The organism is Microlunatus aurantiacus, assembly GCF_039536605.1.
GTDB classification, from domain to species: Bacteria; Actinomycetota; Actinomycetes; order Propionibacteriales; family Propionibacteriaceae; genus Microlunatus; species Microlunatus aurantiacus.
Genome location: NZ_BAAAYX010000013.1, coordinates 454,720 through 512,390, shown reverse-complemented (window position 1 = coordinate 512,390; position 57,671 = coordinate 454,720). Strand labels below are relative to the sequence as shown.

General features: G+C 70.6%; 48 protein-coding genes and 1 tRNA gene (2 of these 49 only partly in view). 25 read left to right on the top strand and 24 right to left on the bottom strand.

Annotated features, from left to right (window positions below; genetic code table 11):
- The 3 genes from ileS to ABD714_RS16220 form a co-directional block, all read left to right on the top strand.
- On the top strand, positions 1-2,829 hold the 3' portion of the coding sequence (gene ileS, locus ABD714_RS16230; protein WP_344813436.1) for an isoleucine--tRNA ligase. 411 nt of this gene lie to the left of the window's left edge; only the last 2,829 of its 3,240 coding nucleotides appear in the window; the start codon falls outside the window, past its left edge; it ends in the stop codon at positions 2,827-2,829.
- A gap of 169 nt (positions 2,830-2,998) precedes the next feature.
- Positions 2,999-3,160 (top strand): hypothetical protein, encoded by a 162-nt coding sequence (locus ABD714_RS16225; protein WP_344813435.1) that lies wholly within the window; start codon positions 2,999-3,001, stop codon positions 3,158-3,160.
- On the top strand, positions 3,157-3,306 hold the full coding sequence (locus ABD714_RS16220; RefSeq protein WP_344813434.1) for a hypothetical protein: 150 nt from the start codon (positions 3,157-3,159) through the stop codon (positions 3,304-3,306). The genes ABD714_RS16225 and ABD714_RS16220 overlap by 4 nt, the downstream gene beginning before the upstream one ends.
- A 14-nt stretch (positions 3,307-3,320) precedes the next feature.
- Here ABD714_RS16220 and ABD714_RS16215 read toward each other — a convergent pair whose 3' ends face one another.
- From ABD714_RS16215 to ABD714_RS16205, 3 genes are read right to left on the bottom strand one after another with little or no spacing between them, the layout of a single operon-like run.
- Entirely contained in the window at positions 3,321-5,063 is a 1,743-nt protein-coding gene (locus tag ABD714_RS16215; RefSeq protein ID WP_344813433.1) for a SulP family inorganic anion transporter, read from the bottom strand.
- A 28-nt stretch (positions 5,064-5,091) separates the two neighbouring features.
- Positions 5,092-8,424, bottom strand: coding sequence for a hypothetical protein (locus ABD714_RS16210; RefSeq protein ID WP_344813432.1), 3,333 nt, complete (start codon positions 8,422-8,424; stop codon positions 5,092-5,094).
- A gap of 2 nt (positions 8,425-8,426) precedes the next feature.
- Entirely contained in the window at positions 8,427-9,029 is a 603-nt protein-coding gene (locus tag ABD714_RS16205; protein ID WP_344813430.1) for a dihydrofolate reductase family protein, read from the bottom strand.
- A 209-nt stretch (positions 9,030-9,238) separates the two neighbouring features.
- Here ABD714_RS16205 and ABD714_RS16200 point away from each other — a divergent pair, with 209 nt between their 5' ends.
- From ABD714_RS16200 to ABD714_RS16190, 3 genes are all read left to right on the top strand, one after another.
- Positions 9,239-9,790: a hypothetical protein gene (locus ABD714_RS16200; RefSeq protein WP_344813429.1), complete on the top strand. Its 552-nt coding sequence runs from the start codon at positions 9,239-9,241 to the stop codon at positions 9,788-9,790.
- A 41-nt stretch (positions 9,791-9,831) separates the two neighbouring features.
- Positions 9,832-11,193 (top strand): MFS transporter, encoded by a 1,362-nt coding sequence (locus ABD714_RS16195; RefSeq protein WP_344813428.1) that lies wholly within the window; start codon positions 9,832-9,834, stop codon positions 11,191-11,193.
- 804 nt (positions 11,194-11,997) lie between these two features.
- Complete coding sequence (locus ABD714_RS16190; RefSeq protein WP_344813427.1) at positions 11,998-13,080, top strand: IS110 family RNA-guided transposase; 1,083 nt, start codon at positions 11,998-12,000, stop codon at positions 13,078-13,080.
- 238 nt (positions 13,081-13,318) lie between these two features.
- On the opposite strand, the gene rraA is transcribed toward ABD714_RS16190, so the two are convergent.
- Genes rraA through ABD714_RS16165 form a run of 5 tightly spaced genes read right to left on the bottom strand, consistent with a single transcriptional unit; the run spans position 13,319 to position 17,500 of the window.
- Positions 13,319-13,804 (bottom strand): ribonuclease E activity regulator RraA, encoded by a 486-nt coding sequence (gene rraA / locus ABD714_RS16185; protein WP_344813426.1) that lies wholly within the window; start codon positions 13,802-13,804, stop codon positions 13,319-13,321.
- A 2-nt stretch (positions 13,805-13,806) separates the two neighbouring features.
- Positions 13,807-14,214 carry a universal stress protein gene (locus tag ABD714_RS16180; RefSeq protein ID WP_344813425.1) on the bottom strand — a complete coding sequence of 136 codons (408 nt, stop codon included), beginning with the start codon at positions 14,212-14,214 and terminating at the stop codon, positions 13,807-13,809.
- Positions 14,211-15,935: a tripartite tricarboxylate transporter permease gene (locus ABD714_RS16175; RefSeq protein ID WP_344813423.1), complete on the bottom strand. Its 1,725-nt coding sequence runs from the start codon at positions 15,933-15,935 to the stop codon at positions 14,211-14,213. The genes ABD714_RS16180 and ABD714_RS16175 overlap by 4 nt, the downstream gene beginning before the upstream one ends.
- Before the next feature lie 12 nt (positions 15,936-15,947).
- On the bottom strand, positions 15,948-16,484 hold the full coding sequence (locus tag ABD714_RS16170; RefSeq protein WP_344813422.1) for a tripartite tricarboxylate transporter TctB family protein: 537 nt from the start codon (positions 16,482-16,484) through the stop codon (positions 15,948-15,950).
- Complete coding sequence (locus tag ABD714_RS16165; protein WP_344813421.1) at positions 16,481-17,500, bottom strand: Bug family tripartite tricarboxylate transporter substrate binding protein; 1,020 nt, start codon at positions 17,498-17,500, stop codon at positions 16,481-16,483. Before ABD714_RS16165 ends, ABD714_RS16170 begins: the two co-directional genes overlap by 4 nt.
- Positions 17,501-17,740: 240 nt before the next feature.
- On the opposite strand from ABD714_RS16165, the gene ABD714_RS16160 reads away from it, so the two are divergent.
- Both ABD714_RS16160 and ABD714_RS16155 read left to right on the top strand, forming a co-directional pair.
- Positions 17,741-19,384, top strand: a complete 1,644-nt coding sequence (locus ABD714_RS16160) for a sensor histidine kinase (protein WP_344813420.1) — start codon at positions 17,741-17,743, stop codon at positions 19,382-19,384.
- Positions 19,381-20,082: a response regulator gene (locus tag ABD714_RS16155; RefSeq protein WP_344813419.1), complete on the top strand. Its 702-nt coding sequence runs from the start codon at positions 19,381-19,383 to the stop codon at positions 20,080-20,082. The genes ABD714_RS16160 and ABD714_RS16155 overlap by 4 nt, the downstream gene beginning before the upstream one ends.
- Before the next feature lie 125 nt (positions 20,083-20,207).
- Here the strand turns inward: ABD714_RS16155 and ABD714_RS16150 are convergent, their stop codons facing one another.
- A complete protein-coding gene (locus ABD714_RS16150) occupies positions 20,208-20,834 on the bottom strand; it encodes a 5-formyltetrahydrofolate cyclo-ligase (RefSeq protein ID WP_344813418.1) in 627 nt (208 codons plus the stop codon).
- 53 nt (positions 20,835-20,887) lie between these two features.
- Complete coding sequence (locus ABD714_RS16145) at positions 20,888-21,943, bottom strand: LacI family DNA-binding transcriptional regulator (RefSeq protein WP_344813417.1); 1,056 nt, start codon at positions 21,941-21,943, stop codon at positions 20,888-20,890.
- Between the two features lie 182 nt (positions 21,944-22,125).
- Between ABD714_RS16145 and ABD714_RS16140 the strand changes: the two genes are divergently transcribed.
- From ABD714_RS16140 to ABD714_RS16105, 8 genes are all read left to right on the top strand, one after another.
- Complete coding sequence (locus ABD714_RS16140) at positions 22,126-23,793, top strand: glycoside hydrolase family 13 protein (RefSeq protein WP_344813416.1); 1,668 nt, start codon at positions 22,126-22,128, stop codon at positions 23,791-23,793.
- 111 nt (positions 23,794-23,904) lie between these two features.
- Positions 23,905-24,876 (top strand): aldo/keto reductase, encoded by a 972-nt coding sequence (locus ABD714_RS16135; protein ID WP_344813415.1) that lies wholly within the window; start codon positions 23,905-23,907, stop codon positions 24,874-24,876.
- 105 nt (positions 24,877-24,981) lie between these two features.
- Positions 24,982-26,271, top strand: coding sequence for an MFS transporter (locus ABD714_RS16130; protein ID WP_344813414.1), 1,290 nt, complete (start codon positions 24,982-24,984; stop codon positions 26,269-26,271).
- The gene (locus tag ABD714_RS16125; RefSeq protein ID WP_344813413.1) at positions 26,258-27,022 is read left to right on the top strand and encodes a MerR family transcriptional regulator; all 765 of its coding nucleotides are present in this window, start codon (positions 26,258-26,260) and stop codon (positions 27,020-27,022) included. Before ABD714_RS16130 ends, ABD714_RS16125 begins: the two co-directional genes overlap by 14 nt.
- 149 nt (positions 27,023-27,171) lie before the next feature.
- Positions 27,172-28,491, top strand: a complete 1,320-nt coding sequence (glp, locus tag ABD714_RS16120; RefSeq protein WP_344813412.1) for a molybdotransferase-like divisome protein Glp — start codon at positions 27,172-27,174, stop codon at positions 28,489-28,491.
- Positions 28,488-29,000 carry a cyclic pyranopterin monophosphate synthase MoaC gene (moaC, locus tag ABD714_RS16115; protein WP_344813411.1) on the top strand — a complete coding sequence of 171 codons (513 nt, stop codon included), beginning with the start codon at positions 28,488-28,490 and terminating at the stop codon, positions 28,998-29,000. Before glp ends, moaC begins: the two co-directional genes overlap by 4 nt.
- On the top strand, positions 28,997-29,497 hold the full coding sequence (locus ABD714_RS16110) for a MogA/MoaB family molybdenum cofactor biosynthesis protein (protein ID WP_344813410.1): 501 nt from the start codon (positions 28,997-28,999) through the stop codon (positions 29,495-29,497). The genes moaC and ABD714_RS16110 overlap by 4 nt, the downstream gene beginning before the upstream one ends.
- A gap of 2 nt (positions 29,498-29,499) precedes the next feature.
- Entirely contained in the window at positions 29,500-30,186 is a 687-nt protein-coding gene (locus ABD714_RS16105; protein WP_344813409.1) for a GNAT family N-acetyltransferase, read from the top strand.
- On the opposite strand, the gene ABD714_RS16100 is transcribed toward ABD714_RS16105, so the two are convergent.
- Genes ABD714_RS16100 through ABD714_RS16090 form a run of 3 tightly spaced genes read right to left on the bottom strand, consistent with a single transcriptional unit; the run spans position 30,183 to position 32,996 of the window.
- Entirely contained in the window at positions 30,183-30,605 is a 423-nt protein-coding gene (locus tag ABD714_RS16100) for a PaaI family thioesterase (protein WP_344813408.1), read from the bottom strand. The two genes, ABD714_RS16105 and ABD714_RS16100, sit on opposite strands and share 4 nt — an antisense overlap.
- A gap of 55 nt (positions 30,606-30,660) precedes the next feature.
- The gene (locus ABD714_RS16095) at positions 30,661-31,953 is read right to left on the bottom strand and encodes an ABC transporter substrate-binding protein (protein ID WP_344813407.1); all 1,293 of its coding nucleotides are present in this window, start codon (positions 31,951-31,953) and stop codon (positions 30,661-30,663) included.
- The gene (locus ABD714_RS16090; protein WP_344813406.1) at positions 31,950-32,996 is read right to left on the bottom strand and encodes an alpha/beta hydrolase family protein; all 1,047 of its coding nucleotides are present in this window, start codon (positions 32,994-32,996) and stop codon (positions 31,950-31,952) included. The genes ABD714_RS16095 and ABD714_RS16090 overlap by 4 nt, the downstream gene beginning before the upstream one ends.
- 173 nt (positions 32,997-33,169) lie before the next feature.
- On the opposite strand from ABD714_RS16090, the gene ABD714_RS16085 reads away from it, so the two are divergent.
- Positions 33,170-33,967 carry a hypothetical protein gene (locus tag ABD714_RS16085; RefSeq protein ID WP_344813405.1) on the top strand — a complete coding sequence of 266 codons (798 nt, stop codon included), beginning with the start codon at positions 33,170-33,172 and terminating at the stop codon, positions 33,965-33,967.
- 68 nt (positions 33,968-34,035) lie between these two features.
- Positions 34,036-34,108, top strand: a tRNA-Ala gene (locus tag ABD714_RS16080).
- Between the two features lie 373 nt (positions 34,109-34,481).
- On the opposite strand, the gene ABD714_RS16075 is transcribed toward ABD714_RS16080, so the two are convergent.
- Positions 34,482-36,290 carry an IS481 family transposase gene (locus ABD714_RS16075; protein ID WP_344813404.1) on the bottom strand — a complete coding sequence of 603 codons (1,809 nt, stop codon included), beginning with the start codon at positions 36,288-36,290 and terminating at the stop codon, positions 34,482-34,484.
- Positions 36,291-36,648: 358 nt separating this feature from the next.
- On the opposite strand from ABD714_RS16075, the gene ABD714_RS16070 reads away from it, so the two are divergent.
- Positions 36,649-37,413 carry a DinB family protein gene (locus ABD714_RS16070; protein ID WP_344813403.1) on the top strand — a complete coding sequence of 255 codons (765 nt, stop codon included), beginning with the start codon at positions 36,649-36,651 and terminating at the stop codon, positions 37,411-37,413.
- 256 nt (positions 37,414-37,669) lie between these two features.
- On the opposite strand, the gene ABD714_RS16065 is transcribed toward ABD714_RS16070, so the two are convergent.
- The 9 genes from ABD714_RS16065 to ABD714_RS16025 all read right to left on the bottom strand — a co-directional run bounded on the left by ABD714_RS16065 (position 37,670) and on the right by ABD714_RS16025 (position 50,849).
- On the bottom strand, positions 37,670-39,157 hold the full coding sequence (locus ABD714_RS16065; protein ID WP_344813402.1) for a VCBS repeat-containing protein: 1,488 nt from the start codon (positions 39,155-39,157) through the stop codon (positions 37,670-37,672).
- A gap of 383 nt (positions 39,158-39,540) precedes the next feature.
- Positions 39,541-42,399: an eCIS core domain-containing protein gene (locus ABD714_RS16060; protein ID WP_344813401.1), complete on the bottom strand. Its 2,859-nt coding sequence runs from the start codon at positions 42,397-42,399 to the stop codon at positions 39,541-39,543.
- 99 nt (positions 42,400-42,498) lie between these two features.
- On the bottom strand, positions 42,499-43,725 hold the full coding sequence (locus ABD714_RS16055; RefSeq protein WP_344813399.1) for a hypothetical protein: 1,227 nt from the start codon (positions 43,723-43,725) through the stop codon (positions 42,499-42,501).
- Entirely contained in the window at positions 43,722-45,020 is a 1,299-nt protein-coding gene (locus tag ABD714_RS16050; protein WP_344813398.1) for a hypothetical protein, read from the bottom strand. Before ABD714_RS16050 ends, ABD714_RS16055 begins: the two co-directional genes overlap by 4 nt.
- 151 nt (positions 45,021-45,171) lie before the next feature.
- Entirely contained in the window at positions 45,172-46,437 is a 1,266-nt protein-coding gene (locus tag ABD714_RS16045; protein WP_344813397.1) for a hypothetical protein, read from the bottom strand.
- Positions 46,438-46,638: 201 nt separating this feature from the next.
- Positions 46,639-48,003 carry a DinB family protein gene (locus ABD714_RS16040; protein ID WP_344813396.1) on the bottom strand — a complete coding sequence of 455 codons (1,365 nt, stop codon included), beginning with the start codon at positions 48,001-48,003 and terminating at the stop codon, positions 46,639-46,641.
- Complete coding sequence (locus ABD714_RS16035) at positions 48,000-48,416, bottom strand: hypothetical protein (RefSeq protein ID WP_344813395.1); 417 nt, start codon at positions 48,414-48,416, stop codon at positions 48,000-48,002. Before ABD714_RS16035 ends, ABD714_RS16040 begins: the two co-directional genes overlap by 4 nt.
- A gap of 27 nt (positions 48,417-48,443) precedes the next feature.
- Complete coding sequence (locus tag ABD714_RS16030; RefSeq protein WP_344813394.1) at positions 48,444-50,177, bottom strand: glycoside hydrolase family 36 protein; 1,734 nt, start codon at positions 50,175-50,177, stop codon at positions 48,444-48,446.
- Between the two features lie 69 nt (positions 50,178-50,246).
- Entirely contained in the window at positions 50,247-50,849 is a 603-nt protein-coding gene (locus tag ABD714_RS16025; protein WP_344813393.1) for a hypothetical protein, read from the bottom strand.
- A 137-nt stretch (positions 50,850-50,986) separates the two neighbouring features.
- Here ABD714_RS16025 and ABD714_RS16020 point away from each other — a divergent pair, with 137 nt between their 5' ends.
- The 6 genes from ABD714_RS16020 (at position 50,987) to ABD714_RS15995 (ending at position 57,564) form a co-directional block, all read left to right on the top strand.
- Positions 50,987-51,346, top strand: a complete 360-nt coding sequence (locus ABD714_RS16020; protein WP_344813392.1) for a UBP-type zinc finger domain-containing protein — start codon at positions 50,987-50,989, stop codon at positions 51,344-51,346.
- A 439-nt stretch (positions 51,347-51,785) separates the two neighbouring features.
- Positions 51,786-52,778 (top strand): ABC transporter substrate-binding protein, encoded by a 993-nt coding sequence (locus ABD714_RS16015; RefSeq protein WP_344813391.1) that lies wholly within the window; start codon positions 51,786-51,788, stop codon positions 52,776-52,778.
- A 90-nt stretch (positions 52,779-52,868) separates the two neighbouring features.
- Positions 52,869-54,404: a sugar ABC transporter ATP-binding protein gene (locus tag ABD714_RS16010; protein WP_344813390.1), complete on the top strand. Its 1,536-nt coding sequence runs from the start codon at positions 52,869-52,871 to the stop codon at positions 54,402-54,404.
- Entirely contained in the window at positions 54,401-55,432 is a 1,032-nt protein-coding gene (locus tag ABD714_RS16005; protein WP_344813389.1) for an ABC transporter permease, read from the top strand. Before ABD714_RS16010 ends, ABD714_RS16005 begins: the two co-directional genes overlap by 4 nt.
- Positions 55,432-56,454 (top strand): galactofuranose ABC transporter, permease protein YjfF, encoded by a 1,023-nt coding sequence (gene yjfF / locus ABD714_RS16000; RefSeq protein WP_344813387.1) that lies wholly within the window; start codon positions 55,432-55,434, stop codon positions 56,452-56,454. The genes ABD714_RS16005 and yjfF overlap by 1 nt, the downstream gene beginning before the upstream one ends.
- A gap of 33 nt (positions 56,455-56,487) precedes the next feature.
- Positions 56,488-57,564: a LacI family DNA-binding transcriptional regulator gene (locus ABD714_RS15995; RefSeq protein WP_344813386.1), complete on the top strand. Its 1,077-nt coding sequence runs from the start codon at positions 56,488-56,490 to the stop codon at positions 57,562-57,564.
- 67 nt (positions 57,565-57,631) lie between these two features.
- Here ABD714_RS15995 and ABD714_RS15990 read toward each other — a convergent pair whose 3' ends face one another.
- A protein-coding gene (locus ABD714_RS15990; RefSeq protein ID WP_344813385.1) for a helix-turn-helix domain-containing protein crosses the window boundary here: on the bottom strand, positions 57,632-57,671 show its 3' end. The gene runs 482 nt beyond the window's last position; 40 of the gene's 522 nt are visible here — the last part of the coding sequence; its start codon lies beyond the right edge, outside the window — the gene reads right to left on this strand; it ends in the stop codon at positions 57,632-57,634.

The window sequence follows — 57,671 nt, the reverse complement described above, 5'->3', positions numbered from 1 at the left end:
ACCTCGGTGCTGCAGTACACCGACGCCTGGCAGGCCTACGTCACCCGGCAGGCCCGCTGGGTCGACTTCGAGCACGACTACAAGACCCTCGACATCACCTTCATGGAGAGCGTGCTGTGGGCCTTCAAGTCCCTGTACGACAAGGGACTCGTCTACGAGGGGCTGCGGGTGCTGCCCTACTGCTGGAACGACGAGACCCCGCTGTCCAACCACGAGCTGCGGATGGACGACGAGGTCTACCAGAACCGGCAGGACCCCGCCGTCACCGTCGGCTGCCGGCTGGAGACCGGTGAGCTGGCGCTGATCTGGACCACCACGCCGTGGACCCTGCCGAGCAACCAGGCGATCGCGGTCGGGACCGACATCGACTACGTGGTGGTGCAGGGCACGCCCGAGCACGGCGACGGCGAGCGCTACCTGATCGCCGAGGCGCTGTTGCCGCGCTACACCCGCGAGCTCGGCGAGGACGCTGCGACCCGGATCGTCCAACGGGTGAAGGGATCCGAGCTGCTCGGCCGCCGCTACACGCCGCCGTTCTCCTACTTCCTGAACAGCGAGAACGCGCACGTGATCCTGGCCGGCGACCACGTCACCACCGAGGACGGCACCGGGCTGGTGCACATGGCGCCGGCGTTCGGCGAGGAGGACAAGATCGTCACCGACGCCGCCGGGATCACCCCGGTGGTGCCCGTCGACGCGGCCGGCCGCTTCACCTCCGAGGTGCCCGACTACGCCAACCTGCAGGTGTTCGACGCCAACGGCCTCATCATCGACGACCTCAAGGCGACCACTCGGGGCACGCCGTCCGGTTCGGTCATGCCGGGCACGCTGCTGCTCCGCCAGGAGACCTACGACCACCCGTACCCGCACTGCTGGCGGTGCAAGAACCCCTTGATCTACAAGGCCGTCTCCAGCTGGTTCGTCTCGGTGACCAGCTTCCGGGACCGGATGGTCGAGCTCAACGAGCAGATCACCTGGGTGCCCGAGCACGTCAAGGACGGGCAGTTCGGCAAGTGGCTGTCCAACGCCCGCGACTGGTCGATCAGCCGCAACCGCTACTTCGGCAGCCCGATCCCCATCTGGAAGTCCGACGACCCGAGCTACCCGCGGGTCGACGTCTACGGCTCGATCGCCGAGCTGGAGGCCGACTTCGGGGTCGAGGTGACCGATCTGCACCGGCCTTTCATCGACGAGCTGACCCGGCCCAACCCGGACGACCCGACGGGCCGCTCGACCATGCGCCGGGTGAGCGAGATCCTCGACGTCTGGTTCGACTCCGGTTCGATGCCGTACGCGCAGGTGCACTACCCGTTCGAGGACGCCGACTGGTTCGAGCACCACTTCCCCGGTGACTTCATCGTCGAGTACATCGGCCAGACCCGCGGCTGGTTCTACACGATGCACATCCTGGCCACCGCGCTGTTCGACCGGCCGGCGTTCAGCAGCGCCATCAGCCACGGCATCGTGCTGGGCAGCGACGGGCAGAAGATGTCCAAGTCGCTGCGCAACTACCCCGACGTCAACGAGGTCTTCGACCGCGACGGCGCCGACGCGATGCGCTGGTTCCTGATGTCCTCCCCGATCCTGCGGGGCGGCAACCTGATCGTCACCGAGCAGGGCATCCGCGAGGGTGTCCGGCAGGTGCTGATCCCGCTGTGGAACGCGTACTACTTCTTCACCCTGTACGCCAACGCCGCGCAGGGCGGTCGGGGCTACGAGGCCCAGGTCAGCCGCGCGTCGACCGACGTGCTGGACCGCTACGTCCTGGCCAAGCTGGACGAGTTCACCACCCAGGTGGGTGACGAGCTGGAAACGCTGAACGTGGCCGCGGCCTGCGACGCGACCCGGTCGTTCCTGGAGGTGCTGGCCAACTGGTACATCCGCCGGTCCCGGGACCGCTTCTGGGACGGCGAGTCCGAGGCGTCCCTGGCGGCGTTCGACACCCTCTACACGGTGCTGGAGCAGACCACCCGGGTGGTGGCCCCGCTGCTGCCGTTGACGGCCGAGGAGGTGTGGCGCGGGCTGACCGGTGGGCGTTCGGTGCACCTGACCGACTGGCCTTCTGTCCAGGGCGAGAGCGACGCCGGGCTGGCGGTGGCGATGGACCGCGTACGCGAGGTGTGCTCGACCGCCTCCGGCCTGCGCAAGGCCGAGGGTCTGCGGGTCCGGCTGCCGCTGGCCACCCTCACCGTGGTCACCGACGACGCCGCGTCGCTGCACCAGCTGGCCGGGTTGATCACCGACGAGCTGAACGTGAAGTCGCTGGTGCTGACCGATCTCGCCGACGCCGACCAGGGCGCCTTCGGGGTGCAGCAGACCCTCCAGGTCAACGCCCGGTCCGCCGGGCCGCGGCTCGGTCGTGAGGTGCAGCGGGCGATCAAGGGCAGCAAGTCCGGCGACTGGTCGGTCGACGGCGACGGCGCGGTGGTGGCCGGCGGGATCGCCCTGCTGGAAGGGGAGTACGCGCTGAGCACTGTCGTGGCCGACGCCGACCCGAGCGACCAGCGGGCGGTGGCCATGCTGCCCGGGGGCGGCTTCGTGATCTTGGACTGCGCCGTCACCCCCGAGCTCGCGGCCGAGGGTCTGGCGCGCGACGTGGTCCGGGCGGTGCAGCAGGCCAGGCGGGACGCCGGGCTCCAGGTTAGTGACCGGATCACCCTGACGCTGGACGGGGACGCCTCCGTACGGGCCGCCGTCCAGACCCACGCCGAGCTGATCAGGAGCGAGACCCTGGCCGCCGAGCTGGTGGTCGGTGCGGCCCCGGGAGCGTCCGTGGCCGTCGGGGACGGACAGCGGGTCGAGATCGGCGTCGCCCGGCTGGCGGTCTGAGGGGTCTGGCACGAGGTCCTGGTCGCGTGGCGTGCGACCAGGATCACGCCGGCTGCAACCTGACATCGTTGTCAGTTTCCTGTTACCGTGAGGTGTCAGGCATGACGTCGGGGTTGTGCAGCCACCGCTGTGTCGACCGCGCGTCGACGTGACCAGAAAGTCGTGCTCCGTGACCACCCTCGCCTTGACGCTGTTCTCCCTGGCCCTCCCGCTCCTGGTGCTGCTCGGCTTCGCCTGGCTGATCAACGCGCTGTTCGACCAGACGTCGATCATCGGCCGCGCGGTCAGCCGGCTCGAGGAAGCGTCGATCGCCCGCCGGAGCCTGGCATGATCACCTTCGCCCTGTCGCTGGTCCTGCTGACCGTGGTGTTCCCGGTTGCCGTCTTCTACGCGGGCGCCTGGCTGATCAGCTCGGCGTACGACGAGACCTCGGCCCTGCGCCGGATGACGGTCCGCCTGGGCGTGACCGCGGAGTAGAGCCCTCCCGCCTCCTACCCGGTCGCCGCTGCCCAGGCCCGGTACGCCTCGACAGCGGTCGGCAGGGTGGCGAAGACGTGGTCCGCGCCGATGGCGTCGATCAGACCGGCCTTCTGCAGGTCCTCGCGGACCTCGAACTTCACCCGCGCCAGCGCGAGGGTGATGCCCCGGTCGACCAGCTCGGCCCGCAGCTCCTCCAGCACGTCGGCGGCGGTGAAGTCGATCTCGGTGTTCGCCTCGGCGTTCAGCACGAACCAGCGCACCGGCTGCTCGGCCTCGTCGATCGCCACCAGGGCCCGGGTCCGGAAGTTGTCGGCGTCGGCGAAGAACAGCGGCGCGTCGTAGCGGTAGACGAGCAGCCCCGGGACCTGGGTGGAGCCGGGGTAGTCCTCCACGTCGTGCATGCCGGCCAACCCGGGCGTGAACCCGAGCACCGCGTCGTGCGGCCGCACGATCCGGCGCAGGAGGTTGAGCACCGACAGCCCGATGGCGATGGCGATCCCGTAGAGGACGTCGACCGCGAGGACGCCGACGGTGGTGGCGAAGGCCAGCACCAGCTCGCTGGTCCGGAAGTGGGCCAGTCGGCGGAAGCCGGCGATGTCGACCAGGCGGGTCGCGGCGTACACGACGACCCCGCCGAGGGCGGCCAGCGGGAACGTCTCCAGGGCCGGCCCCAGGAAGAGCAGCGTGGCGACCACCACCACCAGCGCGGTCAGGGCGGCGACCTGGCTGCGGCCACCGCTGGAGACGATCACCGCCGTCCGGCTGCCGCTGCTGCTGACCGGGAACCCTTGTAGCAGACCGGCCGACACGTTGGCCGCCCCGAGCGCCAGCAGCTCCTGGTTGGCCCGGACCGGCGGGTCGTCCCGGGTGGCGAAGGCCCGCCCGGTGAGCACGTTGTCGGTGAAGCCGACGGCGGCGATGCCCGTGGCCGCCAGGGCCACCTGGACCAGGTCCAGCGCCGCGAAGTCGGGCACCCGCGGCACCGGGAGACCCCGAGGGACCTCGCCCACCACGGCCAATCCGAACCGCTCGGCGCCGACGGCCGCCACCACGATGGCGGCCGCGACCATCACGATCAGCACCCACGGCCAGCGTGGCCGCAGGGCCCGGCCCGTGAGCAGCGCCGCCACCACGACGGCGCTCAGGATCAGCGTCGGGATCTCGACCAGCCGCAGGTGGGTCGCCACGTACGCGATCTCGGCGAACGTGCTGCCCGTCGGCACCTTCATCCCGGTGATCTTGCCCAGCTGGCTGACGATCATGAGCACGGCGATGCCGGCCATGTAACCGGTCAGCACCGGTTTGGAGAGCAGGTCGGCGACGTACCCGAGGCGGGCGAGCCACCCGACCAGGCAGATCACCCCGACGCCGACGGCCAGGGCGGCGGCCGCCGTGGCGGCCAGCGCCGTGTTGCCCGCCGTCACGGTGGCGATGCCCACAGCGGCCATCAAGGCGGTGGTCGACTCCGGGCCGACCGAGAGACTCCGCGACGAGCCGAGGAGCGCGTAGAGCAGCAGCGGCCCGACCGCCGCCCACAGTCCCTGGACCGCTGACAGCCCGGCCAGCTCCGCGTACGCCATCACCTGGGGCACCAGGTAGGCGGCGACGGCCAGTCCCGCGATCAGGTCCCCCCGCAGCCAGGGCCGTTCGTAGTGGCGGATCTGCCAGGCGCCGGGCAGCAGAGCGGCCCAGCGCGGCGGGACGGTCGCGGCGACGTGGCCCTCACCCGCGGGGGTCGGCGCGGCGGTGGCCATGGCGGGACACTAGTCCACCCACCAGGCCTCAGCGCAGGTAGCCGAGCAGGTCTCCCAGGGTGCCGTAGCCGCGCAGGCAGGCGGGGGTGGTCGGGGCCGTGGCGCAGGTCGTGTCCACCTGTGCCTGCATGGCCCGGTCCAGTCCCGTCATGCTGGCCTGGGACAGCACCCAGCCCAGGGGCGCGGTGACCTCGGGTTGGGCCGTGCGGTCGACCACGATCACCCGCCGCGGGAAGGCGTCGGCGGCCGCGTCGCAGTCGACCGGACCGGCGCCGGACGGGGGGCAGATGGACCGGGTGCGGACCGTGGTCGACACGCGTTGCAGCAGCGCGTCGGTCCGGGTCAGCGTCGCCGAGCCGCGCAGGTAGCCGACGGCCGGGAGCAGCAGCTCGCTCTGCAGCGCCGGGGGCGGGGTCAGCCGGCCCGCCGTCGCCTGCTCGTTGGTCAGGAACACCACGAGCGGGATGACCAGAGCCTCGCGCGACCGTCCGGCCACGACCTCGTCGTTGTGGGTCCGGACCTGGGACAGCCACTGCGCGGAGAGGTCGGTGACGGTGGCCAGACCGGTGTTCTCGATGTAGCCGCCGTCGATCAGCTGAGTGCGGGGCCAGAAGCTGCGCTCACCGTCGGGGCTGCCCCCCGACACGTCGCAGCCGCCGGCCACACCGCCGGGCGTGACGAACGGGAACCGGGCGGTGAGCAGGGCCGCCGTCGACGCGGTCACCGAGCGCAGGCAGTCCTCTCCACGGCCGGCGACCGGGCCGTACGCGGCGAACAGGTCGATCGTCCGGGCGCCCGGTCCGACCCGTCGGTCGCAGCGTTGCTCACCGGTGGTCCCGGGCTCCGGCGGCACCGGCTGCTCCAGATCGAGCTGGCTCACCCAGGCCCGGCACTGGCTGGCCACGCTGCTGGAGTTGAGGACCAGGGGACCGGTCGCCGGAGAGAGCCCGCCCGGGTCGGCGAGGAAGTCCGCCGTGCCCCAGGGCCGTCCGGCGTACGCGCCGTCCCAGCCGAGCTCGATCAGCCGCGCCCGGTCCGCCCAGGCGCCCGCCGGAGCGGCACCGTTCGTGCCCAGCGGGACGCCGGTCGCGGCGTACGCGGGGTCGCGGACGAAGGTGCCGATCACCGCCTGGCCCAGGGTCTCCGGCTCGGCCATGGCCCGGACCGCCTTCACCGCGCGGTCGGTGCCCGGATCCTGCGGGGTGCCCGAGAAGCGGGCGACGGTGAGCCCGACCGAGCCGCCGCTGGCGCCCCCGGAGAACAGCGTCGAGTGCGCGCCGCAGCCCCCGGTCCCGCCGTCGAGCGCGTCGAGTCCCTTCACCGTCCAGTACGCGGCGCGGATGCCGCCGCCCTCAGCCGCGATCATGATCATCGGGCGGACCCGCTGCCCGTCCACGACCACCTCGCAGGCGCCCGGCCGGCTCAGCCAGCTCTGCAGCATCCCGCTCACCGGCGCCCGGGTCGGGACCGGGGCCGCGACGTCGGCGACCCGGTGGATGGTGCTACCGCCTGAGGTCAGACCGGCGAGCACGACGGCGATCACGAGCACGCTGACCAGTGGTGTCCGGCGGAACCCGAGGATCCGGAACACCTCAGCTGTCGGCCGTTCCTGGATCAGCAGGCCCGCGGTGGCGGGGATCCCGATCAGCAGCGTGAGGGAGAGGACGGCGACGGCGGACACACCCAGCCGGGCGACCAGGACCGGGAACACGGCGATCAGCAGGAACCCGGCCAGGACGATCCCGAGCAGCACCCAGCGGGCCGACAGCCTCGCAGGTGCGAGGGTGCCGAGCGCCGCGAGCGGGTCACGCACCCGGTCGGCCGGACCGCCGGCCAGGCCCCAGCTGATCAGCCAGGGGAGCACGACCCCGGCGATGCCGAGGAGCAGAAAGAAGACCGCGGGACCGCTGGCGACGCCGGTCACCGCCGGTCCGAGCGCCACCACCGACAGATAGGAGCGGATCAGGCCCACCCCGCCCACGGTGAGGGCGGTCAGCGCCAGGGCGTGACCGGTGAACCTGATGGTGTCGACCTCGGTGCCGGTGAAGGCGGGGGGTCGATCCGGGATCAGCCAGTCGCTGCGGATCTGCCAGGCCCGCCGCAGGATCCACGACACCGCCACGACGACGATCGGCACGGCGCAGAACACCAGCAGGCGTCCGGTCAGCACCGGGGCGTCCATCAGCCAGGCGGCGAGCAGGGCGGCCCCGACCGGTATCGCTGCCCCGAGCAGCCAGAGGGCGAGCAGGGCGTCGTGACGGCCGCGGAGATGCGCCCACCTCGCCCGGAAGCGCTGTCGGTCGGCGACCAGGTCGACGACCATCGCGCCGCCGAGCCGGAGGTCCCGCACGAGTCGGCGGCGGAGCAGCGTCCGCCAGCCGGTCGTCCCGGACCCGGGGGTCTCGCGTGGGCTCGCGTCGTGTGCGGCGGTCGCCGGGGTGCCCGGACCGGTTCCGTCGGGGGCGTCGCTGCGGTGCCGCTCGGCCCATCCCGTACGGAACCGGGCGAGGACCTCCAGCAGCACCGCCACCACGACCAGGGCGACGACCGCCCAGCCGGCGTGCAGCCAGCCCCGGGAACCGTCGGAGGCCCAGCGGCGCTGGACGTCGGGGAGCTGCTCGAGGATGGCGCTGCCCGACAACATGGTCAACACGACCAACGGGACGATCATGGCCACCGAGAAGCGGTGGTGCACCAGGGCGCGAAGGATGCGGCCGGCCACTCGTCGCGGGGTCTCGACGACTGTCGAGGACGGCTGCGGCACCACGAAGCGCAGCAGCAGGGCGGCTCCGACCGCCACCAGCGTCCACCACCGGACGGAGGTCGCCGCCGACAGCACGGTCGACCAGCCCGAGGGGCCGCGGATCGCACCGAGGGCCAGCAGAGCACCATCCGCCAGCACCGCGGCGCCGACGGTGACGATGACCAGCACCTGCGCCAGCCGGCGACCGGTGCGGCTCCGGTAGAGCACGGTGACCAGCCCGGCCAGCAGGCAGCCGTACGCCACCACGAAGACGAGATCCACCACGACGTGCCAGCCCAGCAGCGCCCGGAACAGCGGGTTGTCGATCAGCCCGTCGGCCGCCAGCACCTCCCCCCACCCGGCCCGACGCTCGACCGGGTTGGGGCCGACGAGCACCGAGAACGGCCAGGCGCGGCCCTGGCCGTCGACCATCCGGGCGGACTGGGCGTCGACCTCCGCGAGCGCGACGGTGCAGGCCGTCGCCACGGCCACGACCAGACCCCAGACGTAGCGGCGAGCCGGGGGCGCCGACGGTCCCGGGTCCGTCGGCGCGTCAGGTGTCGGCTGCTGCTCCGGCGGCGTCGGCGCGGCGGCGCGCCGTGCGATCGAGCTGCTCATGGCTACAGGAGCGCTCGGGGAGCGGGCCGGATACCCGTGGGGACCTCGTAGACCAGCCACAGCGCGCCGTCGTCCAGCACCTCCGACTCAACCAGCCGCAGGGCGGCCCCGGCGGTCAGCCGCCCCGGCAGCCGGAACAGGGTCTGTGCCTCCGGGTCGGCGCCGATCGCGGGCGCGACGACCACGGCGACCCGGTCGACCAGTCCAGCGGTCAGCAGCACACCGTTGAGCGCCCCGCCGGCATCCGTGCGGATCGAGCCGACGCCGTGCTCGCTGGCCAGCAGCGACAGGGCGTGGGCCAGGTCGACCCGGTCCTCGCCGGCGGTCAGGTGGGCCACGCCGCGTCGATCGAGGTAGGAGAGGTAGTCGCCCGGCGTCGACCGGCTGACGAGCACCACGATCCGGTCGTACCAGGGCTGCGCCTGCGCATGCCGCCAGCTGCGGATCCGCCCGCGGCTGTCGGGCACCACCAGCACCGGTCGCGGCTCGTGGACGAGCTCGGCGAACCCGGTGGCGGCAGCTCGCGCTCCTGCTCGGCGGCCGACTCGTTCGGACCGAACGCCTCGGCGGTGACGCTGCCCATCAAGATCGCGTCGCTGGGCCACCGCAGACCCCGCGCGTAGTAGCGCACGCCGTCCCCGTCGAACCCGGTGATCTTCCCGTCCAGGCTGATCTCGTTGTAGACCGTCACGTGCGGACGTCCGGCTGCCATCGACGCATACTCGCAGGCGGCACCGACAGCGCGCGCCCCGCCGTCAACGGGAGCACCAGGGCGTGCGCAGAGCCCGAGCCGGGTCGGGTGGACACTGGCCGGGTGCGTACCGGACTGGCGATCGTGGTGCTGGTCGGCAGCTGGCTGTCGGCGGCCACGATCGGGTGGGCCGGCAGCTACCCCGGCGGCGGTGAGCTGGCCCTCGTCTTCGTGGCGTTGGTGCTGGTCGGGCTGACCGGGATCGCCTGGCTGGTGGTGTCGGTCGCCGAGGTCGCGGCCCGGCGGTTCGCCCTGGTGGTGGCCCTGGCCGTCCTGGCCACGGTGGTGATCGGCGGTGCCGGGGTCGCGGCCCGGATCGAGCTCCCGCTGCTGGCTCGCTTCGCGCTGTCCCGTCCCGCCTTCGACCAGGTGATCGCCGACCGCGGCGAAGCGGGTCCCGGTGCCGTGTGCCCGCGCCGCATCGGCACGTACCGGATCCTCAGCTGCCGCACCCTCGGCTCCGACACCTACTTCCGGGCCCGGGACGGTGGCTTCCTGGACTCGGTCGGTTTCGTGTACCTGCCCGAGGGGGTGCCGACCGATCCGCCCAGCGGCACCTCCCTCACGTACGGACAGCTGCGTGGGCCCTGGTACTCCTTCGTCGAGGCCTGGTGACCTTCCCCGCTCCCTGACCTGGGGTCTAGGGTCTTGTGCCCATGAGCGGAACGACGGCGCAGTCGACAGGTCCGATGCGGGTGCCGGCGAGCACCGGGCGGGCGGTCCTCAACACGGTCAAGGGCTCGGCGGGCAACCTCGTCGAGTGGTACGACGTCTACGTCTACACGGTGTTCGCCGTCTACTTCGAAGCCCAGTTCTTCGACCCGGCGGACAAGAACTCGACCCTCTACATCTACGCGATCTTCGCCGTGACCTTCCTGATGCGGCCGGTGGGCTCGTGGTTCTTCGGGCGGTACGCCGACCGCCGCGGCCGGCGGGCGGCGCTCACGTTCAGCATCACCCTGATGTCGGCCTGCTCCTTCGTGGTGGCCGTGATGCCGACCCGGGAGTCGATCGGCATGTGGGCGGCGGTGATCTTGATCGTCGCCCGGCTCGTCCAGGGTTTCGCCACCGGCGGTGAGTACGGCACGTCGGCCACCTACATGTCCGAGGCCGCCACCGCCGAGCGGCGCGGCTTCTTCTCCTCCTTCCAGTACGTCACCCTCGTGGGTGGGCACGTGCTCGCCCAGATCACCCTGCTGATCGTGATCAGCGCGATGGACGTCGACGCCGTCCGCGACTGGGGCTGGCGGATCGGCTTCTTCATCGGTGGCATCGCCGCCCTGGTGGTGCTGTGGATCCGTCGCACCATGGACGAGTCGCTGAGCGAGGAGCACCTGGCCGCCGTCCGCTCGGGGGAGCGCGAGGCCGGCTCGCTCCGGGTGCTGTTCACCCGTCACTGGCGGCAGCTGCTGCTGGTCTTCCTGATCACCGCCGGCGGCACCGTTGCCTTCTACACCTACAGCGTCAACGCCCCGGCCATCGTCAAGACCGCCTTCGGCGAGGACGGCGCCAAGGCGGCGACCTGGGTCAACCTCTTCGGGCTGATCTTCTTGATGCTGTTGCAGCCGCTGGGCGGGCTGCTCAGCGACCGGATCGGCCGCAAGCCGATGCTGGTCTTCTTCGGCGTGGGTGGGGTGCTCTACACCTGGGTGCTGATCACCTACCTGCCTCAGGCGACCTCTTCGGTCTCGGCCTTCCTGCTGACCGCGGCCGGCTACGTCATCCTCACCGGCTACACGTCGGTGAACGCGATCGTCAAGGCCGAGTACTTCCCGGCCGAGGTGCGGGCGCTCGGGGTCGGCCTGGGCTACGCGCTGGCCAACTCGATGTTCGGTGGGACGGCGCCGCTGATCTACCAGGCGGCCAAGGCGGGCGACAACGTCACCGGCTTCATCATCTACGTCACCGCCATCATCGCGGTCAGCCTGGTGGTCTACGTCGTCTTCCTGAAGAACCGGGCCGTCACCGCCCTGGATCTGGAGCAGGGCCATGCGTACGCGTCGGCGACGAACCGCTGACCGGTCGCCCAGGCCCGAACGGACTGCCCGCCTCCTGACGGGGGTTTCCTCAAGACGCGCTCAACGCGTCTCCTGATCCGATCCTGAGGGTGCCGCAACCCTGAGCACGTCCTGAGCCGAGCCGGGTGGCGGCCGAGGAAGCCACTGCGGTTGACGGTTCAATCTTGTTCTCAGCACCGAGCGCCACGCCAGGACCTGGGGGAGGTCGCGTCGGACCGGTGCGAAGGGCCCGGCCAGACGCGCACCATCGGGGGATGAGGCGTCGGCCGGGTGCAGGAAGACCGACCGGAGACGCGACATCGGGGGATGGTGTCCGGTCGGGCAGGTTGTCCGGTTCGACTGCGCACCATCGGAAGATGAGGCGCCGGGCCGGTGCCAGACCCGGCCCATGGCGCTCGTGTGGGGACCCGAGCGCCGTGGGCCGGATCCATGTCCGGACACGTCCGTTCCTTCGATCCGCCCTGTCAGTGGCACTGCCGCTGCCGTCCGGGGTCACCGTTCGTGGCTCGCGGGTGGCATCCAGTGACTGGGTGCAGCGTCCGGGGCTCCCGTTCGTGGCATTGAGAATGGTGTTGGCTCACGAACCCGGGGTCTGACCCTGTTTGTGGCTGACGACCTGGTGGTTTGTCCTTACGTGAGAACTGTCGTCTCCGGGGTCGTGGGCTGCTTGTTCTGGCACGCGGCCGGGCGGGCGGTGTGACCTCATAGGAGCTTGCCGAGCGCCCGTCAATGTCTTGTCCGCCAGCCCGACCGGTGCGTGCCGCCCTCGTTGTCTTCGACTCGGAAGGACGGCTGGCATCCACCATGCCTCATCACGATTCTCTCGACCACTCCACCACCCTCATCGGGTTCGCGCAGGCCCGTTACGCCGGGGTCGATACCCACACCGACACCCACCATGCCGCGATCATCGATGGCATGGGCCGCCGCCTGGCCGATGCTGAGTTCGTCACCACCCTCGCCGGTTACCAGGCGTTGCTGGACTGGCTGCTCGCCCACGGCACCCCAGCCAGCGTCGGCATCGAGGGCACCGGCTCCTACGGTGCCGGCCTGACCAGGGTGTTGACCGCGGCCGGGTTGGCGGTGTTCGAAGTCGACTGCCCCGACCGGGCCGCCCGCCGCCACCGCGGCAAGTCCGACCCCGAAGACGCCTACAACGCCGCAACCGCGGTCGCCTCCGGCCGGGCGACCGCCCTGCCACGGGCCCGAACCGGCTGTGTCGAAGCGATCCGGGCCATCCGGGTCGCCCACCGCTCCGCGGTCAAAGCCCGCACCCAGACCGCCAACCAAATCCATGCCCTGCTGGTCACCGCACCCGACGAGCTCCGCGACGAGGTCCGCGGCTGGTCCCTGCCCCGCCTCGTCGCCCGGTTCGACCAACAGCCCATCGACGCCGATCCAGCTGATCCGGTCACCGGTCTGACCTACGCCCTAACTGCTCTGACCCGCCGCTGGCAGCACCTCAGCGACGAGGTCGCCGACCATGACCGCCACCTCGGTCACCTCGCCCGCATCGCCGCACCACACCTACTGAAGCTGTTCGGGGTGGGCTTCGACGTGGCCACCCAACTGCTGGTCACTGCCGGGAACAACCCAGCCCGGATGCGCGGCGAAGCGGCCCTAGCGCACCTGTGCGGGGTCGCGCCGCTGCCCGCCTCGTCCGGCCGCACCGACCGGCATCGCCTCAACCGCGGCGGTGACCGACAAGCCAACAAAGCCATCTACATCGTCGTCATGAGCCGGCTCCGCCACGACCCCGAAACCCGGGCCTACGCCCAGCGCCGCAAAGCCCAGGGCCTGAGCACCAAAGAGATCATGCGCTGCCTCAAACGCCACGTCGTCCGCCAGCTTTACAAAGCCCTCATCGCCGACCTGCAGACCGCTTGACATCCATAGGAGCTTCTCGCCGGTGGGATCCGCTCAACGGGTGCGGCGTTCCGCCTGCCGTTCGTGACTCGCCGGTGGCGTCCGGTGCTAGAGGCGCTGTCCGGGTTGCCGTTGGTGGCTCGCCGGTGGCATCCGGTGCGGTGGGATCCCGTACGGCCGGAAGCCCGCCGCCGAGGACCTTGAACAACCGAAGAACCCGTACGGCCACCAGGCGCGTACGGGTCCTTGCGACACGGGGTCAGGGGAGGACGACGATCCCGTCCTCGTCGGAGTGCAGGACCTGCCCCGGCGTGATGACGACGCCGCCGATCTCCACCGGGGCGTCGACGGTGCCGGCACCGGTCTTGGTGCTCTTGCGCGGGTTCGTCCCCAGCGCCTTGATCCCGATCTCCAGGCCGTCGATGGCCACGCTGTCCCGGATGCAGCCGTGCACCACGATGCCCGCCCACCCGCGGTCGACGGCGATGGCGGCGATCAGGTCGCCGACCAGGGCCGATCGCAGCGAGCCGCCGCCGTCGACCACCAGCACACGCCCCTGCGGATCCGGGTGCTCGGACAGGGTCTTCTTCAGGAGGGCGTTGTCCTCGAAGCACTTCACGGTCACGGCCGGACCCGCGAACCGCCGGAACCGTCCGAAGCTGCGCAGCTGCACCGGGATGCTGGCCAGCGCCTCGCCGTGTTCGTCGACCAGGTCCGCGGTGGCCTGTGGCTCGGTCTTCTCCATGATCAGCTCTCCTCGTGGTCGTCGGGTCGCACGGACAGCACCGGGCAGGGTGACTCCATCAGGATCCGGTGCGCGTTGCTGCCCAGCAGCATCTTGCCCACCTGGCTGCGGCGTCGCAGACCGATCACGCACAAGGCGGCCCCGACCTCCCGGATGACGTCGAGGATCTCCTCGGACGGGTCCTTGCCGCGCAGCTCCTGCCGGACGGTGAAGTCGACGTCGGCCTCGTCGAGGGTGGTCTGCACCCAGTCCCAGTCGGCCTGCTGGGCGAACGTGGGATCGGCGTACGCGTCGCCGCGCGAGGAGTTGATCACCAGCAGCGGGAGCCGGCGCAGCTTCGCCTCGCTGACCGCGGTGGTCAGCGCGGCCCGCCCGGGGGCGTTGGCGCTGAAGCCGACGACGATGGTCATGGGTTCTCCTTGGGGGATGGCTCCGGGTGGGACGGCCCGGGTGGGGACGGCTCGGGGGACTGGTCCGCGGACGCGGGGTCGCGGTGCGCGGGCAACCGGATGTCGGCCACCGCAGCGGTGGCCAGCGGGTGGCCGTCGCGGTCGGTGTCCAGGTCGTGGTGCAGCTCGTCGGACAGCTGCTCCACCGCCGCCTCGACCCTGGTCGGCAGCAGCTTCTTGATCAACCAGAACAGCAGCGGGAAGAACAGGATGACGACGATGATCACGTAGACGACGACCGCGATGGCCGAGACCACGAACTGCCCGGTGGCCACGTCGACGCTGCCGACCAGACCCTTCGGATCACCCGAGGACAGCTGCATGGCACGTCGACCCTGCAGCTCGACCCGCGGGCCGAGGATGACGCCGACGATCAGCGGGAGCACCGGGATGGCGAACCGGCGCATCCCGAAGCCCAGCAGGCCGAGCGCGAGCAGCAGGATCAGGTCGAAGTTGGAGCCGTTGACCGCGTACGCGCCCATCGAGGCGAAGAACAGGATGCCCGCGTACAGGTAGGGACGGGGGATCCGGAGCAGCTTCGCCCAGAGCGGGGCCATCGGCAGGTTCAGCACCAGCAGCAGGAAGTTGCCGATGAACAGGCTCGCGATGAGGGCCCAGACCAGATCGCCCTCGCGCTGCAGCAGCAGTGGTCCCGGTTGGATGCCGAAGGAGACCAGGGCGGCCAGCATGATCGCCGAGGTGGCGTTGGTGGGCAGGCCCAGCGAGAGCATCGGCACCATGGTGCCGGCCGCGCTGGCGTTGTTGGCCGCCTCCGGTCCGGCCACCCCCTCGATCGCCCCGCGGCCGAACTCCTCCGGGTGCTTGGTCAGCTTCTTCTCGGTGATGTAGGAGAGGAAGGTCGGGATCTCCGCGCCGCCGGCCGGGATGACCCCGAACGGGAAGCCGAACGCGGTGCCGCGCAGCCACGGCTTCCAGGACCTCTTCCAGTCCTCCTTGCGCAGGAACGGCTGGCCGACCGGGATCACCTCGGTGGCCTTGCGCCGCATGTGGGCCGCCACCCAGAGCGCCTCGCCGAGGGCGAAGATGCCGACCGCGACCACGACGACGTCGATGCCGTCGCCGAGCTGGGCGACCCCGAAGGTCATCCGCGCCTGACCGCTGACGGAGTCGATCCCGATCATGCCGATGGTCAGACCCACGACCAGGGCGATGAAGCCGCGCAGCCGGGACGCGCCGAGCACGGCGGTGACCGCGACGAACGCAAGCAGCATGATCGCCAGGTACTCCGGGGCCCCGAGGGACACGGCGAACCTCGCCATCAGGGGCGCGAAGAACACGATCAGCGTGGTGCCGATGGTGCCGGCCACGAAGGAGCCGATGGCCGCGGTGGCCAGCGCCGGGGCGGCCTTGCCGGCCTTGGCCATCAGGTTGCCCTCGATGGCCGTCACCACCGAGGACGACTCACCGGGGGTGTTGAGCAGGATCGAGGTGGTCGACCCGCCGTACATGCCGCCGTAGAAGATGCCGGCCAGCATGATCAGCGCGCCGGTCGGTTCGAGGCTGTACGTGATGGGCAGCAGCAGCGCGATGGTCATGGCCGGGCCGATCCCGGGCAGCACGCCCACGGCGGTACCGACCAGGACGCCGATCAGCGCCAGCAGCAGGTTCATGGGCGTCGCCGCGGTGGCGAAGCCCTCGAGCAGGAAACCGAGGTTCTCCATCGTCGTACCCCCTTACAGGATTCCCTGGAGGATGCCGGCCGGGAGGCCGACCCCCAGACCGATGGCAAAGCCGTAGAAGGTGATCAGGGACAGTGCCACCGCGATCACCAGGGCTCGGAGGTAGTGCCGGCTGCCCAGGGCGATGGCCGAGCCGTAGAAGAGGATCGCGCCGGAGATGACCCAGCCGAGCACGTCGATCAACACGATGTTGGCCACGAAGACGCCGATCAGCATCAGCACGGTCTTGAGGTCCATCCGAGCCTCGAGGTCGACGTCCTCGCCGCCCTCCAGCTCGGGCTTGCTGCCGCGCAGCACCGCCACGGTGAGACCGACGGCCAACAGGATCAAGGCGCTGCCCAGGAAGACCGGGACGGCTTTAGGGCCGAGCGGGTCGGTCCCGGTGGTGTTGTCCCCGAGGCCCGTCGCGTCGACCAGCATGATCACGCCGAGCACGACCAGGAAAGCGCACACCCCCAGCTGGGCGAGGTCCCGGACCGGGCCGGAGCGGGCCGGAGCCCACTCCGTCCCGGCCGTCGAGGTCTGGCTCATGCCAGGCCCAGCTTCTTCAGCGTGTCCTCCACCGCGGTGGTCTGCTCGGTCAGGAAGGGGGCGAACTCGTCCGCCGGCAGGAAGGCGTCGGTCCAGCCGTTCTTGGTCAGCACGTCCTTCCACTCCTGGCTGGCGTGCATGGTGGTCAGGGCGCCGACCAGGGCGGCCTTGTCGGCGTCGGAGATCTCCGGGGGAGCCACCACGCCGCGCCAGTTGGTGAAGACCAGGTCGATGCCGGACTCCTTCAGGGTCGGGGCGTCGATGGCGTCGACCCGCTCGGCGCCGCTGATGGCCAGCACGCGCACCTCGCCGGCCTCCACCTGGTCGAGGAACTCACCGAAGCCGGAGGCGCCGAAGGCGATCTTGCCGCCGAGCAGCGCGGGCAGCAGGTCCCCGCCACCGTCGTAGGAGATGAAGTTGACGTCCTTGGGGTCGATGCCGACCGCCTGGGCCAGCTGCATCGGCAGCAGGTGGTCCGGTCCGCCCGGCGAGGAGCCGCCACCGACGGCGAGCGCCTTGGGGTTGGCCTTCCAGGCCGTGACCAGGTCGTTGATCGTCTGGTACGGGGAGTTCTTCGGCACCACGATGGCGCCGGACTCCTCGATCAGCTTGGCGATCGGGGTGGTCTGGTCGAGCTTGGCCTCGGACTTGTTGGTGTACTGGGCGCCGACCACGCCGAGACCCATCATCATCATCAGCTTGCCGTTGCCCTTCTCCGACACGGTGCGGGACAGGCCCACGGTGCCGCCGGCGCCGGCGAGGTTGAACACCTCGACGTTCTTGGTGGCCTCGATGTCGTCCATCGTCTTGGCCGCGGCACGAGCGGTGGTGTCGTAGCCACCACCGGCGGTGTTGGGGACCATGAACCGGACGCCGGACAGGGCCTGGCCGGCGGCGCCGCCGGCACCGGGCTCGGCCTGGTTCGCGGTCGCGCCGCACCCGGCGGTGACCAGCATGGCCCCGGCCGCGGCGAGCGCGGCCCCCAGCTTGAGGTTGAGCTTCAGCTTGTCGAACATCATCGTTCCTCTCGGGTTGTCGGGGCGAGCCGACCAGACGTGACGGGGTGGGCCGCAACGAGGCGGCCCGAGCTGGACTCTGTCAGGGTGACGAAGGCCCTGTCTGCTTTCGACCATGGTGAAAGTTGTGGTCTTTGTGGTCGGTGTCACAGTGGCCGTTCCGGTCACCGATAGGACCAGAATGTGCATCGGTCCGGCTGCCGCCGGGCCCGACAGCGAGGTCGGTCAGGGGGTGCGCGGGTGCGTCGACGGTTGCGGCTTCCGCTCGCCTACCAGCTGGTGGCCGTGCAGCTCGTCCTGATCATGGCCGTGCTGGTCGCCGTCTCGGCCGTCTCGGTGGAGATCACCCGGCTCGGGTTCGCACGCGACGAGGGCCGGCGGGTGCTGACCCTGGCGGAGAACCTGGCGTCGAACCCGATCGTCCGCAGCGAGAGCGTCGACCGGGCCGGTGCGGTGCTGCCCGCGGCGGTGACGACCCTGCAGGCGCTGACCGGGATCGATCTGGTGATGATCACCGACCTGTCCGGGAAGGTGATCGCCGGCACCGACACGCTGCTGGTGGACGAGGCGCTGCCGTGGCCCGAGCTGGCCGCCCGGCCCGACCGCTCGCACTCCGGGGCGATCGAGCTCCGGGGCACGAGCTACCTGGTGGCCGCCGTGCCGGTCCTGTCCGATCCCGACCAGGGTGATCCCGTACGTCAGCTGGGCATCGCCGTCGTGGGCCAGCAGAGCCCGACCCGCCTGGAGTCGCTGGCCAGCGCCGCCCCGGCGCTGCTCACCTACCTCGGGGCCGCGCTGCTGCTCGGGGTCGCCGGCTCGTTGCTGCTGGCCCGCTGGATCAAACGCGGGACCCTCGGGTTGGAGCCGGCCGAGATCGCGGCGCTGGCGGAGCAGCGGGAGGCCATCTTCGCCGGCATCGCGGAGGGCGTCGTCGCCCTGGACACCCACCACCGGATCACCGTGGCCAACGCCCCGGCCATCGCCCTGCTGTCGCTGCCGGCCGACCCGGTCGGGGCCAGCCTCGACGAGCTGGCCATCGCGGGGAGACTGCGTGACGTGCTGACCGGGGTGGACGGGGTGGAGCCCGACGCGGTGGTCATCCGGTCGGGACGGGTCCTGGTGCTGAACCGGATGCCGGTGAGCCGGGCGGGCCAGACCCTCGGTTCGGTCACCACGCTGCGGGACCGGACCCCGCTGGCCGAGCTGGAACGCGAGCTCGGGGCGTTCCAGGGCACCACGGATCTCCTCCGGGCTCAGGCGCACGAGTTCGCCAACCAGCTGCACACCATCTCCGGTCTCGTCCAGATCGGCGACTACGAGGAGGTCGTGACGTACGTGCACACCCTGGTGGCCAGCCGGGCCGCGGTGGATCTCACGGTCGCGCAGCGCGTACGGGACTCGTCAGTGGCCGCGCTGCTGGTGGCCAAGTCGGCGCAGGCGGCCGAGCGACGGGTCGAGCTCAAGGTCGGTCCCGGCACGGCCCTGGAGGCGCTCGAGCCACGCTCGTCCTTCGACGTGGCCACCGTGGTCGGCAACCTGGTGCAGAACGGCATGGACGCGGTCACCTCGGCCCCGACCACGAGCGCTCCGCCGGACGGGCCCATCGGCTGGGTCGAGGTCGACGTGCGCCAGACCGACGACGTGGTCGAGGTCGTGGTCCGCGACTCCGGTCCGGGCGTGGCCACCACCATCGCCACGGAGGTGTTCGAGCACGGTTTCACCACCAAGGCCGCCCGCGACGGCGAACGGGGGATCGGCCTCGCGCTGATCCGCCGCATCTGCCGCACCCGGGGCGGTGACGTCGAGGTCCGCGAGTCCGCGACCGGGGCCGAGTTCGCCGCGTGGATGACGGTGCAGCAGGCACCGGAGAGAGGAAGATCATGATCACCGTCCTGGTCGTCGACGACGACTTCCGGGTCGCTCGGATCCACAGCGCCTTCGTGGACCGGGTCGAGGGATTCCGCACCGTCGGGGTGGCCCACACCGGCCAGGAGGCGATCCGCCTGGCCGTCGCCCTGGTGCCCGACCTCATCCTGCTGGACCTCTACCTGCCCGACGTCTTCGGTCTCGACGTGCTGAACCGGATGCGGGTGGCCGGGGTGGAGGGGGACGCCATCGTGATCAGCGCCGCCAACGAGTCGGAGACGGTGGAGCGAGCGGTGAAGCTCGGCGTCGTCAACTACCTGCTGAAGCCGTTCACCGCCGACGACCTGGTCCAGCGCCTCACCCACTACCGGGCCAACCGCACGGCACGACACCCCAAGACTCTCACCGACCAGGCGGCCGTGGACCAGCTGTGGGGTCGGCCGGAGGGCGGGCGGGCGGAGGCACTGCCGAAGGGCCTCAGCCCGGAGACGGCCGAGCTCATCCTGCGGGCGCTCCAGGCGACCGAGACCGAGCTGTCAGCACAGGAGTGCGCCGACGCGGTCGGCATCTCCCGGGTCAGCGCGCGCCGCTACCTCGAGTACTTCGCCGGCCGGGGGACCGTGGTGGTCAGCCTGCGCTACGGGGTCGTCGGCCGGCCCGAACGTCGGTACGGCATCGCCCGACCGGACACCCCGCCGCCGCGTCCGACCCGTTGACGTCGACACCCCCGAGCGCGCCACCGCCGCTTTCGCTCACTGACGCCCCCTTTCGCTCGCTGACGCCCGCTTTCGCTCGCTGACGCCCCCACTGCAGACGGGGCGGCACGGAGTGAAAGGGGGCGTCAGGGGGATGACATGGTGAGGACGCGGGTCGGGGTGACCAGCCGGTGCACCGGCACGTCCCAGCGGTCGGTCGGCACCACCTCGAGCAGCTCGTCGTCGTTGAGCAGCAGCCAGGTCTCCAGGTCCGGGTGGGCGGCCCGGGCACGGTCGTACCAGCCGCCGCCGCGGCCCAGCCGGCGGCCGTGGGCGTCGGCGGCCAGTCCTGGCACCACCAGCAGGTCCACGGTGCTCAGCGGGTCACCGCCCAGCAGCGGCCCGGTCGGTTCCAGGATCCCGGAGCGGCCTTCGCGGAGCGCGTCCGGACCCGCGTACGCCGCCCACGCCGGCTCCGGCAGCCAGGCACCGGCCCCGTCGGTGAGCACCGGCAGCAGCACCTCGAGGTCGTGTGCCACCGCCCAGGCGACCAGACGCAGGGAGTCCGGCTCGGTGCCCGCGGACAGGTAGGCCGCCAGCCGGCGTACGGGGCGAGCGGTCAGCTGCTCGGTCAACCGGGCGAACCGCTGCTCGTCGTCGTGCCCGAGGCGGTCCGTGGCCCGGGCGGCCCGACGCACCCGTACGGCGTCGCGGAGCAGCCGCTTGGCCGCAGCGATCGCCCGGGCATCGGCGGCCTCGGTCGGAGCGGTCACGGGCGTCATCGTAGGCCGGGCCCGGCCGTCAGCCCCGGGACGCCGGCGAGGGATCAGGCCGCGGGCCGGGGCACCACGGTCGAGCCGCGAAGGACCAGCCGGGTAGGCAGCTGCTGGTGGGGCTGCTCGAGAGCCTCCGCGCCGTGCAGGCTCAAGGTGAGAGCGGCGCGGGCGGCGGCGCGACCGAGCTCGGCGACCGGCTGGGCGATCGTGGTCAGGTCGAACAGCGGTGCGAGCACGTTGTCGTCGAAGCCGAGCACCGACACGTCGGTCGGGACACGCAGCCCCGCCCGCTGCAGCGCGGGGATGAGACTCATGGCGACCTCGTCGCTCTCGGTCACCACGGCGGTCGGCACGGTGTCGCCACCGAGCAGCTGGCCGACGGCGAGCTGTCCGACCTCGATCCCGCCGCCGGTGGCGTCCACGGTCACCGTCCACGTCGTCGCCGGGTCCTCGGGACGGCTGCGGTTGTGCTGGTCGACCGCCTGCTCCACGCCGTCTCGACGTCGGGCCGCGCTGAAGGTGAAGCCCTCGGGGTCGCGGGTGGTGACGTAGGCGATCCGGCGGTGCCCGAGGTTGACCAGGTGCCGCGTCCCGAGGGCCGCCGCGGCGACGTCGTCGATGAACACGCTCGCGCTCTTCTCGACCTGCTGGTTGAGGTAGACCACCGGCACCGACAGCTCGGCCAGCCGGGCGTACTCCTCCGGACGCAGCTGGAAGGAGGCGACGATCAGGGCGTCGACGTTGCGTTGGGCGGGCAGCCGGGCGAAGAAGTCGGAGCGGTCGGCATCGTCCTTCGTGCTGTAGATGACCAGCTCCTGACCGGCTTCGCGGAGCGTCGCGTACGCCGCGTCCAGCACCGAGGCGTTGAACCAGGTGCTGAGCGCCCCGCTGACCAGCAGGCCGATGCGGCCGAGCCGGCCGGTGGCCAGGGCCGAGGCAGCCCTGGACAGGGCGAAGTCGAGCTGGGCGGCTGCCTGCTGAACACGCTCCCGGGTGCTGGGGGAGATGAGCGGGGAGTCCCGCAGGGCCCGGGAGACCGTCGACGTCGAGACCCCGGCGAGGGCGGCGACGTCGTCCATGGTCGCGGGCGCGGCGGTGGTGGTCACGACCTCATGGTGCATGGTCGGACGCAGGGGTGCAAGCGATTGCACGAACTCACCCACTGTGAGCGGTCCCACATCGCCGGGCGAGCGAATTGACTATCAGTGCGGGCGTTGCTCCCCGTAGGCTGATGTGCAAGCGCTGGCACGACTGGGCCGGACGCACCTTGACCCTCGAAGGCCCTCCCATGACCGACCTCACCGTCCTGTCCGCCGACTCCCGGACCGACGCCACCTGGTGGCGTCAGGCCGTCGTCTACCAGGTCTACCCGCGCAGCTTCGCCGACAGCGACGGCGACGGCCTGGGCGACATCCCCGGTCTGACCTCGCGCATTCCTTATCTCGCGGGCCTCGGCGTGGATGCGATCTGGCTCAGCCCGTTCTATCCGTCCGCCCTGGCCGACGGCGGCTACGACGTCGCTGACTACCGGGACGTGCACCCGCAGCTGGGCGACCTGGACGACTTCGACGAGCTGATGGCGGTCGCGCACGGAGCCGGGATCAAGGTGATCGTCGACATCGTCCCCAACCACACCTCCGACCTGCACCAGTGGTTCGTCGAGGCCCTCGCCTCCCCGCCGGGGTCACCGGCCCGGCAGCGCTACATCTTCCGTGACGGCAAGGGTCCGGACGGCTCCCGGCCGCCCTCGGACTGGATCTCGCACTTCGGCGGCTCGGCCTGGACCCGGGTGCCCGACGGCCAGTGGTACTGCCACCTGTTCGCCCCGGAGCAGCCCGACCTCAACTGGGACAACCGGGAGGTCCGCGACGACTTCCTCGTCACCCTGCGGTTCTGGGCCGATCGTGGCGTCGACGGCTTCCGGGTCGACGTCGCCCACGCCCTGGCCAAGGACCTGTCCGAGCCGCTGCGCAGCAAGCCGACGCTGGAGGACCACCCGTCGATGCCGACCGACGGCACCGACCCGCTCTACGACCGCGACGAGGTGCACGAGATCTACCGCGAGTGGCGTGAGGTCTTCGACTCCTACGACCCGCCCCGCACCGCTGTGGCCGAGGCGTGTGCGCCGTCGTCCCGGCGCGCTCTCTACGCCCGGCCGACCGAGCTGGGTCAGGCCTTCAACTTCGACCTGCTCGCCGCCGACTACGACGCCACCGCCTTCCGCGACGCGATCGCCTTCTGCCTCAGCCAGGCCGCCGCGTCAGGGTCCTCGTCGACCTGGGTGCTGTCCAACCACGACGTCGTCCGGCACGCGACCCGCTACGCGCTGCCGCCCGGCACGGACCTGGACGAGTGGCTGATATCGGACGGCAGCCTGCCCCGAGCCGACGAGGAGACGGGGCTGCGTCGCGCCCGCGCCGCGACCGCGCTGATGCTCGCCCTGCCCGGGTCCTCGTACTTCTACCAGGGCGAGGAGCTGGGTCTGCACGAGGTCGCCGACCTGCCCTCGGGTGCGTTGCAGGACCCGATCTGGCTGCGGACCCAGAACGTGAAGAAGGGCCGCGACGGCTGCCGCGTCCCGCTGCCGTGGCACCACGAGGGCAACGCCTTCGGCTTCAGCACCGGCCACGCCTGGCTGCCCCAGCCGGCCGGCTTCTCGCGTACGGCGGTCGCGGCGCAGGAAGGGCGGACCGGCACCACGCTGGAGTTCTACCGCGAGGCCCTGCGGGTCCGTCGGCAGCTGCAGACCACCGAGGAGCTGACCTGGGTCGAGAGCACCGACCCCGACGTGCTGCACTTCACCCGCCCCGGCGGCTGGCACTGCCTGTCCAACTTCGGCTCCACGGCGGTCCCGCTGCCCGACGGCGTGGTCCGGCTGACCAGCGGTCAGCACGTGGCCGGGGTGCTGCCGCCGGAGACGACCGTCTGGCTGACCGAGTGGGCGCCAATCGACTGAGCAAGCCCCAACGGATGGAGTTGTCCCCGACAACGGTGACAACTCCATCCGTTGGTCCAGGCGGGAGCTCTCGGCTCCCGCTGCTGGGCTCGCACTCGTACGGTGGGGCCCATGGAGTACGTGAAGCTGGGCAGCACCGGACTGGACGTCTCACCCCTCTGCGTGGGGTGCATGACGTTCGGCGAACCCGAGCGCGGGCCGCACCCGTGGACGCTGACCGAGGACGAGAGCCGACCCCTGATCCGGGCGGCGATCGAGGCTGGGATCAACTTCTTCGACACGGCGAACGTCTACTCCGCCGGGTCGAGCGAGGAGATCGTCGGTCGGGCTCTGGCCGAGTACGGGAGCCGGGACGAGCTGGTCATCGCCACCAAGGTGCACGGTCGGATGGGCGACGGTCCCAACCGGGCGGGTCTGTCGCGCAAGGCGATCTTCGCCGAGTGCGACGCCAGCCTGCGGCGGCTCGGGGTGGACCACATCGATCTCTACCAGATCCACCGGTGGGACAAAACGACGCCGATCGAGGAGACGCTGGAGGCGCTCAGCGACCTGGTCGACGCCGGCAAGGTGCGCCACCTCGGGGCCTCGTCGATGTACGCCTGGCAGTTCTCCAAGGCGCTCTACCTGCAGCGGATCCACGGCTGGCACCGGTTCGTCACCATGCAGGACCACTACAACCTGCTCAACCGCGAGGAGGAGCGGGAGATGTACCCGCTCTGCGCCGACCAGGGTGTCGGGGTCATCCCGTGGAGCCCGCTCGCTCGCGGGGTGCTGACCCGGCCCTGGGGTGAGGCGACCACCAGGTCGGAGACCGACCAGTTCGGCAAGACCCTGTACGACGAGTCGACCGACCGGGTCATCGTCGAGCGGGTGGCCGAGGTCGCTGCCGAGCGGGGCGTGTCCCGGGCCCAGGTCGCGCTTGCCTGGGTGGCGGCCAACCCGGTGGTCAGCGCACCGATCGTCGGACTGGGCAAGCAGTCCCACCTGGACGACGCGCTCGCGGCGCTCGACCTGTGGCTGACCCCCGAGGAGGTCCAGCGGCTGGAGGAGCCGTACGTGCCGCACGCCGTCGTCGGGTTCTGACCCACCGCGTCCCACCCGGCGGCGTCAGGACCGTCACGGTGGGTGAGGGTCCGGCGGCGGCAGCGGCTTGACCCTGACGCAGCGTCAACGTCGACGATGGGGCTCATGACCGATCCTGTTCCGGCCCCGGCCGGCGGGCGCACGTCCCGAGCGTCCCTGCCGGTGTTCGTCGCTGCCGAGGCGTTCTCGCTGTTCGGCAACTCCGCGATCGCCATCGTCCTGCCTTGGCTGGTGCTGACCCGCACCGGCGACCCCGCCGTCACGGGTCTCGTGGCCGCGGCGGCGGCGCTGCCGGCCATCGCGGCCGCCCTGGTCGGGGGCTGGCTGATCGACAGGGTCGGGCAGCGCCGGATGAGCGTCGTCTCCGACCTCGGCAGTGCGGTGTCGGTGGCCGGGCTGGCCGTGGTCGACCGGGTGTTCGGTCTCGACCTGGGCTGGTTTGTCGCACTGGGGGTCCTCGGCGCGTTGTTCGACGTGCCCGGCATGACGGCCCGGGAGACGCTGATGGGGCGGGTGGCCCGGACCAGCGGGGTGACGCTGGACAAGATCGCCTCGCTTCGGCAGGCCGTCTTCAGCCTGGCCTTTCTCGGCGGGCCCGCTCTGGCCGGTGTGCTGCTCGCCGTCCTCGACCCCATCCACGTGGTGTGGGTGACGGCCGGCTGCTCCCTGGCGGCGGGGCTGTGCATGCTGGTCCTCCCGCTCACCGCTCCCGAGGTCGCCGCGGCCGACACCGCCGGCATCGGCGGCGTCGACACCATCCGGGGCAGCGCGCCCCTGCGCGCCATGCTGCTGATCGGCTTCGGCAGCGCGGTGGTGATCGCACCCCTGCTCGGCGTCCTGCTGCCGGCCCACTTCAACCGCCTGGACGAGCCCACGTGGTTCGGGTTCACCATGTCCGCCTTCGCCGTGGGGTCGATGGTCGGGGCGATCCTCTACGCGGTGGTCTCCGCCCGCTCGCGTCGCGCCGTCTACATCGGCGGGTTGCTGCTGCAGACCGTCGGCATGGTCGGCTTCACCACCCTGCACGGGGTCTGGCCGGTGGCGGTCGGCTCGGCTCTGGTCGGGGTCGGGAGCGGTCTGCTGTCGCCGGTGTTCATCGTCTTCTTCACCGAGCAGGTGGCCGAGTCCGTCCGAGGTCGGGTCCTGGGCCTGTTCAACGCCCTGGCCCTGATCGCCTCGCCCCTCGGCCTGGGTGCTGTCGCACTCGCCCTGTCGGTCACCACCCTGGAGACCGCGGCGACGTGGTTGCTGGCAGCCTGGGTGCTCGTGATGGCGTACGCGTTCGGGAGCAGGGGGATGCGGGCCTTCGCCCGGCCGACGTCGGGCGCCCGCGCCGAAGGTGCGGGCACAGCACCCCCGGTCCCGGCAGAGACCACGGCCCGTGCTGACGATTAGCCAGCTGGCCGGTTACGTCGGGGTGAGCGTCCGCACGGTCCGGCACTACCACCAGCTCGGGCTGCTGACCGAGCCTCCGCGGGACCACTCCGGCTACCGCCGCTACGGCGCCGACGACGTGATCGCGCTCAAGCGGATCAGCACCCTGGCCCGGTCCGGGGTGCCGCTGGCGCAGATCCCCGGACTGCTGGCGGCCGAGCCGGCGGAGTTCGGCCGGGCGATCGCCGGGATCGACGCCGAGCTGGAGACCCAGATCGCCGAGCTGCGGCAGCGTCGGGACGACCTCGCCCAGCTGCCGTCGGCGGAGCGTCTCTGCATCCCCGACGAGGTGGCCGAGATCCTCGCCCTGGAACGGGAGCTGGGCCTCAGGGAGACCACCGTGGAGATCGAGCGGAACAGCTGGATCCTGCTGTCGGCCGCCTATCCGGACATGCTCGCCGCGTCCCTGGCCATGAAGCGGGCCTGCCTGGCCGACGCGGAGTACCGGGCGCTGGTGGTGGCCATGGACGCCGCCGTCGACTGGGACCCCGACGACCCCCGGCTGGTCGACCTCGCCCGCACCAGCATGGCGGTCCTCCAGCGTCTCTACCCGGTCGAGGTCGCCCGGGCGGAGGCCGCGGAGTGGGCGCGCACCGACGAGGTCACCGTCGGTCTGCTGATCGAGATGAACGAGCAGTCCTCACCGGCCTGGCTGCGCCTCTACGAGCTGGTGGGGGAGCTGACCCGGGAAGGCGGCTACCCCGACGTCTGACCCCACCCACCCCGAGCTGTCCGCCGCGGTGGTCGCCGGGACGGCTACGGGTGCTGGGGCTCGGAGCGGCTCGGCGTCACCGGCGACACCCGGCTCCCCCCGTGCACCGCTCCCGTACCGTCCCGGCCGTGCTGTCTAGGGTGGGGATCATGCCCTTGTTCGGCCGCAAGAAGACCGAGGACGCCCCGGTCCGTCCCGCGTGGGACCCGCTGCCCCTGCCGCCACCCGCCCGACCGGACGGTCTGCGCAGTCTGGAGGACCACCGGGACTACCTGCTCAGCTGTGTGCAGGAGCTGCCGCCGTTCGGTCAGCAGCTGCTCGACGCGGTCGACCTCGCCCTGTGCGAGGAGATCGTCTCGCCGATCAGCCTGCCGGGCTTCGACAACACCGCCATGGACGGCTACGCCGTACGGGCCCAGGACGTGGCGGCAGCCACCCCGGAGGCACCCATCCGGCTGCCGGTGGTGGGTGAGGTCGCCGCCGGCCAGGCCGCCCCGCACAAGCTGTCGCCGGGCACCGCGATGAAGATCATGACCGGTGCCCCGATCCCCGTCGGGGCGGACGCCATCGTCGCCTACGAGTCCACCGACCGCGGTGCCGCCGACGTGGAGATCTACGTCCCGAGCGAGGTCGGCCAGCACATCCGTCGCACCGGCGAGGACGTGGCGGCCGGCCAGCGCGTGTTCCGCGACGGCGACCAGCTGGACCCGCGCAGCATCGGTCTGCTGGCCGCGATCGGACGGGACAAGGTCCTGGTCCGCCCCCGGCCCCGGGTGGTGGTCGTCGCCACCGGCTCGGAGCTGGTGGAACCCGGCCGCGAGCTGCCGAGCGAGTTCCAGATCTACGACTCCAACTCCTACCTGCTGGCCGCGGCCGCGCGGGCGGCCGGCGCGCAGGTGTACCGGGTGGGGATGGTCAGCGACGACCCCGACCGGGTCCGCGAGCTGATCAACGACCAGCTGATCCGCGCCGACCTGATCCTCACCACCGGCGGGGTGAGCCAGGGCGACTACGACGTGGTCAAGGCGGTGATGCCCGAGCTGGGCGCCACCGAGTTCGTCCAGGTCGCCATGCAGCCGGGCAAGCCGCAGGGCTTCGGGCTGATCGGCGGCGAACGGATCCCGATGATCATGCTGCCGGGGAACCCGGTGAGCGCCTTCGTCTCCTTCGAGGCCTTCGCGCGGCCCGTGATCAGGAAGCTGATGGGCGTCACCCCGCACACCCGGGCACCGGTCCGGGCCCGCGCCACCCACGCGATGGGCTCGACCATGTCCCGGCGCCAGCTCGCGCGCGGCATCGTCACCCACGACGACGACGGCAACCGGCTGGTCTCGTTGGCCGGTGGTCACGGGTCCCACCTGATCGGCAACCTCGCCCGGGCCAACGCCCTGGTGGTCCTGCCCGAGGAGACCGACCTGGTCGCCGCGGGGGAGCAGGTCGAGGTGTGGTTGCTGAGCGAGGGACTGTGAGCCCACACCCGGACGACGCGGCGGCGCCCTCCGGCCTGACCCACCTGAACGCCTCCGGTGAGGCGCGGATGGTCGACGTGTCCGGCAAGGCGGTCACCAGCCGGTCGGCGACGGCGGCGGGCCGGGTGCTGCTGTCGCCGGACTGCGTCGCGGCCCTGCGGGACGGGTCGGTGCCCAAGGGCGACGCCCTGGCCGTGGCCCGCATCGCCGGCATCCAGGGCGCCAAGCGCACCCCGGACCTGATCCCGTTGTGCCACCCCCTGGCCGTGAGCGGGGTCGAGGTCGCCGTCGTCGTGGTCGACGACGGGGTCGAGATCACCGCGACGGTGCGGACCGCCGACCGTACGGGCGTGGAGATGGAGGCCCTGACCGCGGTCAGCGTGGCCGGGCTGACCATGATCGACATGATCAAGGCGATCGACAAGCTGGCCGTGATCACCGACGTCCGGGTGATCGCGAAATCCGGGGGGCGGAGCGGCGACTGGACCCGGGCGGACGGGCCGGCATGAGCGAGCCGATCGGCACCGCTCTCGTGATCACCGTGTCCACCCGGGCTCACGCCGGGGTCTACGCCGACGAGTCCGGACCCATCATCGCTACCGCCCTCACCGACGGTGGCTTCGTGGTGGACGGACCCCAGATCGTGCCGGACGGCAAGGCCGTCGGCTGGGCGTTGCGGGACGGTCTGGACCACGGCTACGACGTGATCATCACCACCGGCGGCACCGGTCTGTCACCGACCGACGACACCCCCGAGCAGACCCGACCCCTGCTGGACAAGGAGATCCCGCACCTGGCGGCGGCCATCACCGCGCACGGGGTCGAGGTCGGTGTGCCCACAGCGGTCCTCAGCCGGGGGCTGGCCGGGCTCGCCGGGGGCACCCTGGTGGTCAACCTGCCGGGGTCGCGGGGCGGGGCCCGGGACGGGATGGCGGTGCTGGCGCCGCTGCTCCGGCACGCGGTCACCCAGGTCCGCGGTGGCGACCACCCCGTGCCGGGTCGTTGATCATGAGCCTGACCGGGCGGGAGCCCTACCGGGTGCTGGGTCGGGCCGGCTTCGGTGCCGATCACCGCTGGCCGGTCAGCCTGCAGTACGGCGACCTCGAGCTCGCGCCGATGGCTGCCCGCCACCAGTCCGAGTGGGATCGCGTGCGTCGCGAGAACCTGAGCTGGTTGCGGCCCTGGGAGGCGACCCTGCCCCCAGGAGCCCGACCAGGACCGGCCAGCTACGGCGCGCTGGTCCGCGCCCTCGGCCGGCAGGCGAAGGAGGGTCGGTTGCTGCCCTGGCTGATCCTGCTGCAGCCCGGCGGCGCGCGGCGCGCGCCCCAGCTGGTGGGCCAGCTGACCGTCAGCGGCATCGTCGGCGGGTCGGCCGCCTGGGGCCAGATCGGTTACTGGGTGGACCAGCGGGTGGCCGGGCGCGGGATCGTGCCGACCGCCGTCGCGCTCGCCGTCGACTACTGCTTCGACGTGCTCCGGCTGCACCGGATCGAGATCGCCATCCGACCGGAGAACACCAAGAGCCTGCGGGTCGTGGCCAAGCTCGGCTTCCGCCCGGAGGGGCTGCGACCGCGGTACCTGCACATCGACGGTGACTGGCGCGACCACCTGGTCTTCGCCCTGAACGCCGAGGAGGTGCCCGGCGGTCTGCTGCAGCGGTGGCGGCACCTACGCCCACCGGGTGCGCCGGGCTAGCTGGTCAGGTTCTGGATCCCGACCTGGCCGGCGGCCACCAGCCGGCCCTGCTCGTCGACGGTCTCCACCCGCCACACCTGCCTGGACCGGCCGCGGTGCAGCGGCCGCGCGGTCGAGACGAGCCGGTCGCCGCTCCGGCTGGCCCGGAAGAAGTCGGTGGTGTTGGTGGTGCCGACCACCTGCCCGGACGGGCCCAGCCAGGACGCCGCCGCCACGCTGGCCAGCGTCTCGACGACGCTGCAGTGCGCCCCGCCGTGCAGCAACCCGTACGGCTGGAGCAGCGCGTCGACGACGGTCCAGGACGCCGTCAGCTCGTCCGGCGTGGCCGCGGTGACGGTCAGGCCGATGGCGTTCGCGTACGGTCCGAGGTCCGGCGGAGCGGCCAGGGCGGAGGCGGTGGACTTGTCCGGCGTCGACACGAGGTCACTGTAGGCCAGCCGCCGCCACCCCTCCCGACGCAGCCGCAGTCCGGCCTCAGCTGGTCTGCACCATCGCGTCGACCTCCTTGATGGTGGCCTCCGCGGCGGCCGCCGGGGTCATCCGCTCGAACCGCACCTCGGTCAGGAACCGGGTGAAGGAGTTCTGGGAGTCGCTGGTGCCCATCGGCTGCACCGCGGGCGTGCCGCTGATCTCGGTGAGCACCGCCTTCATGAAGGCGACCACCTCCTGGTCGGTGGCCGTGAGCCCGCCACCCATGGCCGCCAGGGCCGCGGGGTTGGACGGCACACCGCGGTTGACCAGCTGGATCTTGTTGGCGCCGGGATCGTTCAGCAGGTAGTCGACCAACGTCGCAGCCCGGTCCTGCTTGGCGGAGCGGGCGGCGACCGACCAGAACATCGTGGCCTTGCCGAACAACCCGTTGCCGGCCGCCGTGCCGTCGACCGACGGGGGGCGGAGCATGGTGATCTTCTCGTTGCCGGCGGCCTCCCGGATGCTGGCCAGCTGGTTGGTCCAGGCCCAGCTCATCGCGCTCTTGCCGGTCGGGAAGGCCTGCTGCTCCAGTGACCCGGCCCCGTCCTCGACGGCGGCCGACGCGCTGAGGGTGGCCTTCGACTTCTGCAGGTCGAGGTAGAGCTGGTACCAGGCGGTGAGGGCCGTCGGCGAGCTGCCCATCCCGTCGTCCTTCCACAGGTCCTCGCCCCGCTGCCGCAGGAAGATCGTCAGGTCGGCGTAGCTGCCCCCACCGGAGAACCCGGTCGCCACTCCCGAGGCGCTGATCTCGGTGGCGATCCGGCTGAAGTCGGCCCAGGTCCAGCTGGTGTCGTCGGGCAGCGTCACCCCGGCCTTGGCGAAGACATCGGGGTTCGCCACGATCACCCAGGCGTTCTGGCCGGTCGAGACCGCGTGCAGGACGCCATCCACCCGACCGGCGTCGAGGTCGCTGGCGGCGATGCCCGACAGGTCGAGCCCCGGCAGCTTCTCCAGGTCGGCCAGGGCGCCGCGGCCGGCGTACTCGGAGAGGTACTTGCCGTCCATGTTGATCACGTCGGGCTCGTCGTCGGCGGCGACCTGGGTGGCGAGCCGGTCCCAGTAGCCGCTCCACTCGGCCGGCTCGGTCGACACCGGGATGTCGGGATGGGCCTTGGTGAACCCGTCCACCATCTGCCGGGTGAGCTGCTGGTAGAAGTCCGGCCCCCAGAACGTGAACCGGACGGGACCCTCCGCCGACGTGGCGGCGCCGGGGCTGCACGCGGGCAGGGTGGCCGCCAGACCGAGGGCGGCCAGGCCGCCGAGCAGTCGGCGGCGGGAGAGCGTGGGGACGGTCACGGGGTGACTCCTTCGTCTGAGGGGGTGCGGAGGTGCTGTCGGAGCAGGGCGATGGCGTCGTCGGCGCAGAACCGGTGGGCCGCGTCGGTGATCACGAGATCGGGGGGTGCCGCACCCAGACCCCGCCACACGTCGACCAGCTCGTCGTGGGTGGACCGGGTGGCGGCGACGGGGAAGATCGGGTCGTGCCGGCCGGCTTCGATGATCAGCCGGCGAGGCGCGACGAGGGCGGCGACATCCGCCATCTCGAACCAGGTCAGCAGATCCGGCACCGCGTTGCAGACGCAGTGGGGGACCGTGCCGAAGCTGTCCGCGAAGGAGCTGAGGAAGGTGGCCACCACAGCGGCCGGGATCTGGTCGTCGAGGGCCGCGGCCATCAGCGCGATGGCACCGCCACCGGAGCCGCCGAGGACCGCGACCCTGGTGGGGTCGACCCCGGGGAGCGTACGGAGAGCCCGGACGGCGGCCAGCGTGTCGGCGACCCGACGGCCGAGCACCGGTCGTCCGGTGAGCAGTCCGCGCATGCCGTCGACCTGGCACGAGCTCGCGGCGGCCGGCGCGGTGTCCGGCCCCGGCGTACGGCGTCGCCCGAAGCTGATCATCTCCGGGCAGAGCACGGTGAAGCCGGCAGCGACCAGCTTGTGCGCCAGACCGCCGTGGAAGTCGTCGCCGCCCGGGGGAGCGACCAGGTCGTCGATGCCACCGCCGTGCCCGGCCACGGCCACCACGGCGAGATCCCGGCGCCGATCGGCTGCGGGGGTGAGCAGCCAGCACGGGATGTCACCCTCGTCGGTGGTCAGCGTGACCAGCCGCACCGCGTCGTCGCCGGCGACGATCAGCTCCCCGTCGGTGCCGGTCGCGTCGGGGCGACCGGTCTCGTCGCGGTGGAGGCCCAGCAGGTCCCGGAGTCGGGCGACCGACGCCGTACGCCAGTCGGCGAAGCGCTGGTGGTCCGCCCCGCCGGGATGCCGACCGCGACGGACCGCCTCCGCCCAGGCGGGCGTCGCTTCCGCGGTCTCGGGCCCGGCTTCGCGTCGCTGCATCCCGCCATGGTGCAGAAAGCGTTTGCTGACTGTCAAGGAAAGGTTTGCGTAGGGTCGAAACCGGAAACCGTTACCGGGAACTGCCGTCGGGAGACGCCGAAACGATGTCGGGAATCGGCGACACACCGGCGCGGGTGGTGAGCCGAACCACACCAGCCCCATACGGTCTGCTTGTGGGGACGACCGGTGTGATCTTCGGAGCGATTGCGATCGCGTGGCTGGCCTATCTGGTGCCTCATTTCGTCCGGAAGCGTGAGGACGACGTGGTCGTGGACACCGAGGACCCCGCTGAGCGGTTCGCCCAGTCGATGCGGATCGTCCAGCACGGCACCGCCCCGCTGCTCGACCAGGACCTGTCCGAGATCGGCACGTACGAGGTCTCGACGCCGCTGACCCGACGTGCCGCCGTGGCTGACCTCCGTCGGCTGGAGACCGTGGCGGCCCTGCGGCGTCGCCGCGTGCTGCTCGCCCTGATGGCGGTGCTGAGTCTGGTGGTCGGTCTGGCCGGTGCGCAGCTGCTGCCGTGGTGGACCACGGCGATCCCCGGCGGTCTGGTGGTCCTCTTCTTCGGCATCTCCCGCTTCAGCGTGATCGCGATGCGTCGCAGCCTCGACGCCCGCTACCGCGACATCCAGCGTGGCGGCGACGAGGTCACGGTGTTCATCAACCGGGCCAAGGTCAAGGTCGCGGCCTCCCCGGCCAGTCCGGTCGCCGCCGAGCCGGTCGAGGAGAAGTCCACCGCAGGGGCGCTGTGGGACCCCGTGCCGATCACCGTGCCGACCTACGTGTCCAAGCCGCTGGCCCCGCGGACCGTCCGCACCATCGACCTCTCCGGTCCGGCTGCGACCCTCGGGTCGCCGATCCAGCACCCCGTCACCGCCGACGCCCCGCCCACGGCCCCGACGACGGCCGGCGAGGTCGCCGCGGACGACGAGACCGGGAACGGCGAGCGGCGAGCGGCATCCGCCTGAGGTGGTAAAGTCTGCGGCTGATCCGTCCGGCCGGTGGTGCGAGAGCACCGACGTCCGCGGGTCACCGAGGGGCTATGGCGCAGTTGGTAGCGCGTCTCGTTCGCAACGAGAAGGTCAGGGGTTCGAATCCCCTTAGCTCCACCCAGAAATCTCCGCGGTGGGTGTGCCGGCGTGCACCCCAGGTGCGCCCCGACCCCGATTCAGCCTCTCCAGGCCGACAAGAGGGGAAGGAAGATGATCAGCAGCAGTCACGTGAGGAAGGCAGGGCCGATGGCGGGAGCTGTCCCCACCGGATCTCTTGATTGCTGTGATCACGGCGTCGAGCACATTTCGTCGATAGCACCAGCGAATGCCAAGTCGCCTGCGGGTGTCGACTCGTAATATTGGGTGATCCGGCCGCGCGGCATGTGACATTCATCAGAGCGCTCAGGGTCCTGGCCCGCGAGAGTTGGGCTCTTGTCGTGAAGCAGGAGATGGTTTACGGATCTGTGTCAGGTGATCCTTTACATCTGGCCTAGACAACTTGGGTGCTGACCGGTCGTGGCCGGTTGGCTTTGATGTTACGCACGGCGGTGGTGGTGGTCCGGCGGATCATCCGGGTTTCGCCGTCGTCGAACTCGATGGCCAGGGTGGTGTCGGAGACGTGGACGGTGACGGTGTGGTGCTGGTGGATCCGGCCGAGGGCGACTTTCTGGCCGCAGACCATGATCACGCCGGTGTTCGAGGCTCGTCGTTGGACCCGGATCGGTTCTGCTGAGGGTCTTGGCGGCGGCCCGGCGGGCCGGGTGCCTCGGAGTCGGGTGATCTTGTCGTGGCTGAGCGGGTTAGGTCGGACGCGGAGCAGCTCGCGGGTGTCGAGGTCGTAGAACATCAAGGTGTCGGGCTCGATCCGGATCCCGACCTGGCGGCCGCCGAGGATCTCTGCGGCGAGCAGGACCTGACCGCCGAGGGACACGGTGCCGCCGCGGGAGACGACGCGTTCGACCTCGACCGCACCACCGGGATCGGCTGGGGGCAGCGGTGACGGCCCAGCACTCACGGCGCCGGCCGCGGCCAGGGCGGCGAGGTCGGTGACGCTGAGGTGGGACCGGACGGTCTTGATGCGGGTGCCGCCGATGAGGAGGTGGATCTGGTCGATGTCGGCCCAGAAGCGGACGACCTGACCGGATCGGGCCGGACCGAGCCAGAACTGACGTCCGGCGAGCTGCATGTTTCCCGACGGCGGCACGACTTTGTCCAGCTCGACCGGGCCACCGGTCCACGGCCTGGTGGCTGTCGTGCTGGTGTCGGGTGGATCGGCGACCCCCGACGCCGCGGCGGTGGGGGTGGTGGTGAGTGTGGGTGGCAGCCACAAAGGCAACAGGTTCCGGTCCTGCTCGGGGGTGGGGGCGAACCGGTCGGCGGGGCTGACCGGCAGATCCGGGTCCAGCGCTTGATGCGGCCGGTCGGAGTTGTACTGGTCGACGAACACGTCGATCGATGCCTGCGCGGCTTGTGGTGACTCGAACGGTTCATGGTCGTCGAGGAGCTCGCGGCGCAGGGTGAGGTGAAAGCGTTCGATCTTCCCGGTGGTGGTAGGTGAGGCCGGCTGGGTCAGTCGGTGGGTGATGGCGTTGTGGCGGCAGATCCTGTCGAACAGCACTTCACCGCCCTTGCCGAACCGGTCCGTGAACTGCTTGCCGTTGTCGGTCAGGATCTCGTCGGGCACCCCGAACCGGGACAGGGCTGCGGCCAGGGCCAGACACACGGCCCGGCCGGTGGCTCGCTCGACCACGGCGGCGATCACGCAGAACCGGGAGTGGTCGTCGACGCCGGTCACGACCTTGGCTTCACGGAGCACCCCGGTGGAGGGGTCGACGATCCAGACGCCGCCGACGATGTCGATCTGCCAAAGCTGCATCGGTCCGGGTCGTTCCCACCGTTGGTAGGAGTCGCGGGGACGTTTCCCACGTCGTGGGATGACCAGACCGTGACGGACCAGGATCCGGTTCACCGTGGCTGTCGACGGGATCGCCAGATCCGGTGGTGGCTTCTTCAGCAGCTCCATTCGGATCCGTTTCGCACCCCACCGGGGATTGGTGCGCCGCATCTCTGTCACCACCACCGCGACCGCGTCGCTGACCTGCTGCGGGCTCGACCGGGGGCGGTGAGACCGATCCGCCAGCCCGGCGACACCTTCGAGGAGATACCGCTGCAGCCAGGCATGCACGCTGACCCGTGACACCCCGACCGTTGCGGCGACCTCTGTCACCGACGCACCTGCTAGCACGGCACGGACCGCGTCCAGCCGCTGCTCGACCTTCGACAAGACAACCAGAGCCATTCCCGGCCTCCTGAGGTTCTCGGCGTCCACGACACCGCCCTCAGGATCGACCGATCACGGCCAGGTGTTAAGCATCAGCTGACACAGAACTGTTAAGCATCACCTGCGACAAGACACGAGGGTTGGGCTCTCCTCTGCTGAATCTGCCTCTTACGGGTCAAGGGCCGGCGCAAGCGCCGGGAGGCGGCGCGTGTCCTCCCTACGGTCCGGTCCGGGCCGCAGGGCGACTCTTCTGACAGCGATACACAAGCCGATTTGAGTCCCCAGTCGACGAGAGAGCCGAACAAGATCATCAGCAATCGCTCTCGCGTGTTCGCATTCACTGGCGTGGGCGGGACGGATAGGGGAAACTGTCCCGATGCCTGCTGAGTACACCCGAACTGACCAGTTCCGTGGTGCCCGCATCCACCAATGCGACCTCTCCGGCCTCGAGATTCGCGATTGCGACGTCACCGGCCTGAAGATCGTGGACTGTTATGGGGGCAACGTCTCCCTCGGTGGCAGCTTCGAGCGTGTCGTTGTCAACGACGTCGACGTCACCGCCTACGTCGAGGCCGAGCTCGACCGGCTGCATCCCAACCGGGTGCTGGCCCGTGAGGCCACGTCCGCCGCCGAATACCGGGTCGCTTGGGATGCCATCGAGAAGCAATGGGAGGAGACGCTCGACCAGGCCAGGCGCCTACCGGAGGCGAAGCTGCACGAGCAGGTCGACGGCGAGTGGTCGTTCGTCGAGACGCAGCGGCATCTGCTGATGGCCAGCGATGCCTGGATCGGCAACGCCGTGCTCGAGGAGGACGCGCCGTACCACCCGTTGGGCCTCCCTGGCGGCGGGATGCCGGCCGAAGCATCGGCGAAGCTCGGGCTCACCCTCGATGCCACCCCGACGCTCGACGAGGTCCTCGCGCCGCGGCTGGCCCGCATGGCCACGATGCGCCGGGTCGTCGACGAGCTCACCGAGGCCGAGCTCGATCGGGTGTGTGGTCGCAAGCCGGCGGACCCCTATCCGGACCGGCAGTACGTCGTGCGCCGCTGCCTCACGGTGGTGTGCAAGGAAGAGACCGAGCACCACCGGTATGCGGTTCGCGACCTCACCGTGCTCGAGGCCGATGCCCGAACCGAGTGAAGGCGCGTCCCGACAATGACGGCGATCTCGCGATCCCGCGCTGCGCACTGCCCAGCCAGGGCGCGGTGCCGATTGTGGGTGCAGTCCATTCCGGGCGTGATCGGCTTCACGAGCTGGTAGATGCCTTCGCAGGTCCACGGCGTGACATCGACGCTCCCACCCCATGGCCGCGCTGCCATCCTGTCCTGCTTGAAGCACCCGCGAGACCGAGCCTGCAGCGCTCTACGGCTTGAGCACAGTCACTGCAGGCGGTTACTCAACAGCATTGCCCGCCGAATCCGCCGGGCTCCCTTGTTCGGGCGACTAGTCCGAGTGAGTTGGAGTGCCACAGCTGATCGTGCCGCGTCACGCCCGTGCGGGAACCGTAGAGCACGTTGATCGATCCTCGTGCGCCCACGATGAGATCGCCACGTCTCACCTGCATGTCCGCTGGACTGTGGATGGCGAGATCAGCGTGCCCGTCCTTGTCGTAGTCGAGGATGCGGATCGGCCCACCGCCGACGAGGTCCTCACGCTGGGGAGTGCCCTTGATCTTGGCGCTTGCCTGGCTCCAGAGTTGGGCACCTTGAGCCTTCAGGCCTCGCCGGGTCCCGTACACAACGGTGACCGCTCCTGCATCCCGGATCCGGCCCACATCGTCGTACGGCGCTCCGATCGCTAGATCCGGGTTGCCGTCGTCGTTGAGGTCGCCAACTCCCACCCTGGTGCCGAACTGGTCCCCCGGGTCGCTCTTTCCGGGCAGGCCGGGGGAGTCTGCATCCCATATCTGGCGTGGCTGCGGATGGAACCCCGATGCGGACCCAGAGAAAACCAGCACTGCACCACATTCATCCTCCTTCGGTTCGCGGTAACAGAGGCCCGGGTCTCCGACGACGAGATCACCGAACCCGTCGCGGTCGAAGTCGGCCACGGCCAGTACGTTGCCTTGCCCGAACGAGAAGTACGGTCGCCCCAACACTGCTTCCGCTTTGAGCATCGTCGTGCCGGCCACCGTGACTCCGGTCCGTGATCCGCGGAACAGGTGGATGCTGCCGCCCCGGATCTCCTCATCTGAAGCGACCACGAGGTCGGGGTACCCATCACCGGTCACATCACCGACTGCGACAGCATCGCCGAAGAAGTCATCGAAGAATCTCTGCCCCGGCACCCCGGGGGTGTCGCGGTGGAGGATCAGCAGTTTGCGAGTCGAGATCCCCGTGGGTGAGCCGCGGTAGACGCCAACTCCGCCGTACTCGGTCTCGTTCCCTGAATTGGCAACGACAAGCTCGCTGAATCCATCGCCGTCGAAGTCGGCGGCGGCCAGGCCCGGCCCGTTCAGATCGAATTCGCCTGGGCCGATCTTGCGCGGTTTCACCACACTGTTGCGGGAGGTCAGCCCACGGGGCCCGCCATAGATGATCACGACGTCGTTGTTCGCACGGGTGGCCAGATCCGCGTAGCCGTCGCCGTCGAAGTCGCCTGACGTCATCGACTGCCCGAAGAATGCCCCATCCTGAGCGCGACCTTTGATACCCGGAGAGTCTTGGGTCAGGAACTGGTTGTTCGACGATCCCAGACCGTCCGGTGACCCGTAAGTGACATCCACGGCCCCCGCATGCTCGTGCCCGTTGACCCAGCGCTCCGCACTCCCGGCGGCCAGATCGGCATACCCGTCACCGTTGAAGTCGAACGCGGCCGAAGGGATGATCGACGGTGAGGCACCGTCAGCCGCGACAGACTGAACACCCAGCGTCAGCGCCAGCACGGGCGACAAGACACCCGCGAACCACCACCGTCTCCGCTTACTCGGGTGCACACGTGACAGCCTAGGGCCGAAACGCTCACACATCCCCTGTACATCGGCTTCTCCGGAGTTGAGGCACGCCGACGGATCATCCAGAGCTCGGTTCGATGTCGGTCCTGAACACACACGGACCTCCGGCGTACTCCGCTTCCACAGTGCACTCCACCGGCGGGCACTCCAGGCACTCGATCAACGTGTGGAGAACGCTGCCGCACAGTGGCACCAGGCCTTCGCAACGAGAAGGTCAGGGGTTCGAATCCCCTCAGCTCCACCACGAAGTACCCGTTCCCGGCCCGTCCGTCGCGGCAGCTCCAGGGGTTCGCCCACCGGCGACACCTTGAATCTCAGCCCAGCGAAGACACCCTGTTCCCGTAGCCGTGGATGCCGACGTAGGCGGTGCGACCGTCGGGGGTCAGGGCCACGCGGGTCTCGTACTCGCCGATGCCGACCGCCGCGGTGAGCAGGACGTTGCGGACGACGGCGCCGCTCGCGGGGTTGATCCGGAACAGGTACCCGTACGAGCCGGCCAGCAGCTGGTCACCGTTCAGCGCGAGGTTGACCATCGAGTAGCGGTTGCCGGCGAGGTTGGCCTCCCAGGCGGGTTTCGACCAGCTGTCGAGCCTGATCCCGTAGACGTACCCGTGCACGCCGACGTACAGGGTCTGGTCGTCGCCGGCCAGGGTCGTGGTGTAGTCGCCCACACCGACCGCGTCGGTGACCCGGAGGTTCTGCCGGAGCTGCCCGTTCGCGGCGAGGATCTGGTACGCCCGGCCGTTGGTGCCGGCGTAGACCATGGTGCCGCGGACGAGCACCGAGACCGGGTTGTAGCCCCCGCCGTCCAGGCTCCTCTCCCAAGCGAGACCGAAGTCGGTCAACCGGACGGCGTACACGTAGCCGTGGGTCCCGGCGACCAGCAGTGATCCCCACAGCGCCAGCCGCATCGTGTAGTCGCCGCTCCAGTACCTGCTGACCAGGAGAAGGCTCTTCTCCACGTGGCCGACGTTCGGCTCGATCCGGTGGACGTAGCCGTTCGATCCGGCCAGCAGCGCGTCGGGGGTGGTGATCAGATCGACCGGGTTGCTGCCCGCGCCTTCCAGGTCGGCCTTCCAGTCGATCGCGAACCCACCGTTGATCTTGATCCCGAAGGCCTGGCCCGCCACCCCGGCGAACAGCCGCTTGCCGTCGCTGGCGAGACGGACATCGCCACCGCTCTTCGACAGCACGAGCCTGCCGAGGGGCGCTCCGAGGCGCGAGCTCAGCTCGAAGACCGCTCCGTTCGTCGCGTAGAAGACCCGTTCGCCCACGAGCTGGACCGACGTCGCCCGGTAGCCGGTGTCGGGCAGGCTGGTGCTCCACCGCGTCGCCAGGTCCTCGTCCTGGGAGATGTTCGGGATCTGCGGTCCGGCGATCCGCACGATCAGGTCGTGCAGCTGGGGGAAGATCGTCTCCCCGCAGAAGTCCCGCTGGGTGTCGTTCCAGGCTTCGAGTCCGAGCAGCTGGTTGCCGGCCCCGCGCACCTGGGTGGGGAAGCGGTCACGCAGCTGCTGGGTGGTGACCGAGGTCCGGCCGCCAGCCAGCACCTCGCGGATGCTCTGCCGGGACAGCTGGGTGGTGACACTGGTCTCCTGGACCCCCTCGCTGCCGGAGGTGTGGTTGAAGAACGTGTCATCGCCCCAGACCTCGTACGGCGTCGGGTGCGACACGGAGGCGACCCAGGAGGAGTTCGTGTTGTAGTGGTCGTGGATCGCCGCCGAGGCGGACTGGGTGATCAGGCTGGACAGGAAGACGAAGTAGTCCTGGTAGGCGGCGTCGACGCTGCCGGAGGCACCGGCGACCAGACCGGGGGTTCCCCGACGGGCCTGGTACGTCGCCTGGTCCTCGGCGGTCTGCGGGTCCGTCGAGCCGCCCGCGTACGCGGAGCCGTACAGCTGCCGGGCCGCCAGCCCGGGTTGGTGATCCGCGGTCATCCGCTGCACCTCGTCCCAGTCCATCACCGGCACGAGTGACTTCCCGGCGGCCCACGAGACGAACCACTGCATGATCAGGTTCTTGTTCACCAGGTGCCCGGCCGCGAACGAGTCCTGCAGGAAGTGGTCGGCGTAGCCGACCTGGATCCAGGCCTGGTGGGTGAGACGTGCCCGGACGTTCGGATCCGACGCCGCGAAAGCCTGCTCCGCCAGGCCCTTGGCGCTCAGGTACGCCCCCTGCCAGCGATACCAGGAGAAGGGGGCGAAGTGACAGGCGTTGCGACCGAGCAGGGCCGAGTAGTGGTCTGTCCCGTCGATCCCCAGCGGCAGGCTCAAGACGTCCAGGGCCTGGCTCTCCAACAGGCGGTTGATGAGTCCCGGCACCCACTGGCTGGGGCTGAAGACGGAGCCGGCAAAGGGCGTGGTCTCGGTCCGACCCGCCAGCTTGCTGAGCTGGATGTAGCTCTCCTGGCGGATGTACTGGAGGATCGGCAGCAGCACCGTCTTGGGGGTCGTGTCGGCGGTGGGTCCGGTCGCGATGTAGTCGGGGAGCGCGTTCAGCTCGCCGTAGGTGACGAGCAGCCCGCTCTCGGCCAGCCGGAAGGTCTGAATGTCCGGGCACACCTTCCTCAGGCTCTCCTCGGTCACCGACTCGGGCTCGGCGTACCACAGGTACTGCAGGGCGATCTCCCGGTCGAGCACCTGGGTTCGCGGGGTGCCGGCGGGGCCCGCGATCCGGACCAGGTCGGGCGTGCTGACGTCTCCGAGGGCGCGATGCTCGAAGGAGTCGTGGCACTGGATCGCACCGGCTCTCGCGACCACCGCCGCTGTGCCGCCTCCGACCGGTACGCCACGGAGCGCGGCCGGCAGCGGGGCGCCTTCCAGCACGTGACGGGCCGCGTCGTCGGCCTCCCGCTCCCACCGGTCGCCCGCTCGGCCGCGGAACGGCTCGTCGCGGTCCCCGGGGACCGGCAGCCGGCCGGACGACTGCTGCAGCACGTGGGCGACCTCGTGCGCGAGCAGCCCGAGTCCCGGTCGTCGACCACGCCGGAGGTAGACGTCGGAACCGACAGTGACGGCGTCCGCGCCGAGACGCTCGGCGAACGCCTCGGCCTGCTCGTCGTCATGGAGCCGTACGGCACTCAGGTCGGTGCCGAACGCCCGCTCCAGCCGGGCTCGGGTCCCTGGTGGGAGGGGATGGGCGTTCGTCTCCTCCGACGTCGGCACAGCTGTCATGTCCATCCCCTGTTCGCTCGCTGGTGCTGATGGGTTGTCGGCGTGCTCCCGAGACGTCGACGGCCGGATCTGCTCGTCGACGTGCCGGGTCAGCCGCCGTCATCCGGTCAGGAAGACGACGTACTCGTAGTTGAAGCCGTTGCTGCCGTCCAACGGGGAGGGCGACTCGTACTGGTTCTGGTTCGTGCCCATGGCCGCGCCGAAGCCGTTCGGCGAGCTCCCGATCTGCATCGACAACCCGGTCGCCCGGCCTTCCATGGAGTTGTAGAAGCCCTCGGGGTCGACCCCACCCTGGGGAATGACGGCCAGGCTGTTGGGACCCATGTCAGGGATGTCGATCGCGAAGCTCACGCCTTCGGTCCCGTTGCCCGGCGGCGACTGGATCACCGTCGCCAGGCCCTTCCAGGTGCTGTCGTTCTGCAGCAGGTAGTCGGCGCGGTAGATCACCGAGCAGGCCGGCTGGACGCCGGGCGGCGCAGGGGCCGGTCCCGGCGGCGGGAGGAGTCCGTCCTGGGGTTGCTGCTTGATCGACAGGTTGTAGTTGTAGGCGACGCGCAGCTGCAGCGGCCACTGCGAGGCGTTGAAGACCCGGATCCAGGCCGTCATCGTCTTGGCCAGACCGAACGCGAGGATCATCAGCACGAGGGTCAGGCCGGCGACCGCGATCCCGATGATCGCGAGCGGCCCGAACTCGACCGACAGGGCCAGCTCGTCGGCCACGACCTCACCCTCGATCGCGGCATCCTCCGCCGCGGCCTCGGCGGCGTCCGAGGCGATCGTCTCGGCCTCGCCGGCGCCCTCGCCCGCTGCCTCGGCGACGTTGTTGAAGAAGCTCGTGACGAAGTTCTTCAGGGCACCGAGCAAGGTCAGCAGCGCCGGGCCGAGCGCCGTCGCCGCCACCCCCGGCCCGAGCTTCTCCACCGTGGTGATGAAGACGTCCATCGGGGTCTGGTCGGTCACCATCCACATGGTGGCGATGCCGGCTTCCTTGTAGTCGGTGGTGTCGCTCTGCAGCACGTCCGGCGACAGCTGGGTCTGCAGGATCAGGCTGCCGTACTGACCGGACGCGATGTAGGCGGGCTGCCCGGGTGTCAGGAAGCCCAGGTTCAGCTGGCTGGCGTCGTCGACCAGCCGCCAGCTCTGCTCGCCCTTGGCCACCAGGTCGGCCAGCTCCTTACGAGCCCGGGCCTCGGAGGAGAAGAAGTCGTACGTCGCCTGCCCGCCGCCGGAGGCGACCCGGAGCAGCTGGAGCAGACTGGGATCGTCGGGGGCGCCGCTGACGCTGTTGGCCGCCCGCAGCTTCACCTGCGGCAGGTCGTCGCTCATGCCGACACGCTGCCGTCGGTGAGGACGACCAGGTGCTCGTAGTTGTAGCCGACCTCGCCGGAAAGCGGCGAGGCGGTACGACCCTGGAGCGCATTGGTCGCCACCCGGAGCGTGTACGGCCCGGAGGTGGCCGACCCGGTCAGAGCCGGGGTGATCCGACTCTCCGGATCCTCATCCTGAAGCTTGTCCCACGCGTCGTTGCACGACTCGTTGGTCAGCTCCACCAGGATGACGTTCGGGTCCCCCGAAGGGATCTCCACCCCGACCTTGAAACCGGGGAAGTCGCCGTTGGGCTCCGCGGTCATCAGGTAGCCGACACCGAACAGCTCGTTGGTGTTGAGGAAAGCCGCCTCGGCGTAGTAGATCGCCGTGTCGGAGCCGATGATCCACGGTGGCGACGTGGCCTTGGACACGTGCGTGACGACGGCGGTCGACCCGATCTTGGCCGGGCCGTTGCTCATCCCGGTGTGACCGTCGACCTTGCAGACCCCGAACGTGATGTCGAGCTTCGTCACGTTGTAGAAGCGGATCTGGGCGTTGATCTCCTTCGAGATCAGCTGCAGGATGAAGACGATCGCCATGATGCCGATGCCGACCGCGAAGAGCACTCCCTGAGCAACCGTGATGGAGACGTCGGCGAAGACGCCCTCGGCGACCTCGGCCCCTTCCTCGGCGGACTCCTCGGCCGCCTCGCTGGCATCGGACTCGACGTCGTCCTCGGCCTGGTCGGCATCCTCGCTGCCGCCACCGCTGACCCGGTTGTAGATCTTGATCGCCGTGTTCTTGATCCAGTTCGCCACCGACTTGATGATCGACAGCCCGAACTTCGCGAGCACCGGTGCGGCCAGCAGCCCACCCAACCCCAGCCCGGCGTAGTGCACGTCGTTCAAGATCATCTGGCTGGAGCCCTGGTCGGTCGTGAAGGTCACGTACGCGATGCCGACCGGCTTGTAGGTGTCCTTGCTGCCGGTCCCGTCCTTGAGTGGTCCGGTGTCGGTGAAAGTGTGCGACACGCTGAGGAAGTTGTTGCCCTGTGCCACGTACTTGACCGGATCGCCGGACTCCTTGTCCGTGCCGTCGAGCCAGACCTCGTCCCCGCCGGTGGCGATCGTCTGGTAGAGACCCTGCAGGGCCTGGAAGTGCCCGGCGAAGAACTCGTACACCGGGTCGCCGCCGACCAGTGCGGTCTCGATGAGCTGGACGAAGCTGGGTGTCGTCGGCGAGGCCGAGTTCACGCCAGGTCTCGGCTGGACCTGGATCTGGTGGTCGGCGGGCGTGTCTGTGGCGGTGGGCATGAGGGTCTCCTTGTGGGGTGGGGACTGTGGGGTGGGGACTGTGGGGTGGGGACTGTGCGGTGGACGGGACTGAGGGTGTGGCGAGGGTGGCCGGTGCGGGTTCGTCCGGGTCAGGAGCGTGCGGGGAGGCGTGAGGTCCGCGGTGCCCGGATCAGGCGACGGGCTCGATCACGACGACGTGCTGGTACTGGTAGCCGACCCGCCCGTCGGCCGGAGCGGGCGACGTGCCCGACACCTGGTTCGTGGCGATACGCACCTGGTACGGGCTTTCGGGCGTGCCGGTCGACGTCGCGCAGAGCGCGGTGTTCTTGCCGTGGTTGGCTTCCCAGAAGCCCTGGTAGTCCTCACCGGCACCGATCTCGGCCGCCAGGGAGTTGTCGCTGTGGTTGGGGATGTCGATCATCACGTCGGCTCCGGGGAACGTCGGTGTCGGGGCGATCCGGAGCACGTAGGCGACGCGGGCCAGCTTGTCGGTGTTGGCGAACATCCACCCGGCGTAGCTGACGGCCCGGTCGCCGATGATCCACGGTGGTGTCCAGACCGGCCCGATCGGCGCCAGCGTGACGAACTCGGTGCCGGTCGGACCCGCGTACCGGTCGTCTGCGTCCAACCAGGCGAGACTGACGTCGAGCGCCTCGCCGGTGGTGTTGTAGACCCGGACGTAGCCGGTCATCTGCTTGGCGAGCAGCTCCAGGGACAGCAGGGCGAGCACGGCGACGACCTGCAGGCCCATGCCGATGGCTTCGCCCGTGGTCATCCAGACGTCGGTCTCCACCGTGGCGCCGCCGGGTCCGAGGAACGTCGTCCGCCCGGACGCCGCGGTGGCCGCGTCGTCGGCGGCGTTCGCCGCGGCGGCGGCCGCCACCCCGAGGTCGGCGGTGCCGCCGGCCTCCCAGGCCAGCTCGAACATGTCGGCGACGAAACCGACCGCCTTGTCGACCAGCACCTTGATCAGGTCCCGCGTGCCCTCCGCGGTCGCGAAGGCCTGGATCGGATCACCTTGGTAGGTGAGGGTCGAGCTCATCAGCTGGGTGATCTGGGGAGCGTCGCCGTCCGCACCGGTCAGCAGGACCAGGTACATGAACCCGATGGTCGCCGGCGCGCCCGTCACCCCGTCAGCGAGGGCGGTCGTGGCGTCGTCGCCCGGGGTGATCCCCAGGGTGAGGAAGGTGTCGCCGACCACGACGTAGCGGGTCGGGTAGCCGTTGCTCTTGTCGACGCCGGACAACCAGTTCGTGCCGTCTCCTGCAGCCGCTCGGCGCATGCCGGAGAGCGCAGCGAGATCCCGGGCGAACAGGTCGTGAACCGGCGGTCCACCGGTCTCGCTGACCTTCGAGATCTCCGCCAGGACGGTCGTCCCCGGTCCGACCGCCGACGCCCAGGAGAAGTCGGCGAAACTGAAAGAATGGGTGCCCACAGGCATATCGCGCCCTGCCACTTGATCTTGCTTCGGCCCCCGAGCCAATTGGAGTATGACCTAGACACCGGACTCTCCACAAGGCTCCCGAGGAACCTTTCACACGCTCCTCCGCGTCGCCGGAAAGCGTACGTCGTAAGGCGATCCGCGGGCGGCGGCCAGCCGGTCCCGGCGCCGGTGGCGATCGCCTCCGGCGTGTGGTCAGGCACCGTCGATGAGGTCGAGATCCCGGACGGCGTAGCGGTGGTGCTCCCACTCCTCCTGCAAGATCACGTGCAGACAGGACAGGGTGGTCTCGGGGAGCTCGGGAGCCCACGGGTTCGTCCGTGACGCCGCCAGCTCGTCGGTGGTGACCGTAGCGAGGAAGCCGCGCACGAGGTCCTGGTGCTGCGCCCGGACCTCGAGCACCTCGGCGTACGTCGGCGGCCCGCTGGTGAAGATCGACATGTCCACGCCGTCGTCCGCCGCCTCCGGCCCGGCCAGGCCCAGGGGGTGGAACGGCTGCTCCACCCCCTGGACCGCCTTCCGGAGCCACGCGTCGGTGGCCAGGACCAGGTGCCGGAGCGTCTCGGCGAAGGACCACTCGCCGGCGACCGAGATGTCGACGGTGCCGTCCGGCATCCCCGCGACCCGGTCGAGGGTGGCCGACCAGGTCCGTTCCAGCTGGGCCCAGGCTCCGCGCAGACCGGCGGGATCGCCGGCCCGGCGCTCGCCCCGCCCGGGGAACCGACGGTTCAGCTCGGCGTCGACGTGAGCCGTGACGTCGACGCCGTTGACCAGCAGGGCGCTCGGGCCGTCCAGGAGCCAGGGGGAGTCCAGATCGGCGTCGGCCAGATCGACGCCCCTCATCACCACGCCGGTCAGGTCGGCGCCGACGAACCGGGCGCGGCGGAGGTTCGTGTCGCGGAACTCGGCGCGCGCCAGGTCGTCGGACCGGGTGAACCTGGTCAGCGCTGCTTCTCGCGTTCGGTCCTCCCGTGCCACTGTTCGTGTCCGGTCACCGACGGTGCCCGGCGGGTCCCCGTCGCGCAGGGCACCGACGACCGCTGCGTAGGTCTCCTCGACGGCGCCGGGACGACTCGTCACGACAGTGGCCGCGGGTCGGGACGGCAACGACTCCAGCAACGCGTCGTAGAGGGACGCCAGGAACGTCCGCCCGCCGTAGAGCTCCACCAGCGCACGGTTGTGGGTGCCCCACTCGCTGTCGTCGGCCCGATCCTCGAACCGGTCGAGCGACGCCGTCCGCTGGTCCAGCAGCACGATCTCGTGGAACTCGGCCCGCTGGCGGCGGGCGACCTCGGCAACAGCGGCGACCTCGTCGGGCCGGGAGAGGAACTGGGGCAGGACGACGTCGCGACCGCCGGCGAGGTGCGCCGACGCCATGGCCAGGGCGACGGGCCGCAGCACGTCGTGGGTGCGGTTCTCGGGATCGCGCCAGCCACCCACCAGCCGGTGCAGACTGTCGATGTCCAGCGCGAGCGTCCCGGGGTGGCGGTCGGCGTAGAGCGCAGCGAGGGTCGACTTACCGATCCCCGGCGGGCCGTTCAGCAGGATCAGTGCCGTCACCGAGAGCCCGCGACCTCCGCGGCCACGTCGGCGATGGGCCCCTCCACGTACGCGAAGCCGGCAGCCTCCACCCGCTCCCGCCAGGCCTCGCCGTCCGCATCGGTCAAGGCCACCTCGGGCTGCCGCCAGATCGTCTGGACCCCCAGTCGGCCGCCCTCGGCGAGGATGCCGTCGATCTCGGCGAACGGACGGTAGACGTAGAGGAGGTCCGCGCGATCCGGGCGACGGCCGCGCTCACGCTCCACCACCGCACCGTCGACACGCTCGTGGGTGCTGACGTCCGCGGGCTCCGGGCCGCCGTAGACCGTCACCGTGAGGCCGGCCCGGAGCAGGGAGTCCGGGACGTCTCGGTCGGGGAAGTCCTGCACGACCACGTGCTGCGCGGCTCGCAGGACCTCAAGGGGCTCGGACATGTCGTCTCCCATCGTCGTCTTCGGACTCTACGACGCGTCGGCCTCCACCGCGAGGGTCGCGCTGCCGTAGGCGGGAACGCGCAGCTCGTGCAGCCCACGGCCGACCTCGCCGACCGAGCCGACGCTCGCCGCCGCCGCCGAGCGCACGCGCCCGTCCCGCACCGACAGACCCGTAGCCACCCGGATGACCAGCGACTCCTCCGCGGTGGCGTTCAGGATCGTCATCCCGCCCGCCGCCACCATGTCGACGACGACGGGTGCGTACCGCGCGACGACCGACTGCGCCAGGTCGGTGCGCTCCGCGCGGACCAGGTCGTACGCCCGTTCGGAGCCCTGCACCGTCAGCGTGCCGTCCAGGACGACGGGCGCGTGTGCCTGCCACAGCGCCAGCAGACCGGCCAGGGCGGACGACTGCTCGGTGCCCAGATCGGCCAGCCGCATGGAGATCTGCGGCACCGCGAACCAGCACGCGTACAGCTGCTGGGCCACGGCCTCGGCTCCGCCGGTCGGACCCCACATCAGCATGTCCCCGTGGACGACCTGCCCGACGGAGAGCAGACGGGCATCGATGGTCGAGCGCCGGTTGACCACAGCATCGGCGGGGCAGTCGCTGGCGCGCAGGATCTGCCCGTACGCCCCGATCGCCGGGTTCACGTACGGCTGCCGGAACTCGACGGCGGCGTCGGCGTGCCCGGCCTCGGCGAGCCGCTGCCGGATCAGGGCGAGCGTGGTCCGCATCGCCTCGCCGACGTCGTCGTGATCACCGCCGGACGGCGTGCCCCGGTAGACCATCGCCTGCTCGAGGAAGTCGATCTTGAGACCGTCGAGGCCGTAGTCGACCACCAACCGGGTGCAGGTGCCGGCGAGGTGCTCACGCACCTCGGGATGGCGGGGGTCGAGGACGTGGCAGCCGAGGTGGTCCACCGTCGTGGGCGCGTACGGAGCCAGGGCGGCGAACGCGTCGGCGTCCGGACCGAGCAGCAGGGGAGCGATCCACAGGACCACTCCCGCCCCCTGGGCACGGAGATCGGCCGAGAACGCGGCCAGGTCACCGAACTTGGCCGGATCCGGCACCCAGTCCCCGCACCCGGCGTAGCCGCGACCGACGGCCAGTCGCTGCCAGCCGTCGTCGACGAAGACCGATCCGCAGCCGAGACCCACGGCGAGGGCGGTCTCGGCGGCCACCCGTTCCTGGTCGAGGTCCTGGGTGAACGTGTACCAGGTGGAGTAGACCGGGCGGCGGGCCACCTCCGGGACGGGCAACGGGGTGGCGTCCAGCCGCCCGGACAGCCAGCCGGCGATCCGGGAGACCGTCTCCGCCAGGGGCGTCGGGGCCGCGCTCGTGACCAGGCGCAGCCGGCGGTCGGACGCGGCCGGACGTCCGCGCAGCTGCAGCGCGAAGTTCTTGTGCTCCTCGGAGATCCCGTACCGGACCTCGAGCTCGTCGACCAGCTCGTCGAGCCCCCAGGCGAACAGGCTGGTCCCGGCTGCGTCGTGCAAGCAGCCGACCGGAGCCCAGCTGACCAGGCTGGTCGCCGTCCTCCCGGCCCAGTCCGCGGCCAGCGTGCGTTCGGCCCCGGCACCGGGGTGCCAGTAGCCGACGGCGGCGGCCAGGGGCACCTCCAGACGGAGATCGAGCGCGACGCCGGCCGGGAGCTCGAGCTCCAGCTCGTTCCAGTCCGGGTCGCCGGCCACGACGGTGGTCCGGACACCCTCCGCCGTGATCAACCGTTCCCAGCCGAGGGTCTGCGCAAGATCCATGAGAGCAGTCAACCGGGTGGAGAGGCGCGCGCCAACCCGACGGCGGCTGCCCGCTCAGGGGAACCCGGGTCAGTCGTGGAAACCGCAGGAACCGCCCACCATGGGCAGGTTGCAGCCGGGCACCGGGCAGCGAGGGACGGCCGCGTCGACCGCGTTGCGACGGTCCTCCTCCCTTTGCTTGGTCGGAGTCCGGCGGGTCGTCTCCGACGCCCGCGGCGCAGCCTTGCGGGCAGCGCCGGCCCCCGTGGTCCCGGCGGCTGAGCTCCGCCGCCGGTTGGCGGCCGCGCGCGGCGCCGGCTGGGGGGCGTGTCGGCGCAGGGCCGTCACCACCAGGGCGGTCATGGCGTTGATGCGTGACGGGTCGAGCCGTCCGTACCGGCAGTGCACGAGCCAGGTGGTGTCGTTCTCCTTGTCCAGACCGAGCGCGGAGTCCGCCCGCTGCGCCCGCTCCGCCTCGGCCGGGGTCAGCGCCGCCGAGAGGCGTGACGGCGAGAGGTAGACCGCGACCGGCTGTCCCCGGACGGCGACGGCGACCTGGTCGCCCACGACCGCCTCGATCAGGGTCGCCCCCTCGCGGGTCACCTGCGCCATGGCCCGCAGCACGGCCTCCCGGACGTCACTCGGCACACGCCAGTCCTGCAGTCGGCCCTCGAGATCGCTCTCTGGCGGCACGGAAACCCCTCCGATCATCGGCACGTCGGGGTGCCGCGGCTGGATCGGCACACCATCGCTCAGTCTCCACCACGGCCCCGCACGGACGGCAGGCCGGCCGGTCCCGAGCCGGAGGCGACGGGCGTAGGGTCGGCTGCATGGCCGATCAGAACGCCTCCGCTGACCTCGATCCCACCGTCGCGCCCAGCGGGGACGGCTGCGTGGAGTGCCTCGATCATCCGGACGGTTGGTGGGTGCACCTGCGCCGCTGCGCCGCGTGCGGGCACATCGGCTGCTGCGACTCCTCACCGAGCCAACACGCCACGGCGCACTTCCGCACCACCGGTCACCCGATCATGGCCAGCTTCGAGCCGGGCGAGAACTGGTTCTGGGACTACCGGACCGACACCGCCGTCGCGGGCCAGGAGCTGGCACCGCCCACCAGCCGGCCGCAGAGCCAGGGCTCGCCGGCTCCGGCGGACCGGGTGCCGGAGAACTGGATGGACCTGATCAACTGATCCGGCCGGGCGGCGCACCGTCCGACCGAGAACTCGTGACATCTGTGCGGTTCAGTGTGTCCACGCACCCCGACCCGCCGATCGGACTGCCGAGTCGCGGGCTGGTCACGCCGCCGCCGGGTGCCGGGAGCGCTGCCCTTCGTCGTCGCCCGATCGCGGCGACGGGACCCTTGACGTACCTGTCGGCGACGCCATCGATGTGAGCGCTCATAACCCCGCGTCCTGAGCGGCTGCCCGGCAGTGGCTTCCGCCCGGGGTCTCGCTGCCCCCGATACGGTCCGGGCTGTGCCTAAGTGAGCGCTCACAACGTTATCGAATCGTGACGAGATCAGGATGCGAGGGGAGAAATGTGAGCCCTAACATTCTGGCCATGCCCAGAGGGCAGCGAGGGTGGCCGCAGCCGCGACACCAGCGCATCGACTTCAACGAGGAGGTAGCGATGGGACTCACGCGACGTGGATTCCTGGGAGCGACGGTGTCGGCGGCCGCGCTGATGGGCCTGTCGGCCTGTGGCGGCGTCGACAGCGCCCCCGGCGGCTCGGGAGGCGGGGGCGACGCGAAGATCGTGCTCGGCTTCGCGCAGGTCGGCGCGGAGAGCGGCTGGCGGACCGCCAACACCAAGTCCGTGCAGGACGCGGCGAAGGACGCCGGCATCGACCTGAAGTTCTCCGACGCGCAGCAGAAGCAGGAGAACCAGATCAAGGCGATCCGGTCCTACATCCAGCAGAAGGTCGATGTGATCGCCTTCTCGCCCGTGGTCGAGTCGGGTTGGGACACCGTGCTCAAGGAGGCCAAGACGGCGAACATCCCCGTGGTGCTGACCGACCGCGCGGTCGACTCCGCCGACGACTCGCTCTACGTCACCTTCCTGGGCAGCGACTTCGTCGCCGAGGGCAAGAAGGCGGGTGACTGGGTGGTGAAGGAGTTCGCCGACGCCTCGACGGTCAAGATCGCACAGCTGGAGGGCACCACCGGTTCGGCTCCGGCCATCGACCGGGCCGAGGGCTTCGCCGACGTCATCAAGGCGGATCCGAAGTTCACCATCGTGGCCTCGCAGACCGGCGACTTCACCCGGGCCGGCGGCAAGCAGGTGACCGAGGCGCTGCTGAAGTCCAACCCGGACATCAACCTGATCTACGCCCACAACGACGACATGGGACTCGGCGCCATCGAGGCCATCGAGGCGGCCGGCAAGGTGCCCGGCCAGGACATCAAGCTGGTCACCGTGGATGCGGTGAAGGACGGCATGACCGCCCTGTCCGAGGGCAAGATCAACTTCATCGTCGAGTGCTCGCCGCTGCTCGGCCCGCAGCTGATGGACGTGGTCAAGAAGGTCAAGGCGGGGGAGTCGGTGGAGAAGCGCATCCTCACCGAGGAGACCACCTTCACTCCGGAGCAGGCGAAGGAAGCGCTGCCCAGTCGGCAGTACTGACACCTGTCCCAGCTGCCCGTACGATCACGTTCCGGCGCTCCGGCGGTCACACCGCCGGAGCGTCGACCGGCTCCGGAGAGGACCGAACCGATGGACGATGTGTCTCCCGTCGTCGAGATGACGGGGATCTCGATCGCGTTCCCACCCGTGCAGGCCCTCGAGGGCGTCGACTTCCGGCTCTACCCGGGCGAGGTGTGCTCGCTGATGGGCGAGAACGGGGCCGGGAAGTCCACCCTGATCAAGGCCCTCACCGGCGTCTACCCGATCGACGCCGGCCGGATCATGGTGGCGGGTCGCGAGGTCGCGTTCACCGGTCCGGGCCAGGCCCAGGAGGCGGGCATCAGCACCGTCTACCAGGAGGTCAACCTGCTGCCGAACCTGACGGTGGCGGAGAACATCATGCTCGGCCGCGAGCCGCGCGGCTGGGCCGGGATCGACGCCCGCGCGATGCGCCGGCACGCCCGCGACCTGCTCCGCGGGCTCAACCTCGACATCGACCCCGGCTCGCTGCTGGGCTCGCACTCGCTGGCCGTCCAGCAGCTGGTCTCGATCGCCCGGGCGATCGACATCCAGGCCAAGGTCCTGGTGCTGGACGAGCCGACGTCCAGCCTCGACGCCGACGAGGTCGAGGAGCTGTTCCGGGTGATCCGCACGCTCAAGGAGTCCGGCGTCGCGATCTTGTTCGTCTCCCACTTCCTCGATCAGGTCTACGAGATCAGCGATCGCCTCACCGTGCTGCGCAACGGCCGCCTGGTGGGGGACTACCGCACCGACGAGCTGCTCCGGATCGAGCTGGTGCACAAGATGATCGGCAAGGAGATGGCGGTGCTGGAGCAGATCGAGCGCCGCACCCAGACCGCCGACACCGACGACGGGCAGAAGCCGTACGTGCAGGCGGTCGGTCTGGGGCGCAAGGGGTCGATCGAGCCGATCGACCTCACCGTCTACGAGGGCGAGGTCGTCGGCCTGGCCGGGCTGCTGGGCTCCGGCCGGACCGAGCTGGGGCGGATCCTGTCCGGCGTGGACCGGTCCGACACCGGCACGCTGACCGTGCACGGCCGCACCCGGCGGTTCCGCTCCCCGCGGTCGGCGCTGAAGCAGCGGATCGCGTACTCCTCGGAGAACCGCCGGGCCGAGGGGATCGTCGGCGACCTGACCATCCGCGACAACATCGTGCTGGCGCTGCAGTCGGACCGCGGGTGGCTGCGCCGCATCCCGCGGCGGCGGCAGGACGAGCTGGCGGCGAGCTACATCGAGGCGCTCAACATCCGGCCCGCCAACCCGGACGCGCTGGTGCGGAACCTGTCGGGTGGCAACCAGCAGAAGGTGCTGCTGGCGCGGTGGCTGGCCACCGCACCGCGCCTGCTGATCCTGGACGAGCCGACCCGGGGGATCGACATCGGCGCCAAGGCGGAGATCCAGAAGCTGGTCGCCGACCTGGCCGACAACGGCATGTCGGTGCTGTTCATCTCCGCCGAGCTCGAAGAGGTCCTTCGGCTCTCCCACCGGGTCGTGGTGCTCCGGGACCGCCGCAAGGTGGCCGATCTCGACAACGACGACCTCTCCGTCTCCGATCTCCTGGCCGTCATCGCCGACGGCGCCGCCCCCGAGGAAGTGACGGCATGATCAAGATCATCTCCCACCGGCTGTTCTGGCCCGTGGTCCTGCTGCTGGTGCTGTTCGTGGTCAACCTGGTGGCGTTCCCCGGCTTCTTCCGGATCGAGGTCAAGGACGGCCACCTCTTCGGCAGCCTGATCGACATCCTCCGCAACGGCGCGCCCACCCTGATCGTGGCGATCGGGATGACGCTGGTGATCGCGACCCGCGGAATCGACCTGTCGGTCGGCGCGGTGGGAGCGATCGCCGGGGCCCTGGCCTGCTCGATCATCCTCGACTCACCCGACCCGGGCTCGGTCACCACGGTGGTCACCGCCGTGCTGGTCTCGCTGCTGGTGGCCGTGGTCCTCGGGCTGTGGAACGGGGCGCTGGTCTCGGTGATCGGCATCCAGCCGATCGTGGCCACGCTGATCTTGATGACCGCCGGCCGCGGGGTGGCGATGCTGATCACCGAGGGACAGATCCTGACCGTCAACTCGCCGCCCTTCAAGGTGATCGGCTCGGGCTTCCTGCTCGGCATCCCGGTCGCCGTGGTCGTCGCGGCGGTGATCTTCCTGGCCGCAGCGCTGCTGACCAGGCAGACGGCGCTGGGCATGCTGATCGAGTCCACCGGCGTGAACCCCGAGGCGTCACGGCAGGCGGGGGTCCGGGCTCGCGAGCTGCTGTTCGCCGTGTACGTCTTCTGCGCGCTGTGCGCCGGGATCGCCGGGCTGATCCTGACCGCCAACCAGACGGCGGCCGATGCCAACAACACCGGTCTGTTCATCGAGCTGGACGCCATCCTTGCCGTCGTCATCGGTGGCACCTCGCTGACCGGCGGCCGCTACTCGCTGCTGGGCACCCTGGTCGGTGCCCTGGTGATCCAGACCCTCATCACCACCGTCTACACCGTCGGCATCCCGCCGATCACCACCATGGTGTTCAAGGCCGCGGTCGTGGTGGCGGTCTGCCTGCTGCAGTCGCCCGCCACCGGGGCGGCGATCCGACGATGGCGGTTGCGCCACCTCGCCCGCGCCGACCGGCAGGCGGTGGCGTGATGGCCGCCACCACGCTGGCCGCCCGGGCCGGTTCGCGCTCCCGCGACGTGCTCGACGTCGTCCGCCGACCGCTGATCAGCCCCAAGTACGGGCCGGTGCTGATCACCGCCCTGCTGCTGGTGGCCATGTTCGTCCTCGGCGGTCTGCGCTACACCGGGTTCGCCTCGGCGCAGGTGGTGCTGAACCTGCTGGTCGACAACGCGTACCTGATCGTCCTGGCGGTCGGCATGACCTTCGTCATCCTGACCGGCGGCATCGACCTGTCGGTCGGTGCGGTCGTCGCGCTGTCGACCATGATCGCCGCCGCCATGCTGGCCGGTGGCTGGTCACCGACCGTGGTGGTCCCCCTGATCTTGATCCTCACGTCGTTCCTCGGGCTGCTGGTCGGGTTGATGATCCACGTGTTCGGCGTCCAGCCCTTCATCGCGACCCTGGCAGCGATGTTCCTGGCCCGAGGGCTCTGCTACGTGATCAGCAACCGGTCGATCTCCATCGAGGACCCGTTCTTCGTGGCCATGGCGCAGACACCCGTGCCGCTGCCCGGGGACCTGACCATCTCCCCGAGCGCGATCCTGGCGCTGGTGGTGGTGCTGATCGCGTTCTTCGTGCTGCACCGGACCCGCTTCGGCCGCACCGTCTACGCCCTCGGCGGCAGCGAGTCGTCGGCCCTGCTGATGGGGCTGCCGGTGGCGCGGACCAAGGTGCTGGTCTACGTGGTCAGCGGCTTCTGCTCGGGGCTGTCGGGTCTGCTGTTCAGCTTCTACACGCTGTCGGGCTACAGCCTGACCGCTATCGGCACCGAGCTGGACGCGATCGCCGCGGTGGTCATCGGGGGGACGCTGCTGACCGGCGGTTTCGGCTTCGTCTGGGGGTCGGTGCTCGGCGTCCTGGTGCTGGGCACCATCCAGACCACCATCACCTTCGAAGGTACGCTCAGCAGCTGGTGGACCAAGATCTTCATCGGCGGTCTGCTGCTGGTGTTCATCATCCTGCAGCGGCTGCTGACCGCGAGACGACAGTAGCCGGACGGGCGGCGTGAGCAGACGAGACACCGGGTGACCAAGGATCCCAAGCCGAGGGCGGCGAACATCTTCGATGTCGCACGCCTGGCCGGGGTGTCCCACCAGACCGTGTCCCGGGTGATCAACGGTCACCTGTCCGTACGCCCGCAGACCCGGGAACGGGTCGAGGAGGCGATCAAACAGCTCCGGTACCGGCCGAGCACGGCCGCCCGCGCGCTCGTCACCCGACGGTCGCGGAACCTCGGGCTGATCATGCCCGGCTCGGCTGACTTCGGACCGTCGAGCACCGTGCTCGGTTTCACCCGCGCGGCGCGGGCGGCGCGCTACACCGTCAGCATCACCAGCGTGTTCGAGCCCGAGGAGGAGTCGGTCCGGGCGGCCACCGAGAGCCTGTTGAGCCAGCACGTGGAGGCGATCCTGGTGGTCGCCGACGACCGGCGGGTGCTGGAGGCGGCGGGTCGGATCGAGCTGGAGGTGCCGTTGGTCGCGGTGGACTCCACCCGCCGGGTGGGGGCGTCGGCGGTGTCGATCGACCAGTACGGGGCGGCCCGGATGGCCACCGAGTTCCTCGTCTCGCTCGGTCACACCCGGATCCTGCACCTGGCCGGTCCGGCCAGCTCGACCGACGGCGGGGAGCGCGAGCGCGGCTGGCGGGACGTGCTCGCCGAGCACGGACTGGCCTCCTCCCCCCCGCTGTTCGGCGACTGGACCCCTGACAGCGGCTACGGGCTGGTCGCCGGGGCGGTGGGTCGCGGGTTCACGGCCATCTTCTCGGCCAACGACCAGATGGCCCTCGGGGCCATGCACGCCCTCGCCGATGCCGGCCTGGAGGTCCCCGCCGACGTGAGCATCGTCGGGTTCGACGACATCCCGGAGGCGGCTCACTTCAGTCCGCCGCTGACCTCGGTCCACCAGGACTTCGACCAGCTCGGGGGTGACCTGATGACGACGGTGCTCGCGGTGCTGGACGACCAGCGCCTCGATCTCCCGGCCCGGGTGCCTACCCTGGTCGAGCGGGCTTCGACGGCGTACGCGCCACGGGACCGTCACGCCTCGACCAGGGACTCGGCCAAGGCGTCGATCAGGACCTGGAGCGCAGCTCCAGGCTGAGCTGATCCGCGTCCGGCCGGCTGAGCGTCCCTGGGCCGTCGTCGCCGGGCGGGACCGCGAGCGTGGGTCAGGCGGTGCTCGCGCCCAGGATGACCAGCAGCGGGACG

Bases quoted from the DNA above. Each gene is read 5' to 3' on its own strand.
- ABD714_RS16220 (WP_344813434.1), top strand. From the start codon at position 3,157: ATGATCACCTTCGCCCTGTCGCTGGTCCTGCTGACCGTGGTGTTCCCG.
- ABD714_RS16215 (WP_344813433.1), bottom strand. From the start codon at position 5,063: ATGGCCACCGCCGCGCCGACCCCCGCGGGTGAGGGCCACGTCGCCGCG.
- ABD714_RS16210 (WP_344813432.1), bottom strand. From the start codon at position 8,424: ATGAGCAGCTCGATCGCACGGCGCGCCGCCGCGCCGACGCCGCCGGAG.
- ABD714_RS16195 (WP_344813428.1), top strand. From the start codon at position 9,832: ATGAGCGGAACGACGGCGCAGTCGACAGGTCCGATGCGGGTGCCGGCG.
- ABD714_RS16190 (WP_344813427.1), top strand. From the start codon at position 11,998: ATGCCTCATCACGATTCTCTCGACCACTCCACCACCCTCATCGGGTTC.
- rraA (WP_344813426.1), bottom strand. From the start codon at position 13,804: ATGGAGAAGACCGAGCCACAGGCCACCGCGGACCTGGTCGACGAACAC.
- ABD714_RS16180 (WP_344813425.1), bottom strand. From the start codon at position 14,214: ATGACCATCGTCGTCGGCTTCAGCGCCAACGCCCCCGGGCGGGCCGCG.
- ABD714_RS16175 (WP_344813423.1), bottom strand. From the start codon at position 15,935: ATGGAGAACCTCGGTTTCCTGCTCGAGGGCTTCGCCACCGCGGCGACG.
- ABD714_RS16170 (WP_344813422.1), bottom strand. From the start codon at position 16,484: ATGAGCCAGACCTCGACGGCCGGGACGGAGTGGGCTCCGGCCCGCTCC.
- ABD714_RS16165 (WP_344813421.1), bottom strand. From the start codon at position 17,500: ATGTTCGACAAGCTGAAGCTCAACCTCAAGCTGGGGGCCGCGCTCGCC.
- ABD714_RS16155 (WP_344813419.1), top strand. From the start codon at position 19,381: ATGATCACCGTCCTGGTCGTCGACGACGACTTCCGGGTCGCTCGGATC.
- ABD714_RS16140 (WP_344813416.1), top strand. From the start codon at position 22,126: ATGACCGACCTCACCGTCCTGTCCGCCGACTCCCGGACCGACGCCACC.
- ABD714_RS16135 (WP_344813415.1), top strand. From the start codon at position 23,905: ATGGAGTACGTGAAGCTGGGCAGCACCGGACTGGACGTCTCACCCCTC.
- ABD714_RS16130 (WP_344813414.1), top strand. From the start codon at position 24,982: ATGACCGATCCTGTTCCGGCCCCGGCCGGCGGGCGCACGTCCCGAGCG.
- glp (WP_344813412.1), top strand. From the start codon at position 27,172: ATGCCCTTGTTCGGCCGCAAGAAGACCGAGGACGCCCCGGTCCGTCCC.
- ABD714_RS16110 (WP_344813410.1), top strand. From the start codon at position 28,997: ATGAGCGAGCCGATCGGCACCGCTCTCGTGATCACCGTGTCCACCCGG.
- ABD714_RS16105 (WP_344813409.1), top strand. From the start codon at position 29,500: ATGAGCCTGACCGGGCGGGAGCCCTACCGGGTGCTGGGTCGGGCCGGC.
- ABD714_RS16090 (WP_344813406.1), bottom strand. From the start codon at position 32,996: ATGCAGCGACGCGAAGCCGGGCCCGAGACCGCGGAAGCGACGCCCGCC.
- ABD714_RS16075 (WP_344813404.1), bottom strand. From the start codon at position 36,290: ATGGCTCTGGTTGTCTTGTCGAAGGTCGAGCAGCGGCTGGACGCGGTC.
- ABD714_RS16070 (WP_344813403.1), top strand. From the start codon at position 36,649: ATGCCTGCTGAGTACACCCGAACTGACCAGTTCCGTGGTGCCCGCATC.
- ABD714_RS16060 (WP_344813401.1), bottom strand. From the start codon at position 42,399: ATGACAGCTGTGCCGACGTCGGAGGAGACGAACGCCCATCCCCTCCCA.
- ABD714_RS16055 (WP_344813399.1), bottom strand. From the start codon at position 43,725: ATGAGCGACGACCTGCCGCAGGTGAAGCTGCGGGCGGCCAACAGCGTC.
- ABD714_RS16050 (WP_344813398.1), bottom strand. From the start codon at position 45,020: ATGCCCACCGCCACAGACACGCCCGCCGACCACCAGATCCAGGTCCAG.
- ABD714_RS16035 (WP_344813395.1), bottom strand. From the start codon at position 48,416: ATGTCCGAGCCCCTTGAGGTCCTGCGAGCCGCGCAGCACGTGGTCGTG.
- ABD714_RS16030 (WP_344813394.1), bottom strand. From the start codon at position 50,177: ATGGATCTTGCGCAGACCCTCGGCTGGGAACGGTTGATCACGGCGGAG.
- ABD714_RS16020 (WP_344813392.1), top strand. From the start codon at position 50,987: ATGGCCGATCAGAACGCCTCCGCTGACCTCGATCCCACCGTCGCGCCC.
- ABD714_RS16015 (WP_344813391.1), top strand. From the start codon at position 51,786: ATGGGACTCACGCGACGTGGATTCCTGGGAGCGACGGTGTCGGCGGCC.
- ABD714_RS16010 (WP_344813390.1), top strand. From the start codon at position 52,869: ATGGACGATGTGTCTCCCGTCGTCGAGATGACGGGGATCTCGATCGCG.
- ABD714_RS16005 (WP_344813389.1), top strand. From the start codon at position 54,401: ATGATCAAGATCATCTCCCACCGGCTGTTCTGGCCCGTGGTCCTGCTG.
- yjfF (WP_344813387.1), top strand. From the start codon at position 55,432: ATGGCCGCCACCACGCTGGCCGCCCGGGCCGGTTCGCGCTCCCGCGAC.